Genomic DNA, 55,807 nt, shown 5'->3' on the forward strand with positions numbered 1-55,807 from the left:
CGGCCTGCAGGAAGTTCTGCAGGCCGGAGGGCCCCTTGGCTTTTGTGATTATTTGGAGATGGTACGGTACCTGACTGCAACAACGGCCAGAACCATGACCCCGGGGACAATGAACACCAGTGGTGGCAGCATCCACACAAAGGTCACGGACATGGCCATTGCCGCCAGCAGCAGGGCTGTGCCCGCCACATCACCGACAGCCTCGGTCTTTGCCTGCGCCCAGGCACCTGCCCAAACACCGGCTGCAGTCCTGCCCGCATCCGCACGCTTGATTTGCCACAGGACTGCCGTGCGCAACAACAGCACCGCCAGTCCGGCGGCCAGCGCCGCTGTGGCGATCAGAACCCCTGTGCCGCCGGGCAACTGCCCGGACGCGGCCAACAGCAGGTTCACGGCCGCAATTGCCCCGGCAGCCAACGCCCCGAAGCCAAACTTCCAGCTCCCCGGCAGCGCAGCACGGAAATCGCTCCAGAGCGAGAGCACCGTGTCAGGCCTGCCGGCCAGATGCCGCTCCATGTGGGCGGCGCCGGCGGCGTACGCAGCCGGCGCCGTCACTACGGGAAGCGCCAGGACAAACAAGGTCACGCCCAGCAGCACCGTTTCCCCGAACAAGGCAAATTTGTTGACCTTGGGCTCGGCCATGGCTGCGCGCCGCGCCTTGCGCCGTTCTTGGAGAATCCGGTTGTGCGCCGACATTGCCTATCCCTTCAGCCCCTGGGTGGAGACGCCTTCCACAATGTACCGCTGGAAGATGAGGAAGAACAGCAGCACCGGGAGCAGGGCCAGAACGGACATGGCGATCATGGCGCCGTAGTCGGAGCTTTGGGTTTGATCCACGAACAGGCGCAGGGCCAAGGGCAGCGGGTACTTGTCGGGCGTGTTGAGGTAGAGCAGCGGTCCGAGGAAGTCGTTCCAGCTCCAGATGAAGGCAAAAATGGAGGCGGTGATGACCGAGGGCTTCATCAGCGGAAGCATGATGCTGAAGAAGATCCGTACGTGTCCGGCCCCGTCAATGCGGGCCGCCTCGTCAAGTTCCTTGGGGAGATTGCGCATGAACTGGACCATGAGGAAGACGAAGAAGGCGTCCGCGCCCAGGAACTTGCCAATGAGCAGCGGCAGGAAGGTGTCCACCAGTCCCAGCTGTTGGAAGATGATGTACTGCGGAATGATGACCACGTGGAAGGGCAGCAGCAGCGTCATGATCATCAGGGTGAAGAAGATCTTCCGGCCCGGGAAATTGATCCTGGTGAACGCGTAGGCGGTCAAGGTCGAGGAGATGACCACTCCAATGACCGAACCAACGGCGAGGATCAGGGAGTTGGTGAAGAACGTCAGGGTGCTGACGCCGCCAATTCCGTCCATGGCCTTGACGAAGTTGTCGAAGCTGAAGTTGGAGGACCAGACCGCGGCGTTGCCCACGATCTCGCTGCTGGGCTTGAACGAGGAGGCCACCATCCACACCCCGGGGTAAAGGACCACCGCGATCAGGATCAGGGATGCTGCGTGGAAGAGCAGGCTTTTGAGGCTTCTTCCCAAAAAGGTCGTGCTTTTGTTTGACTTCTGCACATCATGGTTGCTTTGCTGCGGCTCATTGGTTGAGACGCTAACGGCTGTGGCGGTCATTTTTCATCCCCACTGTAGTGGACCCAGTTGTTGGAGGTCTTGAAGAAGACCAGGGTGATGATGCCGATCACTATCAGCAACAACCATGCCATGGCCGAGGCGTAACCCATCCGGAAGTCCCCGAAGCCGCGCAGGTACAGGTACAGGGTGTAGAACATGGTTGACCCTGCAGGTCCGCCGTCACCGTTGGAGATGATGTAGGCGGAGGCGAAGATCTGGAACGCGTGGATGGTTTCCATCAGCAGGTTGAAGAAAATCACTGGCGAAAGCATGGGCAAGGTGATGCTGAGGAACTTCTTCACCGGCCCTGCCCCGTCCATTTCCGCAGCTTCGTAAAGCTCGGCGGGAACCTGCTTGAGCCCGGCCAGGAAGATGATCATGGGGGCGCCGAACTGCCACACCGTCAACAGGATCATCATGGGCATGGTCATGTTCGGGTTGCCCACCCAGCCGCCAATCCCAATGCCGAAGAACTGCAGGATCTGATCCACCGGGCCGGCATCACCAAACATGGCCTTCCACACAATGGCCACGGACACGCTGGCACCAATGAGGGACGGGACGTAAAACGCCGAACGGTAGAAACCCTGGCCGCGGCGCTTGCTGTTCAGCAGCATGGCAATGGCCAAGGCAGCTGCAAGCTTTGTGGGCGTACCAAAGATCACATAGGTGAAGGTGACCTTCACCGACTGCAAAAAGCGTTCGTCCTGGAACAAGGTTGTGTAGTTGTCAAAACCAATCCACTTGGGCGCTTCAAAAAGGTTGTAGTTGGTGAAGGACAGGTACAGGGACGAGATCATGGGCCCGGCCGTGAGCACAATGAACCCCAAAAGCCAGGGCAGCAGGAAGGTGTACCCGGCACGGGCCTCCGCCCTGCGCTGCTTGGCCTTCTCAGGCCGCAGCGCAGGAACGGGCGTCTTCCGCCGGGGAAGAGCTGGTGTTTGTGTCATTTTTAATTCCGTGGTTTAGGAGTTTTGCTTGATGACGTCTTCAGCCGAGCTGAACCACTGGTCAACTGCCTGGTCCACATCGACCTTGCCAAAGTTCAGTTCTTCGGAGATGCGCAGGAACTCGCTCTCCAAGGTTCCAAAGCCAACAATGGGCGGCTCGGGAGCGTCGCTGAGGTACTGGACAATGGACTCTTCGTAGGCCACAACCTGGGCGTCAACGCCTTCAAACGTTGTTCCGTCGCGCTGGGCCTTGGACGCAGGCACACCGCGGGAGGTCTTGAAGATTTCCCCCACCTCGGGTGAGTTCACCATGAAGTCAATGAATTTTGCAGCCGCGTCCTTGTTCTTGGTCTTGGCGCTGGCCACCATCAGCATGGAGGGCTTGAGGAACAAGCCCAGGTTGTCCGGATCATCCGACGGCACTGTCACCATCTTCAGTTCCGCGGCTCCGGAGTCGGAGAGGTAGCCGGCCATGAAGTTGTCCCAGGTCGGTTCCGAAACGGTCTTGTTGGAGCCGAACGGCGACTTCGGCTTCAGCTGGGTCACCTGGTCCGAGGGAATGATCGCCGGCGTGCCGCGCAACTTGGCATTCAAGCCCCACCACTTCTTCAGGTCATCCTTGGTGAAGCCCAACTGACCGTCCGCGGTGAAGTCGGCAATCTTGTTCTGACGCAGCCAGATGTTGAAGTGCCACCAAACGCCGCTGAAGTCGCTGGAGCCGTAGTACTTGCCGCCGCTGGCAGTGCCGGCATCCGTGAGGAACTTTTGGTACTCGGCGTACGTCCAGTTGCCGCTCGGCTCGGCAATGCCCACCTCGGCGACCTTGGCCGGGTCGTAGTAGATGGCAAAGGCATTGGTGCTGGTGGGAATGCCGTACTGCTTGTCCTTGACCTTGCCCGAGGGCAGCAAAGTCGATTCAAATCCGGACATGTCGATGCCGATGTCGCTCAGGTCCAACAGCTGGTTGCGCTGGGCATAGTCGCGCAGGTAGGACAGGTCCCACTGCATGACGTCGGGCAGGCCGCCGCCTGCAGCTTCGGTGGCACGCTTCTGCCAGTAGCCGGCCCAGTCGGAGAAGGTGCCCACCACCTTGATGGTGGGGTTCTGCTCGTTGAACAAGGCAATGGCCTTGTTGGTGCGCTCGGCACGGTCGTCATTGCCCCACCAGGTGTAGTTCAAAACCGTGGGGTCCTCGGCGGTGCCGCCTTCACCACCGGATGCTCCACACGCGCTAAGCAGCGCAGTCGCGGTGACACCGGTGGCAATGGCTGTGATGAAGTTCCTTCTGCTGATCATGAGAGCTCCCTCGCTCGTTGATTTGCGCGGAACCGCTCTGGTCACCGCTGTCAATACTTGGAAAGTGGTTGCCACCACAGGTTAAGGTGATGTGAATAACACTTATGAAACGATACAATATCCGTCTGGGGGCGTCTTGGCAAGCGCATTCCTAGGGGCGGTCCCTGCAGCCGAGCTGCTTGCTTACGCATTGGTCCACTGGGCGCTGTGCAGCCGGGCCATTTCGTCTGCGCTGAGCGCCAGCAGGGAGCCATGCCGGGCACCCGGCGGCAGCCGGGCGTCGCTCAGGTGCTCCCAGCGGCCCAGGGAAAGGTCCGTACAGGTGAACAGCTGGTAGCCCCGGAGACCGAACTCATCCGCCAGCAGATACCACCTGCCGCCGGCAGGATCGGCAGCCACCGCCGGCCCTTCGGCCCGCTCCATCACGCCCTTGCCAATGTCCACCGCAACGGGCATGAAGGCTGGGTCCTCCAGCGAGGTTCCCACCTCGCACAAGAGGTGGAGGCTGTGTCTGGGGGATTTTTCCGGACCCTGCGCATTGGCCGAGAATCTGTAATAGCGGCCTCCGTCCTTTAGGAACGTGGCGTCAATGACATCATGGCCCTGATCAAGGTAGGTCCGTGGCTCGCCAAAGCTGCCAAAGTCCCGGGTGGCTGCCACCATCATCCGCTGGTGGCTTCCGGCGGTCCGGTCCTGCCCGTTGGGGAACAATGCGGACGCCCAAAAAACCAACCAGGCCTCACGTTCCGCTGACCAGAATGCTTTCGGCGCCCAGGTGTTGCCGGCTTCCGGGGGTGCGATCCGGCGTCGAAATGGGCCCCTCCAATGCACCAGGTCGAAGGATTCGTAGACAATGATGGCATCGCTGCCGTAGCGCGTGGCCCTGTTCCAGTCCTGCCCACTGCCAATCTTGAGATCGGTGGCAAGGAGCACAAATTTCCCATTGGCTTCGTCCCTGACAAGAAAGGGGTCACGCATGCCGCACTCGCCCACGGCGGAGCTCAGCACGGGCCTGCCGCCGTTGAGCGGCGTCCATGACAGTGGCGTTGGCCCGTCACTGAGGGCGAAACGCAGCTGCTCTCCGTCGGCGACGTCCTCGGCCAGAAAATAGCAAAGCAGAAATCCCCCCTCCGGCATCAACCCCCTCCCTGCCCATTGGCCCTGGTGCTTTTGCTGGCGGCGCCGGTCAACGGCAGGCGCAGCGGCGCCGTGGAGAGTTCCACCCGCTTCAACCCTCCATCAGCACCGTGTTCCAAAAGGTCAAAGCGCAGTTCCCGGTGGTATCCATTCCCATCAGGGATGGCGAACCGGTGGTAGGCGATCACCCAGGCGTCCGGGCCGGGGCCGGGGGCGATTGAATGGTGGCCGGTGGCCAGGATCCCGCGTTCAGGCTGCTTGCTCAGCAGGACGCCACGGTTCCGCCAGGGGCCAAGCGGAGCGGATCCAGTGGCGTAATGCACTTGATAGTCTTCGCTTCGGGTGTCGTCCACCGACCAGCTCAGATAATAGACGTCATTGCGGCGGTGCACCCAGGCGGCCTCACGGAATCCTTCGGGCACGCAGGAGACCACGGCATCCGGGTCAAAGGAGACCATGTCGGGGGCCAGGCGGACGCCGTGGGCAACGCCGTTGCCCCAGAAAAGATAGTGGGCGCCGTCGTGGTCCCGAAAGACCGCCGGATCAATGGCAACGCCGTCAAAGTCCCCGGGCGCCACGAGCGGCCGCCCCGAGTCAATATAGGGGCCGGTGGCCTCATCCGCCACGGCAACCCCGATCGATCCTCGGTCGGCGGTGTAGTACAGGTAGTGCCTGCCGTTTGCCTGGGCATATCCCGGAGCCCAGGCATGCCCGGACGCCCACGAGCTGTCCCTCACGTCAAAAACGGCGCCATGGTCTTCCCAAACCAGCAGATCGGTCGAGGTGAAGGCATGGAAGGCCGTGGCACCCCAGTCCGGCGATCCGTCGGTGGTGGCGAACAGTAAATACCTCCCATCCACAACGGCAAGGTTTGGGTCGGCGTAGTGTCCGGGAACCGGCGATGGCGTCTCCTTTGACCAGGCGGCGCCTGGCCAGAGGGGCGGCTGCCCTTCTTCATCCCGGTTCACCCCTGGTGCGTCTTGGCTGAAGCCGGCGTCACTGGCAATCCGGGCACGGTTCATGGCTGGTCTCTCCTGGTGCCTTGGGGAAGTAGGCCCACGGGGTGGGCGGTCGGCGTGCAACTCCAATTGTGAACGCGCACATACTGCCTGTCAAACCGAAATTGAATCCTTTCATATCCGGTTGCGGCTGTCGTGAGGCATAAAAAAACAGCCCGCGGCACGCTGGTTGAAACCACGTGAAAGGTGGTTTCAACCAGCGTGCCGCGGGCCGTTGGGAAAGCGGGGGCCTAGATCAGGCCCTGGGCCAACATGGCATCGGCGACCTTGACGAAGCCGGCAATGTTGGCGCCTACCACGTAGTTCCCGGGTGAGCCGTAGGTGTCGGCCGTTTCGGCACAGCGGTCGTGGATGCCCACCATGATCTGCTGCAGGCGGGCCTCGGTGTGTTCAAATGACCAGGCATCCCGGCTGGCGTTTTGCTGCATTTCCAAAGCCGAGGTGGCCACGCCACCGGCATTGGCCGCCTTGCCCGGTGCGAACAGCACGCCGGCTTCCTGGTACACGGCAATGGCGCCACTTGTGGAGGGCATATTGGCACCTTCAGCGACGGCGGTCAGGCCGTTCTTCACCATGCGGGTGGCGGCTTCTGTGTTGATCTCGTTTTGGGTGGCGCAGGGAAGTGCAACACTGGCGTTGACATCCCAGACGGAACCGCCTTCAACGTAGTTGACGGAAGCTCCGCGGCGGACCGCGTACTCCTTCAAACGTCCGCGCTCCTTTTCCTTGATCTGGCGCAACAGGGAAACGTCAATGCCGTTCTCGTCCACAATGTAGCCGGAGGAATCTGAACAGGCCACAACCTTCGCGCCCAACTGCTGCGCCTTGGCAATGGCAAAAGTTGCCACGTTTCCGGAGCCGGACACCACCACGCGCTGGCCATCCAGGGATGTGCCGCGGGTCTTGAGCATTTCCTGGGTGAACATCACGGTGCCGAAGCCTGTGGCCTCCGGACGCACCAGGGAGCCGCCCCAGCCAATGCCCTTGCCCGTCAGGACGCCGGACTCGTAGCGGTTGGTGATGCGCTTGTACTGGCCGAACAAGTAGCCGATTTCACGGCCGCCCACGCCAATGTCGCCTGCGGGAACGTCAGTGTATTCACCGATGTGGCGGTAGAGCTCCGTCATGAACGACTGGCAGAAACGCATGACTTCGCCGTCGGACTTGCCGCGGGGGTCAAAGTCGGAGCCACCCTTGCCGCCACCAATGGGCATGCCGGTGAGGGCATTTTTGAAGATCTGCTCAAAGCCCAGGAACTTCACAATGCCCAGGTACACGGAAGGGTGGAAGCGCAGGCCGCCCTTGTACGGCCCCAGGGCGGAGTTGAATTCCACGCGGAAGCCCCGGTTGATCTGGACACGGCCGGAGTCATCCACCCACGGCACGCGGAAAATGATCTGCCGCTCTGGCTCGCACAAACGCTGCAGGACCGCTGCATCAACGAATTCGGGGTGCTTGTCCAAAACCGGTCCGAGGCTCTCAAACACCTCCAGAACTGCCTGGTGAAATTCCTTCTCGCCGGGGTTGCGGGCTAACACTTGCTCCCGGATGGCTTCAAGCCTGGTATCCATGAGTCTCCTGAAAAAAAGTGGGGCGCCCAAACCAGGCGCGGAATATGCTCACTTGCAATCATCCAGATGCCCAGGCAGAGAGAACAATTCTTCTCACAAAACGAAATCAAATGCATGATCATGCATAAACACGCGGATCAACGCGATGCGGTTGGTGGAATCAGTCCTTTTTGCGCCGCATCTTGGGGAGTGCGGAGAGGTTCGCCAGCAGATCTGCGGCCCTGACGGCGGCCCGCCCCACGCTACGGCCGATTTGGCCCTGCACACTGGCATCATTGCCGGCAAAGGGAACCACTGACTGCTTGGGGACCACTTGGTTCGCCACGGCCTGCCCGGCCGCTGCCGTGACGGCATCCGGAAGGACGGCCGCGGCCGGGGTGTGCTCCAGAGGCTCCTGGGCGGCAGGCCGCGGAAGGACGTCAGCTGCACCAGCCACCGAGTCGGCCGGCGGCTCGGCGGCGGCAGCCGGCACCGGCATCATGTCCGGGACCTCCACCAGGCCTGTGGTCTTTGGTCCGGCCGGTTTTTCCACCACCTGCAAGACAGCTGCCGCCAGCGCCGCCTCAGCATGGCCGCCGGAGGTCCCGGCAGCGGCCCGGTCCTTTGACGGTACGCCGGCGCCCAGGGAATCCAGCCAGGTGGAAATGAGGGCCAAAGGCTCGGCGTTGAGGCCGTAAAAGCGTTTTTGGCCCTGCGCCCGCATGGTCACCACGCCCGCCTCACGAAGAACGCGCAGATGCTTTGAAACCGTGGGCTGGGCCACGCCCAGTTCCTCCACCAGCTGACCCACCGCCTTGTTCTCCCGGGCCAGAGCTTGAAGGATGTCCCGCCGGGTGCTTTCGGCAATCACCGCAAAGACTTTTTCTGCAACCATCCCACTACCCTAACGACATATGCCTTTGACGGCATCTTGACCCCGCCAAATTGTGGGCAGGCGCACAGCATCCGGCGGTCTGTGCGCCGGGGACGCCGGGCGCGGGGCCCCAGCCCCCTGTGCCCTAGTCGAACCAGGGGTCAAGCCCGTAGAGGGGGAAGGCTGCCTTGCGGGTGGCCATGACGGTGCGGTCCAGCGCATCCGAGGGGTTGTACCCCACCTCCCAGGAGCGCCACCATGTGTCTGCGTCCTCACCCATCAGCAATGGCGCATGCTGGCCATATTTTTCCGCCACATGGCTTCGCCAGGCAGCGGGCACGGGCGTGCGCAAGGGCACGGGCCTTCCCGCCACAATGGCCATCAAGTGGCTCCATACGCGCGGGACCACGCTGACAATGTTGTACCCGCCTCCGCCGGTGGCAATCCAACGGCCTTCACAGACCTTGTCGGCAAGCGCCGCAATGCTCAGGGCAGCCTCACGTTGCCCGTCCACGGAAGTGTTCAAGTGGGTGAGTTCGTCGGCACGGTGCGAGTCGCAGCCATGCTGGCTCACGATGACCTCGGGGCCGAAGGCCTCCACCAGCTGCGGCACGACAGCATGGAAGGCCCGGAGCCAACCGGCATCCGAGGTGCCGGCCGGCAGCGCGACGTTCACTGCGGAACCTTGGGCATTTGCTCCGCCAAGATCATTGGCAAATCCGGTGCCGGGAAACAAGGTCATGCCCGTCTCGTGCAGGGAGATGGTCAGCACACGCGGGTCATCCCAGAAAATGCTCTCGGTGCCATCGCCGTGGTGGGCATCAATGTCAATGTAGGCGACCCGGGCAACGCCCTGCGCCAGCAGCCTGGTGATGGCCAGGGCGGCGTCGTTGTAAATGCAGAATCCGGAGGCTTTCCCGGCAAAGGCGTGGTGCATTCCGCCACCAAAATTGACGGCCCGCGGAGTGGACCCATCAAGGATGGCATTGGCGGCCACCATCGATCCGCCGGCAATGCGCGCACTGGCCTGGTGCATGCCGGGGAAGGCGGGATCGTCCTCGGTGCCCAGCCCGCGGCTTGGCTCGGGATTTGCCGGTTCGTCCCCCACCCGCCGCACGGCAGCAATGTAGTCCCGTTCGTGGACGGTGGCCAGCTCGTCGTCGGACGCCACGTAGGCCTGCACCACATCGACTTGGGGCAGGTCCAAAATTCCCAGCCCGCGGGCCAGGCGGGTGGTGAGATCCAGACGCTTTGGAGACATGGGGTGGTTGGGGCCAAAATTGTACGCAGACATGGCCGCGTCGCAGACTATGCTGGTCGGGACGGCCGCTGGCCCGGAGCTGGCAAAGGATGACATCCATCACAGGCTATCGAAGTCCAGCCATGATTGCCGTATCCACGGCCATGGCGGACCTATGCGCAGGAGGGGCAGGACAGCGTTGACTTCCCAATCAACCCTTCCGGAGAAGCTCTCCCGGTGGCCCCTGCGGTTTGCGGTGGGGGCGCGGGACTTTGTTGACCGGGTGGCCAAAAGCTCCCCGGCCCGCCTGGCGCTCATTGTCTTTTTCCTGGTGATCCTGGCATTCACCTTTACCTTGAGCCTTCCCGTTGCCGCCCGGGACGGGGCGCCCACAACATTTCATGATGCCTTGTTTACGGCTGTCTCCGCCGTCTGCGTGACCGGCCTGACCACTGTGTCCACAGCCCTGCACTGGTCCTTTTTTGGCCAGCTGGTGATCCTCATCGGCATTTTTGTGGGCGGGCTGGGCATTTTGACCCTGGCCTCCCTCATGTCGCTGATGGTCAGCAAACGCCTGGGCGTGCGCGGCAAGCTCATTGCCCAGGAGGCCATGAATGCCGGGCGGCTGGGTGAGGTGGGTACGCTGCTGCGCATCATCATCACCACCTCCGTGGCCATTGAACTGGTTTTGGCCCTGGTCCTGACCCCGCGGTTTTTGATTTTGGGCGAATCCCTCCCCCAAGCCATTTGGCATGCTGCGTTTTATTCCATCTCCTCCTTCAACAATGCCGGATTCACCCCGCACTCCGACGGCGTGGTGCCCTATGAAAATGACCTGTGGATCCTCATTCCGTTGATGGTGGGCGGTTTTGTGGGCAGCCTGGGGTTCCCGGTCCTGATGGTGTTGCTGGCCACGGGATTCCATTTCAAAAAATGGACGCTGCACGCCAAACTCACCATTCAAGTCTCCCTGCTGCTGCTGGCGGCCGGCTCCGTGCTGTGGGGGGCCCTGGAGTGGAACAACACTGACACCATTGGCGCCATGACCGTGGGGGACAAGATCACGCACGCCATTTTTGCCTCCGTCATGACCAGATCCCTGGGCTTCAACCTGGTGGACATGAACGCCATGAACTCCTCCACCATGCTGCTCACGGACGCCTTGATGTTCGTGGGCGGCGGTTCCGCCTCCACCGCCGGCGGCATTAAGGTCACCACCTTGGCAGTGATGTTCTTGGCCATTGTTGCCGAGGCGCGCGGTGACAGCGATGTGAAGGTCCACGGCCGCACCATTCCCCAGGATGTGCTGCGGGTGGCCATTTCCGTCATTATGCTGGGCGCCACCTTGGTCATGCTCGCGTGCGGGCTGCTGCTGGGCATCTCCGGGGAAAGCCTGGACCGGGTGCTTTTTGAAACCATTTCAGCCTTCGCCACGGTGGGGCTGAGCACGGGGCTCAGTGCCGAACTGCCGCCCTCGGGCGTGTATGTTTTATGCGCCATGATGTTCTTTGGCCGCGTTGGCACCATTACCTTGGCGGCGGCGCTGGCCCTGCGCCAGCGCCGCCAGCTGTACCACTACCCGGAAGAGAGGCCCATCATTGGCTGACAAGGCAGACCCCAGCAACCGCCCGCCCCACAACGCCCCCGTGCTGGTGATTGGTCTGGGCCGCTTCGGCGCCGCCACCGCACATCAGCTGGTCAAGCAGGGCCGCGAGGTGCTGGCCATTGAGCGCGATCCTGCCCTGGTGCAGAAGTGGGCGGGCGTGCTCACCCACGTGGTCGCGGCCGACGCCACCGACATGGACGCGCTGCGGCAGCTGGGCGCCCAGGACTTCAGCTCCGCCGTCGTCGGGGTGGGCACCTCCATTGAATCCAGCGTGCTCATCACGGTGAACCTGGTGGATTTGGGAATCGCGCACCTGTGGGTGAAGGCCATCACGCAGTCGCACGGAAAAATTCTGAGCCGCATTGGCGCCAACCACATCATTTACCCGGAGGCGGATGCCGGCGTCCGGGCCGCGCACCTGGTGGGCGGGCGCATGCTGGACTTTATTGAGTTTGACGACGACTTCGCCATTGTGAAAATGTACCCGCCCAAGGAAACGCAGGGCTTCACGCTGGAGGAATCCAAGGTCCGTTCCAAGTACGGGGTGACGGTGGTGGGGGTGAAGTCCCCCGGTGAGGACTTCACCTATGCCCAACCACACACCCGCGTGTCCAGCCGCGACATGTTGATTGTCTCCGGCGACGTGGATCTGCTGGAACGCTTTGCCGCCCGGCCCTGATGCTCACGTTTTCCGCCCGGACCGCGTCTACAGGGCAGGAGGTGTGTGAACATGAAGCAACATGCAGTATTTGATTCCCCGCTGGGGCCTTTGACGGCGGTGGAGAACGACGCCGGACTGGCGGCCGTGTACATGGCCGACCACAAGCGGCGCCCGGGCCTTGAGACGTTGGGACCGCAGCTTTCCGCGGCTGATTCCCCCGTTTTAGCCGCCACCATTGAACAACTGGGCGAATACTTCCACGGCGGCCGGAAGGAGTTTTCGCTGCCTTTGTCACCGCTTGGCAGCGTGTTCGCGCATCGGGTCTGGGAGGTTTTGCGCAGCATCGGCTACGGCGAGCTGCGCACCTACTCCCAGGTGGCCGCGCTGCTGGGCAATCCGGCCATGGCCCAGGCGGTGGGGGCGGCCAATTCACGCAATCCGCTGAGCATCATCGTTCCCTGCCACCGGGTGGTGGGGGCCGCCGGTTCCCTGGTGGGGTATGCCGGCGGGATGGCCCGGAAGCAGTTTTTGCTTGAGCTCGAAGACCCGTCCCGGGTTCAAACGGCCCCGTTGTTCTAGCCATGGCCGCCGTCAACAGCCCCGGGCACCCGGGCACCGCCTTGGGGCGTCCGGCGCCCGGCGAAGCCCTGATGGCGGTGCCGCCCTTCGAGGCCCTCGTTGCAGCCCATGGATCCACGGTGCTGCGGGTGTGCCGGGCCCTGGTGGGCCCGGTGGATGCGGATGACCTCTGGCAGGAAACCTTTCTGGCGGCCCTGCGGGTCTATCCCGGCACGGTGCCGGTTAAAAATTGGCAGGCCTGGCTGGTGGCCATTGCCCGCAACAAGTGCGTGGACCATCACCGGCGCGCCGCCGGCGTCCCCCAGCCCACCGGGCAGGTGGCGCAGGAGCCGCCGGCCGGGCCCGACGGCGTCGGACGTGCATTGGAGGCGGCAGAGACGGCCCGCCGGCTCTGGGCAGCCCTGGCACGACTGCCCAAAATGCAGCGTGAGGCCGTGGTGTACCACCACATAGCCGGGCTCAGGTACGCGGAGGCCGCCGCCCTGCTGGGCAATTCGGAGGTGGCCGCGCGGCGGGCCGCGGCGGATGGCATGAAGGCGCTGCGGTTGTTGCTGGCCCGTGAGGAGGAGCATTGAAGATGACTGAGGAACGTGATCTGGCGGCCGCACTGGCACAGCTTGCACCCGGCGGCGTGGCGGCGGGCCTTGAAGCGCGCTTCCGGCAGCTGGCCGGCGCCCAGGGACTCGTGGACGTGGCCTACCGCACGCTCGATTCGCCGGTGGGGGAACTGCTGCTCGCCAGCACCCCCGCAGGCCTGGTGCGGGTGGCTTTTGCCAGTGGCAGGCACGACGCCGTGCTGGCGGAGCTGGCGCTGGCCATCAGCCCCCGCGTGTTGCACCTGCCTGCCCGGCTGGATCAGGCGGCGCGGGAACTGGAGGAGTATTTTGCCGGCCGGCGGCGCAGTTTTGACCTTGCCCTGGATTTTCAGCTTGCCACGGGTTTCCGGCGGGAGGTGCTGGCCCAGCTGCCCACAATCCCCTATGGACACACCGCCAGCTACACGGCCGTGGCGGCCCGGACCTCCAGCCCCCGCGCGGTACGGGCCGTGGGGACCGCCTGCGCCCGCAATCCGCTGCCCCTGGTGGTGCCGTGCCACCGGGTGGTGCGCTCCGATGGCAGTGCCGGCTCCTACCTGGGGGGCGTGGACGCCAAGGCGCTGCTGCTGGCCCTGGAGGCCGGACGCCAGTTCAGCCGGGCACGCCAAGGCGGGGCCGGCAGGCAGTGAAAAACCCTACTTGTGGCCAAGTTCCTCCGTGATGGCTGCGGCCCGCGCCGCCGCCGCCTGGGCGCCGGCGCTGATGATCGCGGGAAGCCCGTCCCGGTCAAAACTGGCAAGGGCCTGCTCGGTGGTGCCGTTGGGGCTGGTGACGGCGCGGCGCAGCTCGGCGGCAACGGCGCCGGGTTCGGCCAGCATCAAGCCGGCACCGGCCACTGTCTCACGGGCCAGGATGTGGGCAATCTCCGGAGCCAGGCCAAGATCCGTGGCGGCAGCAGCCATGGCCTCGGCCAGGTAGAAGGCGTAGGCCGGGCCTGAGCCGCTAATGGCCGAGACCGCGTTTTGCTGTTCCTCCGGAACGTCCAGCACCACACCGGATCCGGCAAAAACGGCGTGCGCGGCTGCCAGCTGATGCTCGTCGACGCTGCTGCCGGTGGACAGGGCCACCACCCCGCGTCCCACCTTCAACGGGGTGTTGGGCATGGAGCGGATCACGGCTTGGCCGGCTTTCAAGGCACCTTCGAGCTGGGCCAGGGACACGGCCGCGGCCACACTGACCACCACCGACTCCGCCGCCAGGTCCTGCGCAATTTCGCGGCACAAGTCCGCAATGCCTGCCGGTTTGACCCCTAAAATGACGACGCCGGCGCCCGTGACGGCCTGGATGTTGGCCTCGGTTTCCTCGTTGTGGGCCAGTGCCGTGACACCGTAGCTGGTGGCGAGTTCGTGGGCACGTTCGGGCCTGCGCACGGTCACGGCCACGGACTGGGGAGAGGTGCCCGCTGCCAGCATCCCGGCCAAAATGGCCTCACCCATGGAACCACAGCCCAGAAACGCAATCTTTGTCTTCATGGTCCCATCATTCTTGGCCGTGGCGGGGCATGCAACTGCGTGCCCGGGGCGGACCGGCTTCAGGAAGGGCTGCCCGCTGTTCAGGGCAAACGCCCAGCTGATGCCCCGGCTTTTCTCAATGAGCCCTCCTAATGTTTTAAACACCTGATAAGGGTGCGAGTGATGATCGAACCGGTCTTGTCCTGAAGATGCGGTTAAATCGCCGGAGAACTCGCCAGTGGTCCCCCCGCCACTGGTGCAATTCTCCGGCGATTTCACGTTAAGGCCGTCTCCCGCGGCCAACGGGACACGCCGGCCGGCCTGGCTCAGGGTTTCTTTTGCCCCAGGTGCACGCGGGCAAAGTCCAGGGTCTCGGCCAACCATTCCTCACGCTGACCGGCGCCCCGGGCCTTGCGGGTGGAGATCTCGGCCACCACGGCGCCGTCGAACCCGGTGGCGGCCAGGTGCTGCAGCACCTCAACGCATTGCTGGGTGCCGTGTCCGGGGATCAGGTGCTGATCCTTGGTGGAGGGCGAGATGCCGTCGGTCAGGTGAATGTGGCGGAGTCTGCTGCCGAGCGCATGCACTGCATCCAGGCTGGATGCGCCCGCGGAGGCGGCATGGGAAAAGTCCCACGTCACGTCGGCATAGTCCTGGGAGACCGGGTCCCAGTGCGGCAAATAAGCCAGGGCTTCACGGCCCCGCACCCGCCAGGGGTACATGTTTTCCACGGCAATGCGGACTCCGAAGGCCTCGGCAATGTCCTTCACCCCGTGGGCAAAGGTTTCGGCGTAGTCGTTCTGCCAGCGGAAGGGCGGGTGCACCACAACCACCTCGGCGCCCACATCCACAGCCATTTGCGCTGATCTTTGCACCTTGTTCCAGGCGCTCCCCCATACCTGCTGGGTGAGCAGCAGCGTGGGTGCGTGGATGGCCAGGATGGGCTGGTCGTAGCGTTCAGCCAGTTTATTCAGCGCGGACGCGTCCTGGCTGTCACCATTGTGCGTCACCAGAATTTCCACGCCGTCATAACCAACATCAGCGGCAATGGCGAAGCCGTCATGCACCGACAGCGGGTACACCGACGCCGTGGACAGTGCCACGGGAATTTTTTGCGGGCTCGCCGGGGCAGGATCGCCGGGCTGGCCGCCGTCGGGCATGCCTGCGGATGCGTTGGTCATTTCCACCTACCTTGGGTCCGAGTTCTTCAGCTTAGCAATATGTGCAGGCGGGTCTAACGGCCCGTCAAAAATCAACTGGTCCAGCCGGCGCAGGATCAACCCTTCACGCAGCGCCCAGGGACTGATCTGCAGGGCTGTGACATTGAACATTTCCAGTGCGCTTTGCGCCACCAGGGCCCCGGCCAAAACCTGCGGCGCCCGGGCGGCGGACACCCCCGGAAGGTAGAGCCTGTCGGCAGAGGACATGGCCGAGAGCCGCTGCGACCACAGGCCCAGATCACTTAAATGCAGTTCGCGGCGCACATAGGGCCCCATGGACGACGGCGCCGCCCCCGTAATGCGCGCCAGTGCCCGGAACGTCTTGGAGGAGCCCGTGACGACGTTGGGCACACCGAGCGCCTTTGTGGCGGCGACGGGTTCCTTCAAGGTGGCCTTGATGTGCTTGCGCAGCGCCTTGATGCTCTTCGCGGTGGGCGGATCCGCCTCCAACCACTCGCGGGTCAGCCGGCCGGCGCCCAGGGGCACCGAGTGGGCCAGGTCGGGAAGCTCATCGGAACCTTGGGAAATTTCAAAGGAACCCCCGCCAATGTCGAGGTTCAAAATGGTTCCGGCGCCCCAGCCGTGCCAGCGGCGCACGGCAAAGAAGGTCATGGCCGACTCCTCCTCGCCGGTGAGCTCGATGAGGCTGATGGTGGTCTCGTGCTGGACCCTGGCCAACACCTGCGCCCCGTTGGTGGATTCGCGGATGGCGGAGGTGCAAAAAGCCAGCAGGTCCTTGGCCTTGTGCTTCGCGGCGAATTCCCACGCCTCCAAAATGAATTCAATGAGTTCGTGCTGGCCCTCATCGGTGATGTTGCCGTCGTCGTCCAGGTATTTAACCAGGCTCAGGGCCCGCTTGTGCGAGGCAAAGGGCACCGGATTGGCTCCCGCATGCGCGTCAACCAGCAACAAATGGACGGTGTTGGAACCAATATCAAGCACGCCTAATCTCATAGGCCCATTATTCTCTCTCCAGCCCCTTCCACGGCTCAGGCCGTCCGTAGGCGCAGCAATTATTTCTTCGCACGGTGCGCACAATGTTCCAAACATGGCGTGCCCGTGGTGCGTTTAGAGTGTGTTTATGACTACTCCCCGCGCCATGCGCTTGATCCTGCTGGCTGCTGTGCTTTGCATAATTGGCGCAGCCGCCATCCTCCTGGCAGGGTCCATGCGCCCGGTCCACTACGGATGGTTCGCTTACGCACCGCTCGCGGACACCACCTTCGTTCCCCAGGGCGGGTATTTAATCTCCGGTCCCAGCGTGGCAGGCTTGGCGCTTTTGGCTGCGGGTTTGCTTGCCTTGGCCTTCTGGTCAGGGCTGCGCCTTGGGCTGCGGAACGGCCGCTAAGGAAAATAATGCAAAAAAGTGCCCCGCACGCCCGATGGCATGCGGGGCCCGGCCAGCTTGGCTGTTTTACTTTTTGGCGGCAGCCTTCTTCTTGGCCGCCGGTTTCTTGGCCGGGGTCTTGGTGGTGCGCTTGGCGGGTCCCCGGGCACGCTTGTCGGCCAGCAGCTCAATGGCCATTTCCCGTGTCAGCTGCTCAATTTCAGTGCCCCGCGGCACGGTGATGTTGGTGACGCCGTCGGTGATGTAGGGACCGAAACGGCCTTCCTTGACCACGATCTTTTTCTCGGAGACGGGATCGTCGCCAAATTCGGCCAAGGGCGGCACCGCGGCACGGGCGCCGCGCTGCTTGGGCTGCGAATAAATCTCCAGCGCGGCGTCCAAGGTGATGGTGAAGATTTCTTCCTCGGTGGCGATGGAGCGCGAATCCGAACCCTTCTTCAGGTACGGGCCAAAGCGTCCGTTCTGCACCGTGATTTCATTGCCCTCCGCATCGGCGCCCAAAACGCGCGGCAGGCTCATAAGCGCCAGCGCCTCAGCCAGGGTGACACTGTCAACGCTCATTGACTTGAACAACGAGCCGGTGCGCGGTTTGGCCTTGACAGGCTTCTTCGGCGGCTTCGGCTTGCCGTTTTTGTAGTATTCAACTGGCTGGTTGGCGATTTCCTCCGCCGTCATTTCCGGAATGACTTCGGTGACATACGGTCCATAGCGGCCGTTTTTCGCCACCACCGTGTGCCCGGACTCCGGGTCCACACCCAGCACGCGCTCCTCCGGGGCCGCGGTGTCCATGAGCTCCTGCGCCTTTTCGGCCGTGAGCTCATCCGGGGCAAGGTCTTCGGGGACGTTGGCGCGGGCCGCTTCAATGATCTCACCGGTTTTGGGATCCACGGTGGGGACCGTGGATTCCAGATAGGGGCCGAACTTGCCCACACGCAGCACCAGGGTGTCGGTGATGGGCAGGGAGTTGATGTCCCGGGCGTCAATGTCGCCAAGGTTGTTCACAATGGCCTGCAGGCCCTTGTTCTCCTCGCCGCCAAAGTAGAAGTGTTTGAGCCAGTCGGAACCTTCCTCCTGGCCGTTGGCAATCCTGTCCAGCCCGGTTTCCATGCCGGCGGTAAATTCATAGTCCACATAGTCGGTGAAGTGCAGCTCCAACAGGCGCACCACGGAGAAGGCAATCCAGCTGGGCACCAGCGCCGAGCCCTGCTTGCGGACGTAGCCGCGGTCCATGATGGTGGACAGGGTGGAGGCGTAGGTGGAAGGGCGGCCAATGTCGCGCTCTTCCATTTCCTTGGTCAGCGACGCTTCAGTGAAGCGCGGCGGCGGGGAGGTGTCGTGCCCACTGGCCTGGACATTGGCCGCGGTCAGCTGATCGTTTTCCTTGACGTTGGGCAGGCGGCGGTCCGAATCATCCGAGGAGTTGCGGGACTCGTCACGGCCCTCTTCGTAGGCGGCCAGGAAGCCACGGAAGGTAATGACGGTTCCGGAGGCGGAGAATTCCGCGTCCTGGCCGTCGGCCGCGCCGCCGGAAGCAGTGGCACCAAGCCTGATGGTCGCCGTCGAACCCTTGGCGTCAGCCATTTGGGAGGCGACGGTGCGCTTCCAAATGAGTTCATAGAGCTTGAATTCGTCTCCGCGCAGGGCACTGGCCACCTGGGCCGGGGTGCGGAAGGAGTCGCCGGCGGGGCGGATGGCCTCGTGGGCTTCCTGGGCGTTGGAACTCTTGGTGGCGTACACGCGCTTCGCGGCGGGGACAAATTCGGCCCCATACAGCTCCGAGGCCTGGCGGCGGGCAGCGTTGACGGCCTCGTCGCTGAGCGAGGAGGAATCCGTACGCATATAGGTGATGTAACCGTTTTCATACAGGCGTTGGGCTGTCTGCATGGTGGATTTGGAGGAGAAGCGCAGCTTGCGGCCGGCCTCCTGCTGCAGGGTCGAGGTGGTGAACGGCGCTGCAGGGCGGCGGGTGTACGGCTTGTGCTCCACCGAGCGGACAGTGAAATCCACATTCTGCAAGGCGGTGGCCAGGGCCTTGGCGGTGGCCTCGTCCAGGTGCGCCACGTTCTTGCCCGTGAGCTCGCCCTTGTCATTGAAATCACGCCCGGAGGCAACGCGCCTGCCATCGACCGCCGCAAGTTTGGCGCCGAAGGATTCGGCGGTGTCGGTGGTGCCGAAGGTGCCTGTCAGGTCCCAGTAGCTGGCCGAGCGGAAGGCCATGCGTTCACGCTCACGCTCCACCACCATGCGGGTGACCACTGACTGCACGCGGCCGGCGGACAGTTTGGGCGCCACTTTGCGCCACAGCACGGGGGAAAGCTCATAGCCGAACAAACGGTCCACCACGCGGCGGGTTTCCTGGGCATCCACCAGATCGGTGTCCAGTTCGCGCAGGTTGCCCAGGGCGCGCTGCAGGGATTCCTTGGTGATTTCAGCGAAGGTCATGCGGTGCACGGGCACCTTGGGCTTGAGCACCTCAAGCAGATGCCAGGCAATGGCTTCGCCCTCGCGGTCCCCATCGGTTGCCAGGTAAAGTTCGTCGGCGTCCTTGAGCTGTGCTTTAAGCTCGGCCACCTTCTTTTTCTTGTCCGAGGACACCACGTAGTACGGCTTGAAATCGTTTTCAAGGTCCACGGCGAACTTGCCGATCGAGGACTTCTTGAGTTCGGCGGGCAGCTCGGAAGGCTGCGGCAGGTCGCGGATGTGGCCAATCGAGGCTTCCACCACAAAACCCTCGCCAAGGTACTTGGCAATGGTCTTGCTTTTGGCAGGGGACTCGACGATCACGAGCTTCTTGCCGGTCTTTGGCTTGCTGGCTGCTGCCTTGCTGGGCACGGTACTCCTACAGGGAATGAAAATGGGACGAACGCACGCCCCCAAGAGCCTAGTTCACCATATTTTTACCTTGAACGCGTATTGCGGGGGAAACCCGGCCGGCAAACAGGCGCTGCGCAAAGCGGTTCTTTCAGCTCCCTCCAAGCCCCGCATCCGGGTGCAGAAAGCCATCGAGCACCAAATTACGCACCTCGGCCGCGAGCGCCTCCACAAAGTGCGCATCACCGCGTTCGAGCAGCACCGCCAGGGCCCCAATGATCTGTCCCACACTGAGCTCGCCGTCGCAGGCGGAGACAAATCCGGCCAATTCCGTGCTCAGGAGATTGGTCCGGCGCAGGCCTGCCCCTTGGCGCAGCAAAATCACCCCGGGATGCTCGGCCCCGGGCCGCTGGTGGCGTTCCTCGGTCACATCCCCGGCCACCAAAAGATGAACCTGGCTCAGGTCCGGGTTTTGCTTCAGCCACAGCGCACGGTCCAGGGCGTCGGCCAGGCGGGGGCCCACGGGCTGTTCAATGGGGTACAGGATTTCCTCAAAGCGCGCAGCTGCCGCACTTTCCCCTTCGGTGGGGCGGCGCAGCATGATGTAGCCAAAACCAATTGCCGCGACATCCCGGGAGGCGAAGTCCAGCAGATATTCCTCATATGCTGCGGCGTAGGCGGTGGCATCCCGGCCCTGGGAGGCATCCTGCAGCCAGGTCTGTGCATAAGCACCCGGTGACACCTGCTCGCGCTGGATGAACCAGGCCTCCGTGCCGGTCGCCAGCCACTGTGCGGGGCGGCTGTGCCACGGCATCACCGTGCCGCCGTCGGACGGGATTTCCCAGTTGCCCAGCATTTGGGCGGTTCCGCCGGGGCTAAGAATGTCAGGCAGCTGGCGCACCAGGGATTCCACAATGGCATCGCCGGCCAATCCGCCGTCACGGTAGGTGAACTGTTCGCTGCTTTGCTCGCCCTGCCGGCGCGGGGTGATGACAAACGGCGGGTTGGAGACCACCAGGTCAAAGCGTTCCCCGGCCACTGGTTCCAGCAGGCTGCCCAGACGCAGGGACACCCGGGCGGCTGTGTTGCCGGCGTCAAAATCGGTGGGGGAAAGTCCCAGGGCAGGGGCGTTGAGCGCCAGGTTGAACCGTGTGAAAGCCAGGGCACGTTCGGAAATGTCGGTGGCCACCACGGATTCGGCATGGTGGAGCAGATGGAAAAGCTGGATGCCGCAGCCGGTTCCCAGATCCAGCGCCCGCTTCACCGGCCGGCGCATGGTGCCTTGGGCCAAGGTGAGCGAGGCCTGCCCAATCCCCAGCACGTGGTCCTTGTGCAGAACGCCCGGGCGCTGATGGGCGCCAAGGTCGCTGGCCACCCACAAATTTGTGTCCTGCCCCTGGTCCTCGGCAGCCGGCCAGCCGTAGGGGCGGAGGTCGACGGCGGCACGCACCTGCCCCTGCTCCCCCGTCCCTTCAATCAGGCCCAGTTCCATCACGTCCGGCCAGCTGGTGGGCAGCGCCAACTCCAGTTCGCGCCCGCTGATGCTCTGCGCCAACAGCCAGAGCCTGATGAGGCTGGCGAGGGCGGTGCTGGTGCCGCGCAAAACCATTGCCGCGTGGACTGTCTGGTCCCGGGCCAGGGCCTGGTTCGCTTCCTCGCCCAGAAGCTCCGCCACGCCGTCGACCGTATAGTCTGCCGCCAGCAAATCCTGGGCCAGAGCCGCTACAAGGGCGGGTTTGTCACTGCGTGGAGCGTGGGGCACGGTGGCGAAGTCAGTCATGGAACAAGCCTAGCCAGTTGCCCGGACCGAAGCGGCCCCGGGGGCAACCTGGCACCTCTAGCCGGTGCAGCCCTGCGGGCAGAGCAGGGTCTCCGGCGCGCTGGCGCACTGGGCACAATACAGGTTGAGGTTGCGGCAGCCGGGGTTGGAACAGTTTTCAAACTTGTTGCTGGGATGGTCGCAGCGGATGCAGTGGCCCAATTGCCGGGCCTCCTCGCTGAATTCCATGTGCATGCGCTTGTCAAAGACGTACAGCGAACCCTCCCACAGGCCCTGGTCCTTGAAGGTTTCCCCGTACCGCACGATCCCGCCGTCGAGCTGGTAGACCTCCTTGAAGCCGCGGTTGACCATGAGCGAGCTTAGGACCTCGCAGCGGATGCCGCCGGTGCAGTAGGTGACCACGGGCTTGTCCTTGAGGTCATCATATTTGCCCGAATCCAGCTCTTTAATGAAATCGTGGGTGGTGTCCACGTCCGGGACAATGGCGTCCTTGAACTTTCCAATTTGTGCCTCGAACGCGTTGCGGCCGTCAAAAAACACCACGTCCTCGCCCTTGGCTTCCCGCTCGGCGACAAGTTCGTGCAGTTCCTCGGGCTTAAGGTGGGTGCCGCCGCCCACCACGCCGTTTTCATCCACCTTGAGTTCCCCGGGTGCGCCAAAGCTGACAATTTCCTCGCGGGCCTTCACGCTCAGGCGGGGGAAGTCATCGCCGCTGCCCTCGGACCATTTGATGTCCATGCCCTTGAAGCCGGGGTATTCACGGGTGGTCTTCAAGTACTGTTTAAGGTCCTTGATGTTTCCGCCGACAGTGGCGTTAATGCCGTCCTTGGAAATGATGATGCGCCCCTTGAGGCTGAGCTTTTCGCACAGCGCGCGCTGCCAAAGCTTGATTGCTTCGGGATCGCTAAGGGGTGTGAAGCCGTAAAAGAGCACAATTTTGTTCATTGACACGCATTAAAGCCTACTTCGTGGAGCCAAATGCCTCCCCAGGGCCCAGCCCAGTGTCCGTGGCATAGGCTGGGAATATGACTGTCACAGCGAGCGAGCTGCAAAAGCATGCAGCGGCATGGTTTGCCGGTTGGAGCGCGCTGCGTAGTTACCAGACCACCTCGGGGCCCGGTTTCAGCGCGGCCCTGCGCCTGGACAGGGGCCCTGAATGGGAGTACTTCAGCTGTGACCCCTCGCGGCAGGCATTCGCGGCCGTTGCCGCCGAGGCAGCTGCCGCGACCGCCCGGCACACCCTGTGCGTCATTGGCCCCAAAGTGCACAGCTACGTCAAAATGGCCCATGCGGCGGGGCTGGGCATGGTCTCCACCTCTGAACATTTCATGGTCTGCTCCATGGACGGCCAGGACACCCAGGAACCATTCCTGGGTGACCCGGAATTATCCCTGGTGGTCAAACGGCTTGGCGGCCGTCACAGCGCATCCGTCTGTCAGGAACGTTTTTCAGCCGCCATCATGCGCGGGGAGACCCTGCTGGCCAGCGGAAGCGTAGCCATCCACGGCGACTACGCCGTCTTTGATTCACTGCAAACAGTTCCGCAACACCGCCGGCAGGGCTATGGGCTGCTCATGATGCAGACCTTGGCTGCCCGGGCCAAGGCGCACCCCGTCACCACGGGGGTGGTCCTCGCCAGCACCGACGGCCAACGGTTGTACCGCAAGCTGGGCTGGCGTTCCCTGGGCACCATGACGGTGCTGGTCCCCCGGGCCCGGCTGGCGGAGCTTGCCCAGCATTGACGCGGCCCTGGCTTGGTGCCGCAGGAACCGGCAATTGAAAGGGCCTTGGCGAGGGCTTGAACGGTCAGCGCCCACATGGCGCGGTGGCACAATGATGGGGTGTCCACAAACGATTCGCTGATCTCGCTGCTGGGCGGCGGCTCGGCCCCTCCCCAGCTGCAGCACGTTCGCCGCATCCCGGCACGCGCGGCAGTGCATGAGCCCTGGCCTGCGTGGGCGCATCCTGACATTGTGGGCGCCTATTCACACCTCGGCGTGGACCAGCCCTGGCGGCACCAGCTGGCGGGTGCCCAGGCGGCGCATCAAGGTGAACACACAGTCATTGCCACCGGCACGGCGTCGGGGAAGTCCCTGGCCTACCAGCTGCCGGCCTTGGATGCGATCCACCGGGCCGCGCTGCGGGTGGCGGAAAATCCGGGCCTGCTCGAAAGCGGGGGGGCTGTGGCGCTGTACCTCTCCCCCACCAAGGCGCTCGCGGCTGACCAGCTCGCGGCCCTCAACTCCCTGAATCTGCCCACCCTGCGGGCCGCCACCTACGACGGGGACACCGCGCCGGCAGATCGGCGCTGGATCCGCGACCACAGCAACTTCATCCTCTGCAACCCCGACATGCTCCACTTCGGCGTCCTCCCCAACCACAGCTGGTGGGCGCGCTTTTTCAAACGTCTGCAGTTTGTCATCATTGACGAAGCCCACAGCTACCGCGGGGTATTCGGCTCCCATGTGGCAGTGCTGCTGCGGCGCCTGCGGCGCATATGCACCCACTACGGCGCCAGCCCGGTCTTCATAGGAGCCTCCGCCACCTCCGCAGACCCGGGAGCCTCCTTTGCCCGGCTCATTGGTGCGCCGGTTACCACCATCAGCGAAGACCATTCGCCCCATGGTGCAACAACGGTGGCCCTGTGGGAACCGGAACTGACGGACTTCAAGGGCGAGAATGGGGCCAAATCCCGCCGCACAGCCATTGCCGAGACCTCCGATCTGCTGGCCAACCTGGTCAGCTCCCATGTGCGCACCATTGCCTTCATCAAGTCCCGCCGCGGCGCTGAAACCATCTCCGCCATCACCAAACGGCTCCTGGACGACGTCGATCCAAGCCTTCCACACCGGGTGGCCGCCTACCGCTCCGGCTACCTGCCCGAAGAACGACGGGAGCTGGAAAGGGCGCTTCGCGCCGGGGAGCTTTTGGGGATTTCCAGCACCTCCGCCCTGGAGCTGGGCATTGACATCTCCGGCCTTGACGCGGTCCTGGTGGCTGGGTGGCCGGGTACGCGGGCGTCCTTTTTTCAGCAGATCGGCCGGGCCGGCAGGTCGGGCCAGGATGCGCTGGCCGCCTTTGTGGCCAGCGACGACCCCTTGGACACCTTCCTGGTCCACCACCCGGAGGCCATTTTTGACCGCTCCGTGGAAGCCACCGTCTTTGACCCGGCAAATCCTTATGTGCTGGGCCCGCACCTGTGTGCCGCCGCAGCCGAAATGCCGCTGACCGTCCAGGATCTCTCCTTGTTTGATGCGAGCACCCCGGCGCTCCTGGCCCAGCTGGTGGCCCAGGGTTATCTGCGGCGGCGGCCCGCCGGCTGGTTTTGGACGCATCCGCAAAGTGCCGCGGCCTTGGTGAATTTGCGGGAGGACGGTGGCGGGCCCATCAATATCATCGAGGCCGACACGGGGGCCCTGCTGGGCACCATGGGCTCGCCCCAGTCCCACTACCAGGCGCATACGGGCGCCGTTTACGTCCACCAGGGCACGTCCTATGTGGTGCTGGAGCTCAATGAGGCCGACCACTGTGCCCTGGTGCGCCGCGGGACCCCGGATTTTTACACCACGGCCCGTGACGTGACTCAAATTGAAGTGGTGGAGTCGGAACGGCATGAACTGTGGGGTCCGGTGGAAATGCACTTTGGCCAGGTGCAGGTCCGCACGCAGGTGGTCTCCTTCCAACGCAAGGCACTCATTTCCAATGAGGTGCTGGGGGAAGAACCGTTGGAGTTGGAGGCCCGGGACCTGTTTACAAAGGCCGTCTGGTTCACCCTGGACAATGCCACCATGCTGGCCGGCGGACTCAGCGAACCCGAATTTCCCGGTGCCCTGCACGCGGCGGAACACGCAGCCATTGGGCTGCTCCCACTGGTGGCTTCCAGCGACAGATGGGATGTTGGCGGTGTTTCCACGGCGTTGCACGCCGACACCGGGCAGCCGACGGTTTTTGTCTACGACGGCCATCCCGGTGGTGCCGGGTTTGCCGAGCGTGGCTTTGACATGGCCCGGGTTTGGCTCAAGGCCACCCTGGACGCCATTGCCGCTTGCGAATGCCGGTCGGGATGCCCGTCCTGTGTGCAGTCCCCCAAATGCGGGAACAAGAACAACCCCCTGGACAAGGCCGGTGCGGTGCTGTGGCTTAAGACCGTGCTCAGTCACGCCCCCTAGGGACGGCCCGGCAGGACCGCGTCCGAGGGCGGCCCGGCCCTGGCCACTGCCGACGCCGGCCAGGGAAACGGCGTGGTTACGGATACGTGGATTTGGACGGAAAGATCCCCCGCCAAGGCGCATGATTCCAGTGCCGCACCATTGCGTGCTGCCGTCTGGGCCGCCACGGCACATGGATCACCCGCTGCCAGGCCGCGGTAAACATCCGCCGCAGCCAGCGCCGCCAGATCCGCCGCCTTGGCGGCCCTCGCCGCAGCCACTGCGGCCTGGCCCAAACCCAGCAGCAGCCCCATGAGCAAAAGCATGGCCAAGGCCAATCCTGCCGCCAACGCAGTGCCGGCCCCGGACTCAGCGCTCTCCACGGGGTCCGGCCTCTTCAGTGTGTGCAGTGGCGCGGGCGGTTTGTTCCCAAGGAACCAGTCCGGACAGCACGCCGCCGGCGCGCCCTTGAACCGTCACGGAGGCATATGCGCCCTCATGCGCCAAGGAGACGGCAGTGCCCTGTCCGGCGAGCCGGGTGACGGTGTCCACCACCTGCGCGGAGGAATCCCCTCGTGCCAGCGCGCGGGCCCCGGCCCGCGCGCCCTCCTCCAAGCGAAGCTGCAGCATTCCGGCCGAGACCGCAAGCAGCAACAACGCCAGCAGCGCGGTGACGGCGGGCAACACCACGGCCAGTTCAGCCGTCACCGATCCCCTTTCAGCGGCAACCGGCCACCGTGCACCATTTCTGCCTGTCCGCACCTTCATGGCATTGCCGGCCGCTACATGCTTAAAGCCGTGCGGATGATGTTCAAAAGGAAGCCACGCACCTCGTCGCTTTTGAGAATCACCACCAAAAGGCCCGCGAAGCCCACGGCGGCGAGGGTGGCAATGGCGTATTCGGCCGTGGCCATGCCAGCCTCCAGACCCCCGCGCAGCCACCTTGAGCGGGCTCGTGGAGGGTGGGGGCCGGGGTTGTTCACTGCCCTGCGCCGGCTTGCACCGGGAAAAATTTCGGTAATGGCGCGGGGAGCTGGCGCCTGAAGCTGCGGCAATGGCTCATGGCTGTTCATGTTTTCCTCCTTGCAGCTGGCGAATCCGCCAGTGAATTCCTTGGTCCATGCCGGGAAGACCGGTACGGCCGCCCCGGCGGTGGCCCTGTTGTGGAAGTGGCGCCACGGTGGGAAAGACCACGGGCCAAGGCTGATAAGGCAACTGTGCCAAGGAGCCCGGGGAGGTGGAAGGTCCTTTTGCTGATTCGGGGACGTCCCTGCGGCCGGCGTCGGCTGTGGGGGAATCGGCCTGCCCGCTCTCCACCTCGAAGCCTTAAAACGCTGGAACCATGGCCAGAACCACGGGCACTATGCCCAGGGCAATGAAGGCCGGCAGGGCACACAGCCCCAGCGGCAAAACCAATTTCACGCCCAGCGTGGCAGCCCGCCTTTCCGCCGCCCTGCCGGCGGCAGTCCTCCCCTGCCGGGCCTGGGCATAAAGCAGCGGAGCCGCGGAAGCGCCCGTGAGGGCGGCAAAGCTCAAGGCTTCATGAATCCCCACAACATCCGGATGCGCCAAATTGCCCTCCCACGCGTTGTTCCACGAGGCACCAATCTCCAGCCCCGCCACCACGCGCAACAGGCAGCCTTGGACTTGCTGCTCCGCCACGGCTGCCACCACCCGCAGTGCCCCCTGCACTGTCAGCCCCGCGTCCAGGCTGGTGCCCAGCAGATCAAGCAGCAGCGGCACCGAAGCAACGGCACCAGGATCCACACCTTCGGTTGCAATCCCGAACCGGCGAACCGCACTTTTGCCGCCACGTGCCGGTGCGCCCGGAACCTTGCTGTGCATTTCCGTTGTGCCCAGAGCCCAGCAACATGCCAAGCCGGCAAGCACAAAGACCAGCAAGGACACTTTCACCTCCTCCCTGCAGCAGCTCTGGGGCCCGCCGTCCGCAACCGAAAGTGATCGGTGTTGTTCGCCCGCGGGGTTTGGGCCGCGGTGGCCATCATGCGTGCCGTCCACGTCCTTCCCGCAAACACCAGGGCCAACCCCACCGCCAGCAACAGCCACCCCTGCGGCCCGCTTACAAGGACAGCGAGGGGATTCACGCCCATAAGCATTCCCAGTCCCAGCCCCAGAAACGGCAGCCAGTTCAAAAGCCGCACGGTGGCCCTGGGACCGGCAAGCGCTGTCTCCCGCAGGGCGGCGGCATCCTGTTCGGCTTCCAGTGTGGCGGCAAACCGCTCCAACACCTGGGCAACGGCTGCGCCGCTGGCCTCACACACCTCGAAGCAGGCAGCCATGTCCAGCCACATGCTTTTTTGTTGGTGGGTCAATCCCCGCTGGAATCGGCCGCCGCTTCCCAGCACCTGGCAGGCGCTGCGCAAAGCCACGGCGGTGGGGAGCCCCAAGGCACTGGCCCGTTCCACTGCATAAATGAGCAGGAGCGTCGCCTCCGGCCCGGCTCCTGCAGGAGTTGCACGTGCAGTGGCCTGGGGGAAGGCGGCAGTATCCGCCGGCTGCCCCGATTGCAGGTCCCGGGGCAGCCGGCGGCCATGTTCGGCCGCCAGGACCTGCCCCAGCGCGCTCCACAGAACCGGCCCGGTGCGCCCGGCCGAGAGCAGTGCGGCCACTTGACGGACCAGACGCGGCAAAGCATCCCGTTCATCCCGTGGGGCACCTGCCCTGCCCCCGGCGCCCCGCGGCGTGGCTTTCAAGGGTCCGACGTCCCCATGCCGTCCCTGGCCGGCAAGGAGGGCGCAGGCTGCGCAGGATAAAAGCAGGAACACGAGGCCATTCATGGCAGGTATCCGTGGTGGCCTGCGCCCCCGCTGAGTGGTGCGGCGCCGTCGAACTTGTCCGCCAGCTTCAGCCGGGCCGCCAACCCGGTCCAAGCAGCTCCCCGTACGGGCCCGAGCTCCGGATGGAGGGTCAGTGCCGGGACCACTTCCAGCCTGCCTTTCTCCAGCTGCACCACGGCAAGTTCGGCCACGATGCGCTTGCCGTTGGCCCGGGATAAATGAATCACGACGTCCAAGGCACTGGCGCCCTGCAGGAAGACCGCTTCCGGTGTCATGGCCGCGAGCGCGCCAAGCGCAGCCAGCCGGGCCGGCACATCCCGGGCACTGTTGGCGTGGATGGTGCCGCCACCGCCGCTGTGGCCGGTGTTCATGGCCATGAGAAGTTCGCGCACTTCCGCACCACGGCATTCGCCCACTATCAGCCGGCCCGGATTCATGCGCAGTGCCTGCCGCACCAGCTCGGCCAAATCCACCGCGCCCGCGCCCTCAGCATTTTCGTGCCTGGCCTCCAGCGTCACCGCATGGGGGTGGTCGGGTTCCAATTCGGCGGCGTCTTCAATGAGCACCAGGCGTTCGGTGGCAGGGCACAGTCCCAACAGGGCTGAAAGCAAAGTGGTTTTTCCGGCACCGGTGGCCCCGCTGATGAGAAAGTTCAACCGCCGCTTCATCAGAGCTGCCAGCAATTGGGCGAACAAGGGTTCCACACCGCCGGCGTCCACCATTTGCTCCAGGCTGAAGACAGTTCTTCGCTTGATTCGGATGGAGAGCAGGGTTCCCTTCGTGGAAATGGGCGGCAGCACCGCATGGATGCGGTAGCCGGCGGCCAGTTTTACGTCAACGCAGGGACTGCTTTCGTCCAGACGGCGCCCGCCGCTGGCTACAAGCCGGACGGCCAGCGCCCGAAGTTCCGTTTCATTGCCAAAGCGCACGGCCACTTTTTGCGGACCTGCGCCCCGGTCCTGCCAGACGGAATCGGGTGCATTGACGAAGATGTCGGTGACGGCGGGGTCTTTGACCAAGCCCTGCAAGGGTCCCAGACCATTGAGTTCAGCGGAAATCCGTTCCATGGCGAGCAAGGAACCGGCGGCGCCAAGCAATCTGCCGCTTTCGCGCACGGCCGCCGCCAGCTGCAGTTCCGTGACGGGTCCGGCCTGCGAGAGCACCCGGCGGCGGACCACGTCGAGCAGCTGCGCATCGATGTGGCCCTCCCACGGGCTGGGAGCCGTTCCGTCAGGCGGGGGCTGCGCTGTCATGGTATTCCCGCTTCACGGCAAAGTCAGTGCCGGGTCCTGACATCCATGCCAAAATCCGCCCAAGCAGCATACGTGTCCGGCGCTGTCGCAGCAGTTCCGGAAGACGCTGCGCAGCCATGGTTGCGGCCACCTTGGCCAAGCCCGGCAGGCTCCCTGCCAAAGGCAACTCCACCGCCGCCGCCACCATGGCAGCGTCCACGCCCTCAACCAAAGGTCCGCGCACCACGGCAGCCATGGGCATGGGCGGGCACGCACGCACCACTTCCCGCGCGGCAGCGGCAGCACGGACCTGCCCCGGCAACACCAGCAGCATCCCACTGCAGTACTGGGCAAGCGCATCACAAGCAGTGGGGCTGCGTCCCACATCCACCACCACCAAGCCGTACGCCCCCCGGGCCGCCCGCATGAGTTCGGCGACTGGTGCTGCTGAGGCATTGCCTTGGCCGAAGGAACGGACCCCGTGTTCGGGAGCTGCACTCCATGACAACAGCGAAAAACCCGCCACAGGGGGCAGGGACGCCGCAAGTTGTTCCGGGTTGATGGAGCCCGAGGCCTGAAGCAGGTCCTGCCACCGCAGGCCCGGCAACTCCTGCAGGGACAACGCTGCGGCCAACCCTCCACCCCACGGGTCGCCATCCACCAGCAACGTCCGGGTACCCCTGCGGGCAGCTTCGGCGGCAAGCAAGATGGCCAGCGTTGAGGCCCCTGCGCCGCCACAACCTCCCACCACCCCCACCACCCCGGCACCATGGGCGGGGTTGCGCAGGCGGCCTAGAAAGTTGGCCAGCCACGGGGCGGAATCAGGCAGAATCGCCACCCTGTCGGCCCCTCTGCGTTCGGCCTGCAGCCAGACTTCTGGGGCATCCGCGGTAAATCCCACCATCACTGTGGGGCCCCGCCAGCCGGCAAGTCCCGCCTGCACTGCGCCGTCCCAGGGGGTCCGTGCATCAATGAGTACGGCAGCGACGTCCTCCCACCGTCCGCCCACGTGCTCCAAAGCACCACCGACTATCAGTTCCACGGCGGCGGCGGCGCTCACCCGCCCCACTTCGCCCTGGAGTTCCACCGAGGTGGAGAGCAACAAGATGGTGGTGTCCCGGCGCGGCAACCACGCCTGTGCCGGGTTGGGCGGCTTTTCGTGTCGGGCTCTCATGCCACTGACCTTGCCCCACATCACCGGGTGGGGCGGCGGTCAACAAGAAACAGTGCAGAAGCCCCAGGATGGCTTTGATTGTGGAGGAAACACGTCCCTGACAGTGGAGAATGGACCGTATGTACGCATTGTTGGCCGCGGGTCCTGCCCCCTCCACCGTGACCCTGCAGCTGCGAAACGCTGACGGCAGCGCTGCCTCGGAGGTGCGTGCCGTGGCGCGGCAGGACCTTGCGGCAACCGTCAGCGGCGTGGAGGCGTCACACCAGCCGCGCTGGGTGTGGGACCGCGCCGGGCATTGGTACCCGGAACTTTTGCGGGCCGGGGTGCGCGTGGAAAAGTGCCACGACCTGTCCTTGTGCCAGAACATCCTGCGGCATTCCGAATATGCCGCCAGGACCGGATACCGTGCCGCTGCCGCTGAGGTTCCGCCGGAGCGGGAATCCGCCCGGGCCGGAACATTCAAGGATCCGGCGCAGGAGAGCCTCTTTGAAACACCGGACACCTCCGTGAAGGCCCCGCAGTGGGGCCTGGAGGCAGTGGCCCAGGAACTCCGGGAGCAGCGCAACGCCATTGCCTCCTCCACACACCCGGCACGCCTGGAGCTTTTGCTCAGTGCAGAATCCGCCGGCGCCTTGGTGGCTGCGGAGATGCATTATGAAGGCATCCCCTGGCGGGAGGAGCTGCACAGGAAACTGCTGGATGACCTGCTGGGGCCCGAACCCACTGACTTGAGCCGGCCCGCCAAGCTGGAGGAACTGGCGGAGCAGCTGCGCGCCGCCCTGAACGCACAGTCGCTGAATCCGGACTCGTCCCAAGACCTCATGCGTGCCCTGCACCGGGCGGGCATTGAGGCCAAGTCCACGCGCAGCTGGGAATTGCAGCAATTCCACCATCCTGCCATTGAGCCGTTGCTGCGCTACCGCAAACTCAGCCGGCTTTACACCACCAATGGCTGGAACTGGCTGCGGCAATGGGTGCGGGAAGACCGCTTCCACTCCGAATACGTGGTGGGGGGCGTGGTGTCCGGGCGGTGGGCATCGCGTGGCGGCGGTGCCATGCAGATCCCTGCACAAATCCGTGGTGCGGCCGTGGCCGATTCCGGCCACACCTTCATCGTTGCCGATGCCGCGCAGCTGGAACCCCGGGTGCTGGCGGCACTGGCCCAGGATTCCGCCATGGCAGCCGCGGGCAGCGATGCCGCAGGCCACAGCAAGGACCTGTACGCCGGCATTGCCGCCCAGGGCTTTGGCGGGGACCGCAGTCTGGCCAAGATGGCTTTGCTGGGTGCCATTTACGGGGCCACCTCGGGCGATTCCGGAAGGTTGGTGCCCCAATTGGTGCGCATGTACCCCCGCGCCCTGGAATTCGTCGAACAGGCCGCACGCACCGGGGAGCGCGGTGGCAGCCTCACCACGCACTTGGGCCGCAGCACCCCGCCGCCGGCGCAGGATTGGTGGGACAGCCAGCGCAGCAGCACTGCCCAGGAGCAACGCCGCGCGGAGACGGCTGCCCGTTCCCGCGGGCGTTTCACCCGCAATTTTGTGGTGCAGGGAACGGCTGCCGAATGGGCCTGCTGCTGGTTGGCTGATTTACGACGCCGTTTGCGCGCCTACGCGCGTTCCTCCCCACTGCCCGGCACACCGCAGCTGGTGGCTTTTTTGCATGATGAGGTGGTGGTGCACTGCCCGGACGCCATGGTTGCGGATGTCACTGCCATGGTGCATGAGTCGTCACGAACCGCCACTTGGCTGTTGTTCGGGGCCATCCCCCTGGAATTCCCCGTCAATGCCACGGTGGTGCGGTGTTATGCGGACGCCAAATAGCCGGCGCTAAAGGGGCGCCGGGATCTCGCACCCCGGGTCCCATGGCACAGCCCACCCCAGCTCTTCAAAGACGTGGTGCAGAATGCCTGCGGTGAATCCCCACACCACCACGTTGTTCACGGTGAACGCCGGCCCACGGTATGTTTGCCCGCCACGTTGGAGCACTGTGGTGACCCGGTTGCGCGGATCCAGCAAATCCCGCACCGGAACACGGAACACCTGGGCCGATTCCCCGTAGTCCACAACATCCACGGGTGTCTGCCTGGCCCACCAGCCCACCACGGGGGTGACCAGGAAGTTGCTCACGGGCAGCGGCAACGCCGGCAGGGTGCCCAACACTTCAACGCCCTGGGGATCCAGCCCCGTCTCCTCATGGGCCTCACGCAGGGCAGCGGCAACCACTGAATCATCCTGCGGATCCACGCCGCCGCCGGGAAAGGCCACCTGCCCTGGATGGTCATTGAGGGTGCTGGCCCGCTCAATGAGCAAAACGTCCAAATCGGCGGAAATGAGGGGCCGGTCCGAGCTTGCCGGCAAGTTGTCCAACACACCGAAAAGCATGAGCACAGCCGCCGGCCGGGCGCGGCCGGCATCCATGCCGCTGGGCCACAGCGGCCGTGCCTGCGCTGCCTTGGCGGCGAGCGCCACAAGATCGGCGTAGGCGCTCATGTGCGCGGTCCCGCGCCCTGGCGGGCCGCCAACTGCGATTCCTGCCGGTACCGTGCGGCGTTGCCCACATCGGCGAGCATGCGTGCGTGCAGCTCCTCCTGCCCGGGGGCCAGTTCATATTTGAGCAGCTTTGCAGCCTTCACCGGATCCACTTCCCCTTCACCGTAGGCGGGACACAGCGCGGCAATGGGGCAGGCTCCGCACGCGGGTTTGCGGGCATGGCAGATGCGGCGGCCGTGGAAAACCACCCGGTGCGAGAGCATGGTCCAGTCCCGCGGTTCGAACAAAGCGGAGACGTCGGCCTCGATCCGCACCGGATCGGTGGATTCGGTCCAGTTGAACCGCCGCGCCAGGCGCATGAAGTGCGTGTCCACCGTGATGCCCGGAATCCCGAAGGCATTGCCCAGCACCACGTTGGCGGTTTTGCGCCCCACCCCCGGGAGTGTGACCAGCGCCGCCAGGGATCCCGGGACCACGCCGTCGTACTCATCCACCAGCCGGTTGGCCAGCGCCAGCAGGTTCGCGGCCTTGGCCCGGAAGAATCCGGTGGAACGGATGATTTCCTCCAATTCCACCGGGGAAGCCTGCGCCATGGCCAGGGGCGTGGGGAAACGGTCAAACAGCACCGCCGTGACGGTGTTGACCCGGATGTCGGTGGTTTGCGCCGACAAGACGGTGGCCACCAACAACTCGAAGGGGTCGCGGAAATCGAGCTCCGCGTGTGCATAGGGGTACAGCTGTGCCAGCCCGCGGTTGATTTTTCGGGCCCGGCGCTTGCGCGCCAGCGCCGTCTCGAAGGCCGGAGCAGGCATCGGCTACTGGCTGTCCGAGGCGCGCTCGATCCCCACCAGATCCAGCAGCAGGCCCGTCTTGCCGTTGCTGTCCTGAACCAGGAAGCTCTCGCCGCGGTCCTCCAATGCCAAAATCCACGCCCCCGGCATGAGTTTGAAAACAAACTGGCGCGTCTTTTCGTCAATCACGTTTTGTGGCCTGTCCACGGCGAACCAGAAAGGCTCGGCCACCGCAGCGGCACGGGCCGGGCTCACGGTTGCGGCAATGCTTTCGCGCTTGGCAGGCTCGCTGCGTTCCTGCACCGGTTCAGCCACCTGGGGGTTCAGCGTGGTGGCCGCACTTTCAGTGGTGCGGGCCGCAGGGGCTGCGGCGTCCGCTGTGCGCCCCGTTGCGGCTGCTGCGGGGGTTGCCGCGGCGGCTGCTGCGGGGGCCCCTGCGGTGTTTCCGGCAGGCTTGCCGGCGGAGGCCGCCGCGGCGTCAGAGACCCGGGGGTGGGCGGCCGTGGGCGCGGCGGTGCCGGCGGCGTTGGCGGCTGGGCTGGCCGCGGACTGGTCCTGGCCTGCACCGGCAGCTGTTGCGCCCGTGCTGGCCCCGGCCGCCTTGGCCGGAGTGAAGATCTGCCCTGCCGGGGAGTTGCCCGCCTGCGGGCCGGCCCAGGCCCCCTGCGTGTTTTGTGCCTGGGGCGCGTTTTGGACAGCGGCCTGTGCGGGGGCGTACTGGTCCTGAGCACCTTGGGCGCCCGTCGCGGGACCGGTCTGGCCACCGGCGTGCGCCTGCGGGGTCACGGGTTTGGGTGCGGACGGGCGCTTGGTGGCGGCTACGGCGTCGCGCGCTGCAACATGGGCTGGAACTTCCACGCGGTTGGCGAAATCAGTGGCAAAGAAGGGAAGCCAGCGGGCGCACACTGTTGCCAGCAACAGGACGAGCGAGCCGATCAGGCCCACCAGGTAAGCCACCTTAAAGTTGCTCACGGTGCCCACAAAGAAGAAGAACGCGGCAAATGCGGCCACTACGGAGGCGAACTGGTCCACGGAGAGCGAGCCAATGCGGATTTTCACCTCGGGGCTCAGCCGGCGGACCAAAAAAAGCGCGGCCACCACCAGCGGCAAAATCACGCCAATGGTGAGGTAGAACAGTCCCGCGACGTTCCACAGGTTCAAATCCCCCGTCAGGGTCTCAATCATCGGCACCACTGAAGCGATGAAGATGATCGCCACTGCGCCCAAAACCACCAGATCGCGCAGGGTCAGCGGGCCGGCAACAGCCGTGCTGGCCGCCCCGGGGGCCTTTGAGGCCTGCGCGGCAGACGTGTGTTGCTGTGTCATGGTCTTACTCCTCTTTGCTCACGATTGCTTCCCAGCCTAGTTAACGCAGCCAAGCAACACTAGCGGGCCACAGGTGAATTGGTGCAAATGGGCGCTCGATGGGCAGATCTGCCCATGCCGGCCAGGGGGTCCTGCCCCCGGCTGGATGCGATTGAGCGCAGATTCCACACCACTGGACCCTGCGCCATGTGACGACGGACACGTCACCGTGTTCAAAGGGCTAGAGTTAAAGTTGGAACAAAATGATGTCCCGGCAGCCCTTCCATGCACCCCCACCCCTGAACCCCGTGGACTGCGTGGAACGTGCCCCAGCGGACATGAGCCAGCATTGCAAAACGAAGGGATATTAGATGTCTGAGGCCACCACCGCAGCGAATGACCAGTCCGGCGAGGCACTGGAAAACCTCTCCACGGAGAACCGCCATTTTGCTCCCAGCGCCGAGTTCGCAGCCGGGGCAGTTGTCCAGGGTGGTGAATATGCAAAAGCCAACTCAGACCGTCCCGCCTTCTGGGGTGAGCAGGCCCGTGAACTTTTGAGCTGGTCCAAGCCCTTCACGAAGACCCTGGACTGGACCAACCCGCCCTTCGCCACCTGGTTCGAGGACGGCGAAATCAATGCCGCCTACAACGCCCTGGACCGCCATGTGGAAGCCGGCAACGGCGATCGCGTTGCCATTTACTTCGAAGGCGAACCCGGCGATACGCGCACCTATACCTACGCGCAGCTCACGGAGGAAGTAAAAAAGGCCGCCAACGCCTTTGAAGCCCTGGGCCTGGTCAAGGGCGACCGGGTGGCCGTGTACCTGCCCATGATCCCCGAAGCCGTCATCACCCTACTGGCCTGCGCCCGCATTGGCGCCATCCACTCGGTGGTCTTTGGCGGCTTCTCCGCCGAAGCGCTGCGCTCACGCATTGACGACGCCCAGGCCAAGCTGGTTGTCACCGCCGACGGGACCTTCCGCCGCGGCAAGCCCAGCCCCCTCAAGCCCGCCGTGGATGAGGCGTTGGCCGCGCCCGGCCACTCGGTGCAGCACGTTGTGGTGGTCAAACGCAACGGCGAGGACGTCAACTGGGTCGCCGGCCGCGACCTGTGGTGGGATGAAACCGTGGCCGTGGCCGCCACCGGGCACACCGCCGTGGGCCACGAAGCCGAGCACCCGCTGTTCATCCTGTACACCTCCGGCACCACAGGCAAGCCCAAGGGCATCCTGCACACCACCGGCGGCTACCTCACCCAGACCGCCTACACGCACCGGGCCGTGTTTGACCTGCACCCGGAGACGGACGTGTACTGGTGCACGGCCGACGTCGGCTGGGTCACCGGCCACTCCTACGTCACCTACGCCCCGCTGATCAACGGCGCAACGCAGGTCATGTACGAGGGCACCCCGGATTCCCCGCACCAGGGCCGCTTCTGGGAGATCGTGCAAAAGTACAAGGTCTCCATCCTGTACACCGCACCCACCGCCATCCGCACCTTCATGAAGTGGGGCGAGGACATCCCCGCCAAGTACGACCTCTCCTCCATCCGCCTGCTCGGCTCCGTGGGCGAGCCCATCAACCCCGAGGCCTGGATGTGGTACCGGCGCGTCATTGGCGGGGACAAGGCGCCCATTGTGGACACGTGGTGGCAGACCGAAACCGGAGCCATCATGGTGGCTCCGCTGCCCGGCGTCACCAGCACCAAGCCCGGCTCCGCCCAGGTCCCCATGCCCGGCATTGCCGTGGACGTGGTGGATGAGCTCGGCGCCTCCGTCCCCCACGGCCATGGCGGCTACCTGACCATCCGCGAGCCCTGGCCGTCCATGCTGCGCGGCATCTGGGGCGACAACGAACGCTACCAGGACACCTACTGGTCCCGCTTTGACAACATGTATTTTGCCGGCGACGGCGCCAAATGGGATGAGGACGGCGATATTTGGCTTTTGGGCCGGGTGGATGACGTCATGAACATTTCCGGCCACCGCCTCTCCACCACTGAAATTGAATCCGCCCTGGTCAGCCATCCCTCGGTGGCGGAAGCGGCCGTGGTGGGCGCCGCGGATGAAACCACCGGCCAGGCAGTGGTGGCGTTTGTGATCCTGCGCGGCTCGGCCGCAGAGGATCCGGACATTGTCACCACGCTGCGCAACCATGTGGGCCGCGAAATTGGACCCATTGCCAAGCCCAAGACCATTCTGGTGGTGCCGGAGTTGCCCAAGACCCGCTCCGGGAAGATCATGCGCCGTTTGCTTAAGGACATTGCCGAGGGGCGTGAGGCAGGGGATTCCTCAACCTTGGCCGACAACACTGTCATGAGCCAGATTGCCGCCTCCTTGAAGGCCTAGCGCAGCCTGTAAGTCACAACAGGCCCGGCCACCGTCATCCGGTGGCCGGGCCTGTTGCCGTGTGGGGCATCATTAAGCCATGACTTCTCCACGCCCGCGCGGCACCCTGTTGATCCTCAATGGCCCCAACCTGAACTTATTGGGCACCCGCGAACCCGGAATCTACGGCACAGCCAGCCTGGCCGACGTCGAACGCCTCACCACCGCCGCTGCCGAGGCCGCCGGGTTCGACGCCACGTGTCTGCAGTCCAACCATGAGGGCGTCCTGCTGGATGCCATCCACGCCGCGCGGGGCACGGCGGCGGGAATCATCATCAATGCCGGCGCCTACACGCACACCTCGGTGGCCCTGCGCGATGCCCTGGCCGCAGTGGAACTTCCAGCCGTGGAGGTGCACATTTCCAATGTCCACCTCCGCGAGGAATTCCGCCACCACTCCTATCTGTCAGCCGTATGCACAGCAGTCATTGTGGGGGCCGGCATTCACGGTTACGAACTGGCCGTGAACTTCTTCGACAAGACGCTCGCGTAAAACACCCGGGGTGGATCAGGCCGCCGGATCAGCCCACCTTGCAGCTGCCGGAGTCCACTTCCCGCTCAAGGGTGGGTGCTGCTTGAATGACCGGGCCGGCCTCTTCCATGGTGAGGGCAAAACCCACCGTGTCGGTGGCGGTGGCCTTGGCGAAAATCACGCCCACCACCTTGCCGCTGGTATCCAGCAGCGGCCCGCCCGAGTTGCCCGATTGAACATTGCCTGCCAGCTGGTAGACATCCACGGGCGAGGGGTTGCCGCTGGCAACGTCAGGCACCAGCATGGGGCCGGAGGAGAGCACGGTGGCCGGCCGCAGCTGCAGGGGCCCGCCCAAAGGGTAGCCGGCAAAAACCGTGCCCGTTTTGGCCGGAACCGTCTGCGCCGCCGGCAGCGGTGCCGCAGCCAAAGAATCCACGGCCAGCACGGCCAGGTCCTGGCCGGAGTCAAAGTAGACCACCCGCGCCGGCAATGCCCCTTGTTCCTGGGTCTGCACCACGGGCTGGGAGACGCCCGCCACCACATGGGCATTGGTCATGACCCGCCCGGGGGAAATGACAAATCCGGTTCCGGTCTGGTTTTGGCCGCATTGAAAGGCGGTGCCGGAAATTTTCATCACCGATTGTGCCGCCGTGTTCAGCGCAGGCGTGTTGGTTTCCCCCTGGGGGGCCGCAACATCAACGTTGCTGCCATCGGGGTTAAGCAGCGCCGGGATGCCCTCTTCCAACACCAGTGAACGCACCTGTGCCACGGCAGCCTTCACAGGGCTGGGGGTCCAGGAATCAATGCGGGAAATGACTTTTGAATCGCTCAATTGCTTGGACACCGCCGGAATGCCCAGGTTGGACACCCCGAAAGCCAGCATGGACAAAATCAATGCCCCCACGCCAAGGTTCAAGGCCCCGCCCAAAATGCGGTTGACGGCCCGGATGGAACCGGATTTCATGGCGCGGCCAATGGCCCTTCCCAACTTGATGCCAAAGGCGTGGCCCACGGCAATGAGCACCACCGTGCCCACAATGACCAAGGTGGTGCGCCAGCCGGGGCTGACTGCTATTTGACTGGCAAGGGGGGCGGCGAAGAACGCGGCCACGGCCCCGGCAATAATTCCCACCAAACCACCCAGGCCCGCCACGAGCCCGGCATTGAGACCATAAATGAATTGCCACAGCAGCCACAAGATCAGCAGCGCATCCAACCATGAGAAACCAAACACCCGTTGCAGCTCCTCCCGGGCCCTCGCCCGCCATTTTTTGGTGCAGGACAAACGCGTCCATTCCGACTGCCAATGCTACCGGCGTGGGTGCGACATTTGCGGGGCTTGGCTCGCAACAAGACTGCCAATATGCTGACAACGTAAGCCGGTAATGCCAAATTGGTCACAAAAACAAAATTCTTCTGAAACAATCATTAATAGGTCTTTACTGAATAGCTACATACTGCAAGGAGTTTTCATGGACATCGAGGTACTGCGCCGGGCCCCCCTTTTCGCCACCCTGGACGACGAGGCATTCCGCCTGCTGACGGACGAACTGGCAGAGGTTGATCTTTCCCGAGGCGCGTCGGTGTTCCGTGAAGGCGATCAGGGCGATCAGCTCTACTTCATCGTTTCCGGCAAGGTCAAGCTGGGCCGCACCTCCTCCGACGGCCGCGAATCCCTCGTGGCCATTCTGGGACCGGGCGAATTGTTTGGCGAAATGGCCCTCTTTGACCCGGCACCGCGGAGCACCACAGCCACTGCCGTCTCGGAGACCCGCCTGGCCGGATTGAAGAACGAATCCCTCAACGCCCTGCTGCGCAACCGTCCCGAGGTGTCCATGCAGCTGCTGCAGGCACTGGCCCGCCGCCTGCGCCGCACCAATGACAACCTCTCCGATTTGGTCTTCTCCGATGTTCCCGGCCGCGTGGCCAAGGCCATCCTGGATTTGGCGGACAGGTTTGGCCGCCCCGCCACCGACGGCATCCTGGTGGCGCACGAGCTCACCCAGGAGGAGTTGGCCCAGCTGGTCGGCGCGTCCCGCGAGACCGTCAACAAGGCCCTGGCTGAGTTTGTCCAGCGCGGCTGGCTTCGCCTGGAAGCCCGTGCAGTGGTGATTTTGGACGTCAACCGTTTGCGCCAGCGCTCACGCTAGAAAAAACATTTATCCAGCTGAAGCAAACAAACGGCCCGGTCAACATGACCGGGCCGTTTGGGTTTAACGTCCATTCACCCCGCGCCTTGGGCAGCGGGTCCTGCCGGCCCCTACCGCTCGCGGCAGGGAGCCCCCTCGGAAAGGGGTGCGGTCGCCACTTCCAGGCTGAAGGTGCTCCCCGCCCCGGCAACGAGTTTGGGCTGGTATTCATTAATGGCGCGTGTGTGGTTGAGGTAGGCAATGCAGCCGCGCGCGGCGGCGATCTTCTCCAGAATGATCTCCACGCTGGGCACCAGCAGTTCCCCCAGCACCACCCCGCGGGTGGCCGGCAAATTGATCTCGTCACCCAGTGCGCTGTTGTGGCGGTCCTTCAAAACCTCCGCGGCGGTGACCCACCGCCCCCACAACCCCTTGTTTTCCAGCAGCGACGCCTCCTGGTTTACCGGGTTGGCTGCCGCAAAGTAACGGGTGTCAAAGCGTCTGTGGGCAAAATCCGGGCTGGTCCAGTGGCTCAGGGATTTCAACAGATCGGTGCGCAGCACCAGTCCATAGCGTTTTAGCACCGAGGCGAAGGTGTTTTCCTGGCTCGCAATGGACACGCGGGCACGCATCCATTCAGGACCCGAATTTCCTTCCACCAGCGAGGAGGCATCCGGGCCGGCCAGCAATATGCCGGTTTCTTCGAACAATTCCCGGATGGCCGCAACCACGTGGCGTTTCGCCAGGCCAATGTCGGCGGTGCCCAAATTTTTGGCCCACGCCGCCGGTGCGGGGCCCGCCCAGTCGGTGACGTCGTCGTCGGCCGCTTCCACGGTGCCGCCCGGGAAAGCAACGGGACCCAGCGGCGAACCGCCTGAGCGATACGTCATGAAGGTCTGCAGACCCCCGGGGCTGTCTTTAAGCAGCACCACCGAGGAGGCCTGGCGGGGTTTGCGGGGGGTGTGCTCGCCGAACTCGACCCAGGCCAGCGCGGCTTCGCGCTGGTCCGGGTTAAGCGGAAAGAGCCGCTTTCCCGCGGGCCGGAAGCCCGCAGGGGTGCTACTGGAATTCGGCAATCAGTTCAACTTCCACGGGGGAATCCAGGGGCAGCACTGACACTCCGACGGCGGAGCGTGCGTGGATGCCTGCCTCACCAAATACTTCACCAAGAAGCTCGGAAGCTCCATTAATGACACCAGGCTGGCCGGTGAAGGACGGATCGGAGGCCACGAAGCCCACCACCTTGACAATGCGGGTGACACGGTCCAGGTTGCCAATGACGTTTTTCAGGGCGGCCAGGGCATTGATGGCGGAGGTTGCGGCGAGGGATTTTGCGTCCTCAGCTGAAACCTGCCCGCCCACCTTCCCCGAAGCTGGGAGTTTGCCGTCAATAAAAGGCAGCTGTCCGGAGGTGTAGACATGGTTACCGGAAATGACTGCCGGCACGTAGGCGGCCACGGGGGCGGCCACTGCTGGCAGGCTCAGGCCGAGCTCCGCCAGACGGGCTTCAATACGCGAAGTTCCTTGTGCTGATGCGGTTTCCACGCTCACGCCTTCTCACGCTTTAAATAGGCCACAAGCCCGCGTCCCTCGGGTCCGGGAACCACTTGCACCAGTTCCCAACCATCGTCGCCCCAGCTGTCCAGGATCGCCTTGGTGTTGTGGATAATCAGCGGAATTGTAGAGTACTCCCATTTGGTCATACTTCAAAGCGTAGCCCCTGCCGGTAAACTGGAAAAATGGCAGCAACTAAACACCCCATTTTCGACACCGCCACCACATTGGGCAAAGTGGTGGCCTTCCTGGGCATCAGCACCATTTGTGGTGTGCTCGTGGCCGGTCTCATGGTCCCCGCGGTCGCCTTGACGGGTGCCACGGCCACCTCGTCCATCTCCTTCTTTGACGACCTCCCCGATGAGATGACGGTGGGGACGCCGGCACAGTCCTCGAAAATTTTGGCCGCCGATGGTTCCTTGTTGGCAACCTTTTATGATCAGAACCGCATTGAAGTGCCCTTGGAGAACATCTCCCAATATATGCGCGACGCCGTCATAGCCGTGGAGGACTCCCGCTATTACGAGCACGGCGGCATTGACACCCGCGGCCTGGCCCGCGCCGTGGCGTCCATGGCGCAGGGCGGCTCACGCCAGGGCGCGTCCACCATTACGCAGCAGTATGTCAATAACGTGATCATTCAGACGTACGCCGCCAACGGTGAGAACGACAAGATCAAGCTCGGTGGCGACAAGGGCGTGGGTGACAAGGTCCGCGAGATCAAGCTGGCCATCGCCATGGAGAAGAAATACTCCAAGGACGAGATCCTGCAGGGCTACTTGAACTGGGTGCTCTTTGCCAACGGCAACTTTGGTGTTGAATCCGCAGCCGCCTTTTACTTTGGCATCTCCGCCAAGGATTTGAACCCGGCACAGTCGGCCTTGTTGGCAGGGGTGGTCAACGCTCCGGTCACGTACGATCCGGTGGCGAATCCGGAGAACGCCATGGCGCGCCGCAATTTGGTGCTTGATTTGATGCTGGAACAAGGCAAGATCGACGCCGCGCAGCATGATGCGGCCGTGAAATCGGATCTTGGCTTGAAGATCACCCCCAACCGCAACGGCTGCACCACGGCGGTCAGGGCCGAGTACTTCTGCGAGTACGTCAGCAACTTGATCTTGAACGATCCCGCATACGGCGAAACACCGGAGGACCGCGAGAAGCTGCTCAAGCAGGGCGGCCTGACAGTAACCACCACGCTGGATCCGGGACTGCAGGACGCCGCGCAGGTCCAGTTCGCCAATTTCACTCCCGCTGACAACAACCCCGACCGCGTCGGCCAGGGCCTTGTTACGGTACAGCCCGGTTCGGGCAAGATCTTGGCGATGGCACAAAACACCAAGCTGAATGCCCCGGAGGGCCAGTGGAAAACCGACTACAACTTCAACGTTGACAGCGTGGATGCCAATGGCAACCTGCTGGGCGGTTCCGGTGGCTTCGATGTGGGTTCAACCATCAAGCCCTTCACTTTTGCCGAATGGCTCAATGCCGGCAACCGCATCAATGACGTCGTGGACGCCTCCGTGCGCCGTTACCCGGCAGGTTTCAACTGGACGAACAGCTGTGGCACCACCACGGGCATTTATGACAGCACCAACCCCGATGCCACGCCGGACCTGCAAAACGCCGAGGGCGGCTTTTACAGGCGTGTCACTGCCCGCGAGGGTCTCTACAACTCCTTGAACACAGCAACCTTCGCAACAGCTGCGCAGCTGGATATGTGCAACATTCAAAAAATGATGACAGCCACCGGCATTCATCTGGGCAAGGACCCCAACCAGCCCTACAGCCTGGACTATGTCAGCTCCCTACTGGGTTCGGGTGAAGTTGCACCGCTGACCATGGCCACCGCCTTTGCCACCTTTGCCTCCGGCGGGATCAAGTGCAATCCCATTGCCCTGGTCTCCATCAGCAACGCCAAGGGTGATCAGTTCCCCGTCCCTGCCGCCAATTGCCAACAGACAGTCAAACCGGAAGTTGCAGCTGGTGTGACAAGTGTTCTGCAGGAAGTGCTGGTCAGGGGCTCCGGCTACCAAATTCCGCTGCAGTACCCGGCAGCGGCCAAGACAGGTACTACCAACAACTCCGAGCAGACCTGGACGGTTGGCTTCACCAAGGGCCTGTCCACCGCTTCCTGGGTGGGCAGCCCGGAGGAAAAGAGCGCCTCCAACAATGGCAAGCTGATCGCCGGCCAGCGCATCGACTATGTTGATGGGGCCACCTACGCCGGAAAGGCCTGGCAGGGTTACATGAACCAGGTCGGGGGCTTCTACGACGTCAGCGGATTCCCGGCACCGCCGGCCAGCATGGTCAATGCACCGGCACCGGTGGCACCAGCCCCGGCACCCAAAGCCGCTGAACCGGAGAAGAAAGACTCCGACAAGCCAGCCGCGGAGAAGAAGGACTAAGCAGCCAAATGACAAGTACCCAAGCGGCCCCGTCCCGTCTCCCAGCCTGGGGAGCAGCGGCGGGGCTTGCTGTTGCCGCCGGTGCCGGCGCCGTGGCCTACGGTGCCTTCATTGAACGTCACAACTTCGAACTCCGGGAAGAGTCGCTGGCCATTCTTCCCGCCGGAGCGGAACCGTTCACCATTTTGCACCTGTCGGACATCCACTTCTCCCCCGGTCAAAACAAGACAGCCCAATGGTTGCGGAACCTGGCAGCCCTTGAACCGGATTTGGTGGTGAATACGGGCGACAACCTCAGCCACCCTGAAGCCATCGAACCCCTCCTGGACGCCCTGCAGCCGCTGATGCGTTTTCCGGGAGTGTTTGTCCCTGGCTCCAACGACTACTTTGCGCCGCGTTTGAAAAATCCGCTGGCCTATTTCAACGGACCTTCCACCTTGCGCAGCGGGCGGCGGAAGCAGCCCGTGGCACTGAACACCTCAGCCCTGCACGCAGGTTTTGGCGTGGGCGGCTGGGTGGATCTGACCAACCGTGCCCAGTCCATTCCGCTCAACGGCATCCGTTTTGATTTCAGTGGCGTGGATGATCCGCATTTAAACCGGGAACGCTATGCCGGCTGGCCACGTGGCGCAGCCGGGCAGGACAGCGCCCCACACGTCAAGATTGCTGTGGCCCACGCCCCGTACCAGCGGGTTCTGGACCATTTCACGGCCGCCGGCGCGGAGTTGATCCTGGCCGGCCACACCCACGGCGGGCAGGTTTGCGTCCCGGGCTATGGTGCACTGGTGAGCAACTGTGATCTGCCCACCTGGAGGGCCCGCGGGCTTCATGATTGGGAATTCAGAGGTCACGTCACGCCCGTCAACGTCTCGGCTGGAATTGGCACCTCCCGCACCGCACCCTTCCGTTTTGCCTGCAGGCCGGAGGCAGTGATGCTGACCTTGACGGCAAAGCAAACCCGGCACTGACGGGACTCAACCGTGCCGATTTCGTGATCATGGCTTCTCTCCGCTATTCTTGAGAGGTTGCTTTTCCAATCCTTCACCGGAGCGGAGCGGAACAAAATCGGGGTGTGGCGCAGCTTGGTAGCGCGCGTCGTTCGGGACGACGAGGCCGCAGGTTCAAATCCTGTCACCCCGACCACATTTAGGGAGCGGCATCCACAAGGATGCCGCTCCCTTTTTGGCTTCCAGGCCACGCGGTGGTGGCAGCCACCACTGTCCAAAGAGCTAGTCTTTTCACCGGTGTCTGTGAAATATGACAGCTTCTGTTATGTTCATATTCAACGAGCTGTCTCGTTGGAAAACGGGTGGGGGTGTCCCACAGGCGAGGAGCAGCAACTATGGGCAGCAGTTTCGGGGAACGCCTCAAGCAGGAGCGGTTGTCACGCAACCTCACCCAGGCCGAACTGGGCGGGGAACTGTATTCATCGAGCTACATCTCCCTTCTCGAAAATGCCCATCGGGAACCCACCACGGAGATCATTGAGGAACTGGCCCGCCGCTTGGAGTTGGCACCGGCATCCGTTGCGCAGTGGAACCAGGCCCCCCAGGCCAGCGAGTGCCTGCGCCTGTCCCTGTGCGCACAGCAAAGTTGGGATACCCGGGACTATTTGGGGGCAGTGACCAGCGCCCAGGCTGCCGCGGAGTTGGCGTGTGCGGACGGGGACACGGTTTCCTGGTGGAAAATGACTTTCCTTGCCGCCAACGCGCTGCTGCGCCACGGCGACCACGCGGAAGCGGCTGCCACCTTGGGCAAGCTGCTGCGGCATTCACTCACCATTGACAGTGATGCGCTCTCCCTTCGCGCCCAGCAGGTCATGGCCGCGGCCATGCTGGCGCAGGGCGCCTTGCCGGAGGCCATCACGCATGCCACCTTGGCTGTGGAAATCGGTTCGGGCGACAGCGCTGAGGAATACGGTTCCTACCTGATGGCACTGCAGACGCTGATCGGTGCATTAACCGAGGCCGGGCGCCTGGATGAAGCCTGGGCGCACACGGTGGTGTTGGCCGATTCCGTCTCCGAGACCACTCCGGCGCAAATGGCCGGGGAAATCCACTGGGTCATTGGAAATGTGGCGTTCATCCGGCAGGACGTTTCCACGGGATTGGAACACCACGCCCAGGCAGCCCAGCTGCTCTCCCCCACCGCCGACCTGTCCCGCTGGGCCCAGTTCAACAAGGCCACCGCATGGGTGCGGCTCATGGCCGGCGTGGTGGAACCGGCCACCCTGCAGGCCATTGAGCGCAGCGAGCTGGCCCATTCCGTGGTGGGGGCAACGGTGGCCGAGACGCTGGAAGTTTCACTGCTGCGTGCACGTTGGCACTACCTCACCGGCGAACTGCCGCAGGCACTGGAACTTTTGGACAGCATCGAGGCCCAGTGCGAGCAGCTGGCACCGCATATTGCCGGGGATACCGCACTGTTGCTGGGCAACACCTTGGAAGCATGCTCGCGGCATGACCAGGCCCTGGACGCCTACCGCAAAGCCCAGCTGCGCTACCAGCATGCCGGCGCAGCCGACAGGGCAGGGGTCGCGGCCGAACATCTGGCCCAGCTGCACGCCGTGTAGCTTTGCCAGCTTCCCCCCGCCTGCCAGCCTTCCAGGTCCGACGCCGGCTTCGCCCCGTGCCGCTGTTTAGACGAAAATCGTGCCTGTGAGACGCTCAAAGGCTTCCACGTAGCGGGCCCGCGTGCGCTCCACCACATCGGCCGGCAGGGCCGGCGGGGGCGTATCCGAGGCCCGGTCCCAGCCGGATTCGGCGCTGTCCAGCCAGTCGCGGACATACTGCTTGTCGAAGCTGGGCTGGGCCTGTCCGGGCTGCCACAGTTGCGCGTCCCAAAAGCGTGAGGAATCAGGGGTCAACACTTCATCGCCGAGCGTGATTGCACCGGTGGCCGGATCGGTGCCGAATTCCACCTTGGTGTCTGCCAGGATGATGCCGCGTTCCCGGGCAATCTCCTCCGCACGGGCATAAATTTTCAAGCTCAGCTCCCGCAGGGACTGTGCGTCGTTTTGACCCACAGTGTCCACCATGACTTCAAAGCTGATGTTTTCATCGTGCTCGCCCACCTCGGCCTTGGCGGAGGGGGTGAAAATGGCTTCCTCCAGGCGTGAACCATCCACCAAACCTGCCGGCATCGGCAGGGAGCACACGGTCTGGGAGTTGCGGTATTCAAGCAGGCCGGAACCGGTCAAATAACCCCGGGCAATGCATTCGATGGGGAACATGTCCAATTTTCGGCACACCATGGCACGTCCAGCCAGCTGTGCCGGCACGCCGTCCTCCACGGAGCTTGCCACCACATGGTTGGGTACCTGGAGCTGGTCAAACCACCACAGGCTCAGACCGGTCAGGATGCGGCCCTTGTCAGGGATTTCGGTGGCCAGAACATGATCGTAGGCGCTGATGCGGTCGCTCGCCACCACCAACACCACATCTTCACGGCCCATAAACGGCGCGTCGGCCGTGGCCTGGCCCGGTGCGGGGACATACAGCTCGCGGACCTTGCCGGAGTAGACGTGGATCCAACCCGGCAGTGCGGGGGCGGGGGGAAGTGCAGTGCTCATGTAAAAAATTTCCTTATGCCTGGGTGGCGGCGTCCGCCACTGTGATTTCACCGCGGGCGGCCTTTGCCGCAATGTCCTTGCGGTACTGTCCGCCATCGAGCGAAATCCGCTCCATGCCTGCGTAGGCGCGCTCCCGGGCAGCATCCAAACCATCCGCCCTGCCCACAACTGCCAGCACACGGCCGCCCGCGCTCACAGTATGGCCATCGCTGTTGGTGCCGGTTCCTGCATGCAGCACGTGCACGCCGTCGAGCGCATTGGCCTTTTTGAGTCCACGGATCCGGTCACCCGTGCGCGGAGTGTCCGGGTAGTTCCCGCTGGCAAGGACCACGGCGACGGCGGTTTCAGGTGACCAGCGCAATGGTTCCATGTCAGCCAGCTGTCCCTTGGCTGCCGCCATGAGCACGCCACCGAGCGGGGTTTCCAGACGGGCCAGTACGGCCTGGGTTTCGGGGTCACCAAAACGGGCATTGAACTCAATGACCCGGGTGCCGCGGCTGGTCAGTGCCAAACCGCAATACAGCACGCCGGTGAAGGGCGTGCCGCGGTGTGCCATGGCGTCGATGGTGGGTTGGGCCACCCTGTCAATGACTTCCTGCACCAAACCGGCGGGAACCCACTCCAGCGGGGAGTACGCACCCATGCCCCCGGTGTTGGGACCTTCATCGCCGTCGTAAATGCGTTTGAAATCCTGCGCCGGCTCCAAGGGAACCACAGTGCGGCCGTCGGCCAGCACAAACAGGGACACTTCGGGCCCGTCGAGGAACTCCTCAATGACCACGGTGCCGCCCACGGCAAAGCATGCCTCGGCGTGGGCCAGTGCCTCCGCGCGGTCGTTGGTCACAACCACGCCCTTGCCGGCGGCGAGGCCGTCGTCCTTGACCACATGGGGTGCGCCGAAATCATCAAGCGCCGCCGCGGCCTCCTCGGCATTTACGGCAACCTTGGCCATGGCCGTGGGCACCTGCGCTTCAGCCATGACTGTTTTGGCGAAAGCCTTGGAAGCTTCCAGCTTGGCAGCTTCCCTGCTGGGGCCAAAGACCGGAATTCCGGCCTCCCGGACAGCATCGGCCACACCGGCAGCCAAAGGCGCTTCGGGTCCAATGACCACAAGGTCGCTTCCCAGCTGGACAGCGAGCGCCGTCACCGCGGCGGGGTCGCCGGCATTGACCTGATGGGTGGGCGCAATCGCCGCAATTCCCGCGTTGCCGGGAGCGGCATGCACTTCGCTGACGTTGGGATCGTTAAGTAAGGAGCGGACAAGGGCGTGTTCGCGGCCTCCGGGGCCAATCACTAAAACCTTCACCTTCCAAGGGTACTTGGCGCAGGGGGCAGTGCCGCAAAATGACAGGGCGTGCACCGGGAGCCATCCGCTGATCCTCAGTGCCGCCGCGCTGGCACTGCTGCTCTCCGGCGGCGCTTTCACCGTTGTGGGAGTTCGACGCCGGGCAATGAGCCAAGCGATGTTGCAAGACTAGGCTTTCCTGCTCCGATACTTATTGGGCGTCTGCCATTTGGCAGGCGCCCAATGCTTTTTGAACTGCCATCGCTTCGCGCCAACCCAGAAAATGGCCTGCATCAACTACGGGGCATGTCAATGGGTAGCTTGCTGAAGCTGACATGGCCTGCATCGTTATGCGTAATAAAAAGTATTCTATGGATAGTTGGCTGTTTGCGTTGTCGGCCCTTACTCCACTTGATAGCTTTACGGATGAGTGCGCCGTACTTCTGTCTGTGCTTTCCCAATGAGCAGAGTACTGGTGCCAGCACTCTTGCCGCCAAGGCAATAATCATCACTCCAGGGGGAACCTTACACATGCAAGCATCCACACGCGCCTTCATCAAGCGCGGAGGCGCAGTCTGCGCTGCAGCCGTCGTCCTTATAGGCGGCACTTTCACAGCAGGGGCCGCTACGGCCTCGCCGTCTCAGGACATTGAACCAAGCTCAATCTCCTCAGCAGTTGCTTCGGCAACCTCCACTCCCTCAACTACCGACGCTCCGCTGCCGGAAGGTCTTGCCGAAGCAGTCGAGCGCGACCTTGACATTTCAGTCGAGGAATTCAACGAGCAGGGTGCGCTGACTTTTGAAGCTGGCAAGATTCAAAAGGCCCTTACGGCGGTCGACCCCGATGCTGTTGTGTCACTTGATGGTGAAAGCGTCAAGGTCCAGACCACCGAGACCGCAGCGGCAGAAACCGCCGCTGGCGATACCAAGGTCAACATTGAGACCCCTGCGGTTCCGGCGACCACTTCTGCTGCCGCTGTGTCTCCCGCGAACAATGTCGACACCCTTTTGACGGACTATATTGCCGAGTACAAAGATGTCTCAAATCTGCAATCCATCATGATCAATGCCGCCGGTGAATTTGTCATCCGCACGGGCGAACCTGCAACGGGCGGCCCCGCCATTGCGCGTTCCGCCGCGCCCGTTGGCAAGACAGCTTTGAGCGACTTCGCCGCGAAATATGGCAACGTCAAAATTGAAGCTGCCAATGGACCGGCAACACCCTACGTCGATGTAGTCAACGGCCAGGGTTATGCCGCAATTGTCGGCGACGGAGGCGGTTACTGCTCCGTCGGATGGAACGGCTTCAATGCTGAGGGAGCTCCTGCTGTCATCACTGCCGGTCACTGCACCAGCGACGGCGCTGCGGACCGGGCTGAATTGACCGACCCCACAACGGAACCAGCAGTGGAAGGCCCCGGGGGCGGCAACCTCGGTGTTTTGGGCAAATTCGGCTACTCACAGTTCGGCGGTCCGGGTCATACACCTGTAACGGGCGACATTACCGATCCCAGCAGTGAACTCGGCAACATAGGCACAGACGTTGCCGTCATCGACAAAATTGAAGCCGCCGTCGATCAGTTCACTACGGTGACCGATTGGACCACACAGGCTGATCTTAAGGCCAGCGGGCCTCAGGTCACAGGCGTATCCGATGCAATCATCGGAGCACCCATCTGCAAGTCAGGCCGCACCACCGGCTGGAGCTGTGCAAAAGTTGAGGCAACGGGCATTTTCCTCGTTGGGGGCATGGACAACGCCACCGACCCTACAGACGTCCGCGCAGTGCGTGGCTTTGGCTCAACTACCCTTGCGGCTGCACCGGGTGACTCGGGCGGATCAATCATTGCGGGCAATTTGGCCGTGGGCATGATCAGCGCAGGCGTTCCCGCTGAAGCCGGCCAACCTGCCGGCCCCACTTACGGCGTAAGCCTCAGCGATGCCCTCTCAAAGACAGCTGGTTACACGGTCAAGATCTTCTTGAACACACCCACCATCGCCACCACCGCTCCCGTCTACCGTGAAGGGGCCATCACAGGTTCCGTTTCCGCACCAGCCGGATCCACCGTTCTTGTCACGGTTAACAGTGTCACCACCGAAGTTCCTGTCGCTGCCGATGGCACGTGGACGGCGAAGGCACCGAACAAATTCGGCACTTTCAAGGTGACTGCCGTGACTAAGAATGGTTTTAGCGAATCAGCAGCCGCAACGGGTTCCGTTGAGGTCATCAAGGAAACCCTCCCTGTCCCCGTCATCGCGGCTCCGGCCAATGAAGGCACCGTGGCAGCTCCTGTCGATGCCATCACCGGAACCGGCACCGCCGGTGCCACCGTCGCCGTGGAAATTTCCGACAGCGATGATGAGACCAAAGACATCACGGGCACCGCTGTTGTTGGCGCAAACGGCAACTGGTCAGTTGCCGTCAATCCGGGTCTGGCCGTAGGAAACTACACCGCCACAGCCCAGCAGACCCAGCTTGACTGGAACGATTCCCCTACGGCGACAAATACCTTTGCTGTTGTTTACGCCGCACCGGCCGTTGTTTCGCCGGCCAACGGTGCGGAGTTCGCCTTCGATGAAGGTCCTACGGAAATCACCGGCACCAACATCGCCGGTGCCGACGTCGTGGTGACAGTCAATGGCACCAGCTACAACGCCGTCGTCACCGACACCACGTGGACAGTGACCCTGAACAATCGCCTGGGCAGCGGCACTTACGCCGTCACGGCCGTTCAAAGCCTCAACGGCGTCACTTCCCTGATCGCCGAGTCCACCTTCACCGTGTTGGCGGCACCGCAGGCCCCGGCACCGGGTGGAACCGACATGGACCTGGCCAACACCGGCGCTTCTGGCACCACAGTGTTGCTCGCCATTGCCGGCGGCCTGGTGTTGCTCGGTGGCGCGGCATTCCTACTGATCCGCCGTCGGGGCACCAACTAGCCTCGAGGAACCACGGTTCCAAAACAGCAACATCCAACTGAATAAAAAGTGGGTCCCGTTCGTCGCGAAGGGGACCCACTTTTCATTACGGGCACAAAGACTTTGCGCCTATGCTTTGACCAAACCCCCACGCATTCAAGGGAGGCATCATGAACGGCAGGAAAATGGCGGCAACAGTGCTCGCCGCCACGTTGACAGGAGCGCTTGGCATGAGTGGTTGCGCCACACCGCAGGATCCCGGAGCCCCTTCATCAGCCCCCACCACCGCGGCAGCTGCTGCGGGCGCGGATGACACCACCGCTTTGCTGGTGCTCAATGATTCCCTGCGTGCCCAGCTCGGTGACGCCTATTCGGATTCCTGGATTGAAAACAATTCCCTGCACGTGGCCGTCACGGACGAATCCGCTGCGAAGCTCGTGTCTGCCGCCGGCGCCATCCCCAAACTCGTCACCATCAATGCCGAACAGCTCGAAGCCGCCCTGCAGGCAGTTTCCGCGTGGCAGGCCAAGCTCCCGGCAGAGCAGGGTGCTGCCATCCACAAGCTCATCCCTGACGGCAACACATCCACCCTGACCATTTATGTGGCCCCGGAGCAGCTCGACGTCGTCGCCCAGGCAGCCGCCCAGGACAAGCCCGCCGGGGACGTGCCGCTGGTCATCAAGGAATCCATGGGCCTTGCCACACCGTACTAACGCACTGCGCCCCCGGCCTGTGGATAGGATGGCACCATGATCCAAAATCTCCAGGCGTACGACGCCGTCGAGCTCGCCGTCCTGGAACGCAGCGGATTTGTGGAGTCCATCCACACCGGCTCCGCAGTGGTGGTGGCCGCGGACGGTTCCGTGGTCACCGAGCTGGGCAACATCAATGCCCCCATTTATCCCAGGTCCGCGGCCAAGCCCTTTCAGGCGCTCGCCGCCATGCAGGCCGGTGTGCCACTGCGCGGCGCGCAGGTGGCCATTGCCTGCGGCAGCCACACGGGATCCCTGGATCATATGGACATGGTGTCCGGCATGCTCAAGGCCGCAGGACTGGAGGAAAAACACCTGGGCTGTCCCCCGGCGTGGCCCAGCGACGCCTCCGCCCGCGCCTGGATGGTCCGCACAGGGCGGGAGAAATCAAAACTGGCCATGAGCTGCTCCGGCAAACATGCCGCTTTCCTGTGGGCCTGCACTGAAAACGGTTGGGACGTTTCCGGGTACTTGGAGCCCAACCACCCCATGCAGCGCGCCGTGCGGAGCGTTTTGGAGGAATGCACGCAGGAAACAGTGGCCCACACGGGCGTGGACGGTTGCGGTGCGCCCGTCATGGCAGTGTCGCTCACGGGACTCGCCCGCGCCTTCAGCACCCTCGCCCAGGCCCCGTCCAACAAGCATGCCAACGCCCGCGCGGCCACCATTGCCACCTCCATGCTGGATTATCCGTGGGCCGTGGAAGGGCATGGAAAACCCAATACCGTGGTCATGGACGAACTGGGCATCCTGGCGAAGATGGGTGCCGAGGGCGTGCTGCTGCTCGCCACCTCCACCGGCGCCGGCGCCGCAGTAAAAATCCTCGATGGCAATGGACGCGCCGCAACGTTGGTGGGCCTGACACTCCTGGCCGCCTCCGGCGCCGTTGATGTCCCGCCGGTGGCTGAACTGTTGAACAAATTGGTGCCGCCGGTGATGGGCGGCAACAGCGCGGCCGGCAGCCTGCGTCTGGGCCAAGCCGTGAGCGCCCTGCTTAACTAGGAGAAGCCATGGCCACCCGACGTCGGATCGACATTGCAGAAGGAAGTGCGGCCCTCACCGCTTGGCGCGCAGGCGGCGCGCCCCGGACCGTCACTGCCACCGCTGTGCGCTACACCCTGGAGGAGCTCGCCGCGCGGGCGCCCGGCAATTCCGTGGAGGTGCGCGTCCCGCCTTTTGGGGTGACCCAGTGCATTGCCGGTCCCCGGCATACCCGGGGCACCCCTCCGAACGTGGTGGAGTGCGACGCCGCAACTTGGCTGGCGCTGGTCACCGGCGCCTTGGCATGGGCTGACGCCGTGGAACGCGGTGTGGTGGCAGCATCCGGTTTGCGGGCGGATTTGTCAGAGCAGCTGCCGCTGTGACCACGGACGCGGTGGCTGCACCTCACGGGTCATTTGCTGCGCGCAGGCCAAGGCCGCCTCGGCTTGCTTCCCGCGGGCGGGCAAACCGGGCAGGCCGCCGGCTGGCCCGTACCGGCCGCCACGAGGTGACCAGGGCGAAGGCCAGCAGCAGTTCGGCCACGTCTCCGGCGTAATACATCAGTTCACCGGCCTGGCGAAGCTCCCCGGCAGTTGCTGCACCCACCTGCACAAACAACCCGGCATACAGCAGCTGGGAAATGATGGCGTGTCCGGCAATGGCAAAGCCGAGCACCACCAGCCGCGCCGGCACGGACGGCCTGCGGGGTGCAGGGTCGGGCCCGGCAATCACCCAGGCAAACAAGTACCCGGCGGCGAAGAAATGGAAGTGGATAAGTGCGTGAAGCACGGGCCTGCTGGCCGCCGCCTCGTACAGGGGCGTGAAATACAGCGCTGCCAGACCGCCCACACTCAGGAGCAGGGCCGTCACCGGGTGGGCAATAAAATGCATGGGCCAGGCACGCATCACCCGGCCCAGCATTTGACCGTGCCGGCGCGGAACGGAGCGCAACAACAAGGTGACCGGGGCCGCCAGCACCAAAGCCAAAGGAGCGTACATGCCAATCACCAGGTGCTGATACATGTGGGCGGGCAGGGAACCCGCCGGGTAGGGTGCGGTTTGCACCAGCAAGCCATGGCCTAAAAGGACCGTACCTCCAAGGAACGCTGCGGTCCGCCAAGGATTCCAACCACGCGGTTCGGCACTTTGCAGGCGTGCCAGCGCCCAATAGCCCACCGCCAGCACCATCAGCACCACCAGCGGCACGGCCCATGACCACGCAGCTGGTTCAGGGTGCAGCTGGGCTTCATGGACCGGAATCATGCTCGCGGTCCCACGCCGTCGGCGGCCTTGGCCGGCCGCACCGCACCTGAGCGCTGCAACAACCAACCACCAACCATTAAAAGAACTCCGAGGACCAGAAACAGGATGTCCGCCAGCGTTTGGAATTCCCCGCTGACCACATGATGGATCCCCAACACATGGTGGTCAATGACCCCCTCAACAACATTGAACAGGCCCCAGCCAAACAGCATCCATCCCCACAGCACCCTGGAAGTCCAGACGCGGCCCCGCGAACCGGCAATGCGGGAATATAAAATCCCCAAGCCAATGAGCACCGCCAGCCACGTGAAGGTGTGGAAAAACCCGTCCCAAAGAGTATTCATCTGCAGTCCGTGGACGGTTGTCACTGGCCATGAACCAACATCAATGTTGGCAGTGGCGGAA

The 55,807-nt window shown here is 63.8% G+C and carries 52 protein-coding genes and 1 tRNA gene (1 of these 53 cut by a window edge); 20 read left to right on the plus strand and 33 right to left on the minus strand.

What is annotated here, in order from left to right; all coding sequences use genetic code 11:
• Positions 1 to 48: 48 nt before the first annotated feature.
• The 9 genes from ACFUCV_RS09520 to ACFUCV_RS09560 all read right to left on the minus strand — a co-directional run bounded on the left by ACFUCV_RS09520 (position 49) and on the right by ACFUCV_RS09560 (position 9,743).
• A complete protein-coding gene (locus ACFUCV_RS09520) occupies positions 49 to 696 on the minus strand; it encodes a Poxvirus protein I5 (protein ID WP_380814964.1) in 648 nt (215 codons plus the stop codon).
• Positions 697 to 699: 3 nt separating this feature from the next.
• On the minus strand, positions 700 to 1,623 hold the full coding sequence (locus tag ACFUCV_RS09525) for a carbohydrate ABC transporter permease (RefSeq protein WP_380814966.1): 924 nt from the start codon (positions 1,621 to 1,623) through the stop codon (positions 700 to 702).
• Entirely contained in the window at positions 1,620 to 2,573 is a 954-nt protein-coding gene (locus tag ACFUCV_RS09530; RefSeq protein ID WP_380814968.1) for a carbohydrate ABC transporter permease, read from the minus strand. The genes ACFUCV_RS09525 and ACFUCV_RS09530 overlap by 4 nt, the downstream gene beginning before the upstream one ends.
• Before the next feature lie 15 nt (positions 2,574 to 2,588).
• Complete coding sequence (locus ACFUCV_RS09535) at positions 2,589 to 3,869, minus strand: ABC transporter substrate-binding protein (protein ID WP_380814970.1); 1,281 nt, start codon at positions 3,867 to 3,869, stop codon at positions 2,589 to 2,591.
• Between the two features lie 183 nt (positions 3,870 to 4,052).
• On the minus strand, positions 4,053 to 5,006 hold the full coding sequence (locus ACFUCV_RS09540) for a glycoside hydrolase family 43 protein (protein WP_380814972.1): 954 nt from the start codon (positions 5,004 to 5,006) through the stop codon (positions 4,053 to 4,055).
• Positions 5,006 to 6,028, minus strand: a complete 1,023-nt coding sequence (locus tag ACFUCV_RS09545; RefSeq protein ID WP_380814974.1) for a family 43 glycosylhydrolase — start codon at positions 6,026 to 6,028, stop codon at positions 5,006 to 5,008. The genes ACFUCV_RS09540 and ACFUCV_RS09545 overlap by 1 nt, the downstream gene beginning before the upstream one ends.
• Before the next feature lie 227 nt (positions 6,029 to 6,255).
• Positions 6,256 to 7,596: an NADP-specific glutamate dehydrogenase gene (gene gdhA, locus ACFUCV_RS09550; protein ID WP_380814975.1), complete on the minus strand. Its 1,341-nt coding sequence runs from the start codon at positions 7,594 to 7,596 to the stop codon at positions 6,256 to 6,258.
• Between the two features lie 160 nt (positions 7,597 to 7,756).
• Positions 7,757 to 8,470, minus strand: coding sequence for an ArsR/SmtB family transcription factor (locus ACFUCV_RS09555; protein WP_380814976.1), 714 nt, complete (start codon positions 8,468 to 8,470; stop codon positions 7,757 to 7,759).
• A gap of 124 nt (positions 8,471 to 8,594) precedes the next feature.
• Positions 8,595 to 9,743 carry an acetoin utilization protein AcuC gene (locus tag ACFUCV_RS09560; RefSeq protein ID WP_380814978.1) on the minus strand — a complete coding sequence of 383 codons (1,149 nt, stop codon included), beginning with the start codon at positions 9,741 to 9,743 and terminating at the stop codon, positions 8,595 to 8,597.
• Positions 9,744 to 9,888: 145 nt separating this feature from the next.
• On the opposite strand from ACFUCV_RS09560, the gene ACFUCV_RS09565 reads away from it, so the two are divergent.
• The 5 genes from ACFUCV_RS09565 to ACFUCV_RS09585 are packed head-to-tail and all read left to right on the plus strand — an operon-like array spanning position 9,889 to position 13,760.
• Positions 9,889 to 11,295, plus strand: coding sequence for a TrkH family potassium uptake protein (locus ACFUCV_RS09565; protein ID WP_380814980.1), 1,407 nt, complete (start codon positions 9,889 to 9,891; stop codon positions 11,293 to 11,295).
• Between the two features lie 40 nt (positions 11,296 to 11,335).
• A complete protein-coding gene (locus tag ACFUCV_RS09570; RefSeq protein WP_380815157.1) occupies positions 11,336 to 11,974 on the plus strand; it encodes a potassium channel family protein in 639 nt (212 codons plus the stop codon).
• Between the two features lie 51 nt (positions 11,975 to 12,025).
• The gene (locus tag ACFUCV_RS09575) at positions 12,026 to 12,535 is read left to right on the plus strand and encodes a methylated-DNA--[protein]-cysteine S-methyltransferase (protein WP_380814981.1); all 510 of its coding nucleotides are present in this window, start codon (positions 12,026 to 12,028) and stop codon (positions 12,533 to 12,535) included.
• Between the two features lie 2 nt (positions 12,536 to 12,537).
• Entirely contained in the window at positions 12,538 to 13,110 is a 573-nt protein-coding gene (locus ACFUCV_RS09580; protein ID WP_380814983.1) for an RNA polymerase sigma factor, read from the plus strand.
• Positions 13,111 to 13,112: 2 nt separating this feature from the next.
• Entirely contained in the window at positions 13,113 to 13,760 is a 648-nt protein-coding gene (locus tag ACFUCV_RS09585) for a methylated-DNA--[protein]-cysteine S-methyltransferase (RefSeq protein WP_380814985.1), read from the plus strand.
• A gap of 6 nt (positions 13,761 to 13,766) precedes the next feature.
• Here the strand turns inward: ACFUCV_RS09585 and proC are convergent, their stop codons facing one another.
• The 3 genes from proC to ACFUCV_RS09600 form a co-directional block, all read right to left on the minus strand.
• A complete protein-coding gene (gene proC / locus ACFUCV_RS09590) occupies positions 13,767 to 14,603 on the minus strand; it encodes a pyrroline-5-carboxylate reductase (protein WP_380814987.1) in 837 nt (278 codons plus the stop codon).
• 305 nt (positions 14,604 to 14,908) lie between these two features.
• Positions 14,909 to 15,742 carry a sugar phosphate isomerase/epimerase family protein gene (locus ACFUCV_RS09595; protein WP_380815159.1) on the minus strand — a complete coding sequence of 278 codons (834 nt, stop codon included), beginning with the start codon at positions 15,740 to 15,742 and terminating at the stop codon, positions 14,909 to 14,911.
• A gap of 27 nt (positions 15,743 to 15,769) precedes the next feature.
• Entirely contained in the window at positions 15,770 to 16,756 is a 987-nt protein-coding gene (locus tag ACFUCV_RS09600) for a Ppx/GppA family phosphatase (protein WP_380814988.1), read from the minus strand.
• A 127-nt stretch (positions 16,757 to 16,883) separates the two neighbouring features.
• Here ACFUCV_RS09600 and ACFUCV_RS09605 point away from each other — a divergent pair, with 127 nt between their 5' ends.
• A complete protein-coding gene (locus ACFUCV_RS09605; protein ID WP_380814990.1) occupies positions 16,884 to 17,150 on the plus strand; it encodes a hypothetical protein in 267 nt (88 codons plus the stop codon).
• Between the two features lie 66 nt (positions 17,151 to 17,216).
• Here the strand turns inward: ACFUCV_RS09605 and topA are convergent, their stop codons facing one another.
• From topA to ACFUCV_RS09620, 3 genes are all read right to left on the minus strand, one after another.
• Positions 17,217 to 19,982 (minus strand): type I DNA topoisomerase, encoded by a 2,766-nt coding sequence (gene topA, locus ACFUCV_RS09610; RefSeq protein ID WP_380814992.1) that lies wholly within the window; start codon positions 19,980 to 19,982, stop codon positions 17,217 to 17,219.
• 130 nt (positions 19,983 to 20,112) lie between these two features.
• Positions 20,113 to 21,741 carry a methyltransferase gene (locus ACFUCV_RS09615; RefSeq protein WP_380814994.1) on the minus strand — a complete coding sequence of 543 codons (1,629 nt, stop codon included), beginning with the start codon at positions 21,739 to 21,741 and terminating at the stop codon, positions 20,113 to 20,115.
• Between the two features lie 57 nt (positions 21,742 to 21,798).
• Positions 21,799 to 22,692 (minus strand): rhodanese-related sulfurtransferase, encoded by an 894-nt coding sequence (locus ACFUCV_RS09620; RefSeq protein WP_380814996.1) that lies wholly within the window; start codon positions 22,690 to 22,692, stop codon positions 21,799 to 21,801.
• Positions 22,693 to 22,766: 74 nt separating this feature from the next.
• Between ACFUCV_RS09620 and ACFUCV_RS09625 the strand changes: the two genes are divergently transcribed.
• Together ACFUCV_RS09625 and ACFUCV_RS09630 are read left to right on the plus strand one after the other, a co-directional pair.
• Positions 22,767 to 23,483: a GNAT family N-acetyltransferase gene (locus ACFUCV_RS09625; RefSeq protein WP_380814998.1), complete on the plus strand. Its 717-nt coding sequence runs from the start codon at positions 22,767 to 22,769 to the stop codon at positions 23,481 to 23,483.
• 99 nt (positions 23,484 to 23,582) lie between these two features.
• Positions 23,583 to 25,910, plus strand: a complete 2,328-nt coding sequence (locus ACFUCV_RS09630) for a DEAD/DEAH box helicase (protein ID WP_380815000.1) — start codon at positions 23,583 to 23,585, stop codon at positions 25,908 to 25,910.
• On the opposite strand, the gene ACFUCV_RS09635 is transcribed toward ACFUCV_RS09630, so the two are convergent.
• From ACFUCV_RS09635 to ssd, 7 genes are all read right to left on the minus strand, one after another.
• Positions 25,907 to 26,272, minus strand: coding sequence for an Rv3654c family TadE-like protein (locus ACFUCV_RS09635; RefSeq protein WP_380815002.1), 366 nt, complete (start codon positions 26,270 to 26,272; stop codon positions 25,907 to 25,909). The genes ACFUCV_RS09630 and ACFUCV_RS09635 overlap by 4 nt on opposite strands.
• Positions 26,259 to 26,597, minus strand: a complete 339-nt coding sequence (locus tag ACFUCV_RS09640; RefSeq protein WP_380815004.1) for a TadE family type IV pilus minor pilin — start codon at positions 26,595 to 26,597, stop codon at positions 26,259 to 26,261. Before ACFUCV_RS09640 ends, ACFUCV_RS09635 begins: the two co-directional genes overlap by 14 nt.
• A 74-nt stretch (positions 26,598 to 26,671) precedes the next feature.
• Positions 26,672 to 26,962 carry a DUF4244 domain-containing protein gene (locus ACFUCV_RS09645; RefSeq protein ID WP_380815006.1) on the minus strand — a complete coding sequence of 97 codons (291 nt, stop codon included), beginning with the start codon at positions 26,960 to 26,962 and terminating at the stop codon, positions 26,672 to 26,674.
• A 253-nt stretch (positions 26,963 to 27,215) separates the two neighbouring features.
• The gene (locus ACFUCV_RS09650; protein WP_380815007.1) at positions 27,216 to 27,797 is read right to left on the minus strand and encodes a type II secretion system F family protein; all 582 of its coding nucleotides are present in this window, start codon (positions 27,795 to 27,797) and stop codon (positions 27,216 to 27,218) included.
• 2 nt (positions 27,798 to 27,799) lie between these two features.
• A complete protein-coding gene (locus tag ACFUCV_RS09655) occupies positions 27,800 to 28,687 on the minus strand; it encodes a hypothetical protein (protein ID WP_380815009.1) in 888 nt (295 codons plus the stop codon).
• Positions 28,684 to 29,940 (minus strand): TadA family conjugal transfer-associated ATPase, encoded by a 1,257-nt coding sequence (locus ACFUCV_RS09660; protein WP_380815011.1) that lies wholly within the window; start codon positions 29,938 to 29,940, stop codon positions 28,684 to 28,686. The genes ACFUCV_RS09655 and ACFUCV_RS09660 overlap by 4 nt, the downstream gene beginning before the upstream one ends.
• On the minus strand, positions 29,918 to 31,093 hold the full coding sequence (ssd, locus tag ACFUCV_RS09665; RefSeq protein ID WP_380815013.1) for a septum site-determining protein Ssd: 1,176 nt from the start codon (positions 31,091 to 31,093) through the stop codon (positions 29,918 to 29,920). The genes ACFUCV_RS09660 and ssd overlap by 23 nt, the downstream gene beginning before the upstream one ends.
• Positions 31,094 to 31,212: 119 nt before the next feature.
• Between ssd and ACFUCV_RS09670 the strand changes: the two genes are divergently transcribed.
• Positions 31,213 to 32,916, plus strand: a complete 1,704-nt coding sequence (locus ACFUCV_RS09670) for a bifunctional 3'-5' exonuclease/DNA polymerase (protein WP_380815015.1) — start codon at positions 31,213 to 31,215, stop codon at positions 32,914 to 32,916.
• 6 nt (positions 32,917 to 32,922) lie between these two features.
• Here ACFUCV_RS09670 and ACFUCV_RS09675 read toward each other — a convergent pair whose 3' ends face one another.
• The 3 genes from ACFUCV_RS09675 to ACFUCV_RS09685 are packed head-to-tail and all read right to left on the minus strand — an operon-like array spanning position 32,923 to position 35,702.
• The gene (locus ACFUCV_RS09675; RefSeq protein ID WP_380815016.1) at positions 32,923 to 33,585 is read right to left on the minus strand and encodes an NUDIX hydrolase; all 663 of its coding nucleotides are present in this window, start codon (positions 33,583 to 33,585) and stop codon (positions 32,923 to 32,925) included.
• Positions 33,582 to 34,397 carry an endonuclease III gene (gene nth, locus ACFUCV_RS09680; RefSeq protein ID WP_380815018.1) on the minus strand — a complete coding sequence of 272 codons (816 nt, stop codon included), beginning with the start codon at positions 34,395 to 34,397 and terminating at the stop codon, positions 33,582 to 33,584. The genes ACFUCV_RS09675 and nth overlap by 4 nt, the downstream gene beginning before the upstream one ends.
• Positions 34,398 to 34,400: 3 nt before the next feature.
• Positions 34,401 to 35,702, minus strand: coding sequence for a hypothetical protein (locus ACFUCV_RS09685; protein ID WP_380815020.1), 1,302 nt, complete (start codon positions 35,700 to 35,702; stop codon positions 34,401 to 34,403).
• Between the two features lie 350 nt (positions 35,703 to 36,052).
• On the opposite strand from ACFUCV_RS09685, the gene acs reads away from it, so the two are divergent.
• Both acs and aroQ read left to right on the plus strand, forming a co-directional pair.
• A complete protein-coding gene (gene acs, locus ACFUCV_RS09690; RefSeq protein ID WP_380815022.1) occupies positions 36,053 to 38,029 on the plus strand; it encodes an acetate--CoA ligase in 1,977 nt (658 codons plus the stop codon).
• Positions 38,030 to 38,108: 79 nt separating this feature from the next.
• On the plus strand, positions 38,109 to 38,561 hold the full coding sequence (gene aroQ / locus ACFUCV_RS09695; protein WP_380815024.1) for a type II 3-dehydroquinate dehydratase: 453 nt from the start codon (positions 38,109 to 38,111) through the stop codon (positions 38,559 to 38,561).
• A gap of 28 nt (positions 38,562 to 38,589) precedes the next feature.
• On the opposite strand, the gene ACFUCV_RS09700 is transcribed toward aroQ, so the two are convergent.
• Positions 38,590 to 39,774 carry a MarP family serine protease gene (locus ACFUCV_RS09700; protein ID WP_380815026.1) on the minus strand — a complete coding sequence of 395 codons (1,185 nt, stop codon included), beginning with the start codon at positions 39,772 to 39,774 and terminating at the stop codon, positions 38,590 to 38,592.
• Between the two features lie 238 nt (positions 39,775 to 40,012).
• Here ACFUCV_RS09700 and ACFUCV_RS09705 point away from each other — a divergent pair, with 238 nt between their 5' ends.
• Positions 40,013 to 40,690, plus strand: coding sequence for a Crp/Fnr family transcriptional regulator (locus tag ACFUCV_RS09705; RefSeq protein ID WP_038465875.1), 678 nt, complete (start codon positions 40,013 to 40,015; stop codon positions 40,688 to 40,690).
• 110 nt (positions 40,691 to 40,800) lie between these two features.
• Here the strand turns inward: ACFUCV_RS09705 and ACFUCV_RS09710 are convergent, their stop codons facing one another.
• From ACFUCV_RS09710 to ACFUCV_RS09720, 3 genes are read right to left on the minus strand one after another with little or no spacing between them, the layout of a single operon-like run.
• Positions 40,801 to 41,745: an NUDIX hydrolase gene (locus ACFUCV_RS09710; RefSeq protein WP_380815028.1), complete on the minus strand. Its 945-nt coding sequence runs from the start codon at positions 41,743 to 41,745 to the stop codon at positions 40,801 to 40,803.
• Positions 41,729 to 42,214, minus strand: a complete 486-nt coding sequence (locus ACFUCV_RS09715) for a RidA family protein (protein ID WP_380815030.1) — start codon at positions 42,212 to 42,214, stop codon at positions 41,729 to 41,731. The genes ACFUCV_RS09710 and ACFUCV_RS09715 overlap by 17 nt, the downstream gene beginning before the upstream one ends.
• A gap of 2 nt (positions 42,215 to 42,216) precedes the next feature.
• Positions 42,217 to 42,372, minus strand: coding sequence for a hypothetical protein (locus tag ACFUCV_RS09720; protein WP_380815032.1), 156 nt, complete (start codon positions 42,370 to 42,372; stop codon positions 42,217 to 42,219).
• Between the two features lie 36 nt (positions 42,373 to 42,408).
• On the opposite strand from ACFUCV_RS09720, the gene ACFUCV_RS09725 reads away from it, so the two are divergent.
• The 4 genes from ACFUCV_RS09725 to ACFUCV_RS09740 all read left to right on the plus strand — a co-directional run bounded on the left by ACFUCV_RS09725 (position 42,409) and on the right by ACFUCV_RS09740 (position 47,203).
• Positions 42,409 to 44,631 carry a transglycosylase domain-containing protein gene (locus ACFUCV_RS09725; protein WP_380815033.1) on the plus strand — a complete coding sequence of 741 codons (2,223 nt, stop codon included), beginning with the start codon at positions 42,409 to 42,411 and terminating at the stop codon, positions 44,629 to 44,631.
• A gap of 8 nt (positions 44,632 to 44,639) precedes the next feature.
• Positions 44,640 to 45,599 carry a metallophosphoesterase gene (locus ACFUCV_RS09730; protein WP_380815035.1) on the plus strand — a complete coding sequence of 320 codons (960 nt, stop codon included), beginning with the start codon at positions 44,640 to 44,642 and terminating at the stop codon, positions 45,597 to 45,599.
• 98 nt (positions 45,600 to 45,697) lie between these two features.
• Positions 45,698 to 45,774: transfer RNA gene (locus ACFUCV_RS09735), tRNA-Pro, on the plus strand.
• A 199-nt stretch (positions 45,775 to 45,973) separates the two neighbouring features.
• Entirely contained in the window at positions 45,974 to 47,203 is a 1,230-nt protein-coding gene (locus ACFUCV_RS09740) for a helix-turn-helix domain-containing protein (RefSeq protein ID WP_380815037.1), read from the plus strand.
• Between the two features lie 66 nt (positions 47,204 to 47,269).
• Here ACFUCV_RS09740 and ACFUCV_RS09745 read toward each other — a convergent pair whose 3' ends face one another.
• A complete protein-coding gene (locus tag ACFUCV_RS09745) occupies positions 47,270 to 48,202 on the minus strand; it encodes a phosphoribosylaminoimidazolesuccinocarboxamide synthase (protein ID WP_380815039.1) in 933 nt (310 codons plus the stop codon).
• Positions 48,203 to 48,215: 13 nt separating this feature from the next.
• Positions 48,216 to 49,508, minus strand: coding sequence for a phosphoribosylamine--glycine ligase (gene purD / locus ACFUCV_RS09750; protein WP_380815041.1), 1,293 nt, complete (start codon positions 49,506 to 49,508; stop codon positions 48,216 to 48,218).
• A gap of 510 nt (positions 49,509 to 50,018) precedes the next feature.
• Between purD and ACFUCV_RS09755 the strand changes: the two genes are divergently transcribed.
• From ACFUCV_RS09755 to ACFUCV_RS09770, 4 genes are all read left to right on the plus strand, one after another.
• Positions 50,019 to 52,427, plus strand: coding sequence for an LPXTG cell wall anchor domain-containing protein (locus ACFUCV_RS09755; protein ID WP_380815043.1), 2,409 nt, complete (start codon positions 50,019 to 50,021; stop codon positions 52,425 to 52,427).
• Positions 52,428 to 52,576: 149 nt separating this feature from the next.
• Positions 52,577 to 53,119 carry a hypothetical protein gene (locus ACFUCV_RS09760; protein ID WP_380815045.1) on the plus strand — a complete coding sequence of 181 codons (543 nt, stop codon included), beginning with the start codon at positions 52,577 to 52,579 and terminating at the stop codon, positions 53,117 to 53,119.
• Between the two features lie 36 nt (positions 53,120 to 53,155).
• Positions 53,156 to 54,160: an asparaginase gene (locus ACFUCV_RS09765; protein ID WP_380815047.1), complete on the plus strand. Its 1,005-nt coding sequence runs from the start codon at positions 53,156 to 53,158 to the stop codon at positions 54,158 to 54,160.
• Positions 54,161 to 54,168: 8 nt separating this feature from the next.
• Complete coding sequence (locus ACFUCV_RS09770; RefSeq protein WP_380815049.1) at positions 54,169 to 54,522, plus strand: sterol carrier family protein; 354 nt, start codon at positions 54,169 to 54,171, stop codon at positions 54,520 to 54,522.
• 22 nt (positions 54,523 to 54,544) lie between these two features.
• Here the strand turns inward: ACFUCV_RS09770 and ACFUCV_RS09775 are convergent, their stop codons facing one another.
• Both ACFUCV_RS09775 and ACFUCV_RS09780 read right to left on the minus strand, forming a co-directional pair.
• Positions 54,545 to 55,402, minus strand: coding sequence for a cytochrome c oxidase assembly protein (locus tag ACFUCV_RS09775; protein ID WP_380815050.1), 858 nt, complete (start codon positions 55,400 to 55,402; stop codon positions 54,545 to 54,547).
• Positions 55,399 to 55,807, minus strand: the 3' portion of a protein-coding gene (locus ACFUCV_RS09780; RefSeq protein WP_380815052.1) for a DUF2243 domain-containing protein. Its footprint extends 152 nt past the window's final position; 409 of the gene's 561 nt are visible here — the last part of the coding sequence; the start codon falls outside the window, past its right edge — the gene reads right to left on this strand; its stop codon occupies positions 55,399 to 55,401. Before ACFUCV_RS09780 ends, ACFUCV_RS09775 begins: the two co-directional genes overlap by 4 nt.

Origin of the sequence: Specibacter sp. NPDC057265, assembly GCF_042668835.1 — a bacterium.
Lineage (GTDB): Bacteria > Actinomycetota > Actinomycetes > Actinomycetales > Micrococcaceae > Specibacter.

Excerpts from the sequence above, each read along its gene's own strand:
- ACFUCV_RS09520 (WP_380814964.1), bottom strand. The coding sequence starts at position 696 with ATGTCGGCGCACAACCGGATTCTCCAAGAACGGCGCAAGGCGCGGCGC.
- ACFUCV_RS09525 (WP_380814966.1), bottom strand. The coding sequence starts at position 1,623 with ATGACCGCCACAGCCGTTAGCGTCTCAACCAATGAGCCGCAGCAAAGC.
- ACFUCV_RS09530 (WP_380814968.1), bottom strand. The coding sequence starts at position 2,573 with ATGACACAAACACCAGCTCTTCCCCGGCGGAAGACGCCCGTTCCTGCG.
- ACFUCV_RS09535 (WP_380814970.1), bottom strand. The coding sequence starts at position 3,869 with ATGATCAGCAGAAGGAACTTCATCACAGCCATTGCCACCGGTGTCACC.
- ACFUCV_RS09540 (WP_380814972.1), bottom strand. The coding sequence starts at position 5,006 with ATGCCGGAGGGGGGATTTCTGCTTTGCTATTTTCTGGCCGAGGACGTC.
- ACFUCV_RS09545 (WP_380814974.1), bottom strand. The coding sequence starts at position 6,028 with ATGAACCGTGCCCGGATTGCCAGTGACGCCGGCTTCAGCCAAGACGCA.
- gdhA (WP_380814975.1), bottom strand. The coding sequence starts at position 7,596 with ATGGATACCAGGCTTGAAGCCATCCGGGAGCAAGTGTTAGCCCGCAAC.
- ACFUCV_RS09555 (WP_380814976.1), bottom strand. The coding sequence starts at position 8,470 with ATGGTTGCAGAAAAAGTCTTTGCGGTGATTGCCGAAAGCACCCGGCGG.
- ACFUCV_RS09560 (WP_380814978.1), bottom strand. The coding sequence starts at position 9,743 with ATGTCTGCGTACAATTTTGGCCCCAACCACCCCATGTCTCCAAAGCGT.
- ACFUCV_RS09575 (WP_380814981.1), top strand. The coding sequence starts at position 12,026 with ATGAAGCAACATGCAGTATTTGATTCCCCGCTGGGGCCTTTGACGGCG.
- ACFUCV_RS09580 (WP_380814983.1), top strand. The coding sequence starts at position 12,538 with ATGGCCGCCGTCAACAGCCCCGGGCACCCGGGCACCGCCTTGGGGCGT.
- ACFUCV_RS09585 (WP_380814985.1), top strand. The coding sequence starts at position 13,113 with ATGACTGAGGAACGTGATCTGGCGGCCGCACTGGCACAGCTTGCACCC.
- proC (WP_380814987.1), bottom strand. The coding sequence starts at position 14,603 with ATGAAGACAAAGATTGCGTTTCTGGGCTGTGGTTCCATGGGTGAGGCC.
- ACFUCV_RS09595 (WP_380815159.1), bottom strand. The coding sequence starts at position 15,742 with ATGCCCGACGGCGGCCAGCCCGGCGATCCTGCCCCGGCGAGCCCGCAA.
- ACFUCV_RS09600 (WP_380814988.1), bottom strand. The coding sequence starts at position 16,756 with ATGAGATTAGGCGTGCTTGATATTGGTTCCAACACCGTCCATTTGTTG.
- ACFUCV_RS09605 (WP_380814990.1), top strand. The coding sequence starts at position 16,884 with ATGACTACTCCCCGCGCCATGCGCTTGATCCTGCTGGCTGCTGTGCTT.
- ACFUCV_RS09615 (WP_380814994.1), bottom strand. The coding sequence starts at position 21,741 with ATGACTGACTTCGCCACCGTGCCCCACGCTCCACGCAGTGACAAACCC.
- ACFUCV_RS09625 (WP_380814998.1), top strand. The coding sequence starts at position 22,767 with ATGACTGTCACAGCGAGCGAGCTGCAAAAGCATGCAGCGGCATGGTTT.
- ACFUCV_RS09645 (WP_380815006.1), bottom strand. The coding sequence starts at position 26,962 with ATGAACAGCCATGAGCCATTGCCGCAGCTTCAGGCGCCAGCTCCCCGC.
- ACFUCV_RS09655 (WP_380815009.1), bottom strand. The coding sequence starts at position 28,687 with ATGAATGGCCTCGTGTTCCTGCTTTTATCCTGCGCAGCCTGCGCCCTC.
- ACFUCV_RS09660 (WP_380815011.1), bottom strand. The coding sequence starts at position 29,940 with ATGACAGCGCAGCCCCCGCCTGACGGAACGGCTCCCAGCCCGTGGGAG.
- ssd (WP_380815013.1), bottom strand. The coding sequence starts at position 31,093 with ATGAGAGCCCGACACGAAAAGCCGCCCAACCCGGCACAGGCGTGGTTG.
- ACFUCV_RS09670 (WP_380815015.1), top strand. The coding sequence starts at position 31,213 with ATGTACGCATTGTTGGCCGCGGGTCCTGCCCCCTCCACCGTGACCCTG.
- ACFUCV_RS09675 (WP_380815016.1), bottom strand. The coding sequence starts at position 33,585 with ATGAGCGCCTACGCCGATCTTGTGGCGCTCGCCGCCAAGGCAGCGCAG.
- nth (WP_380815018.1), bottom strand. The coding sequence starts at position 34,397 with ATGCCTGCTCCGGCCTTCGAGACGGCGCTGGCGCGCAAGCGCCGGGCC.
- ACFUCV_RS09685 (WP_380815020.1), bottom strand. The coding sequence starts at position 35,702 with ATGACACAGCAACACACGTCTGCCGCGCAGGCCTCAAAGGCCCCCGGG.
- acs (WP_380815022.1), top strand. The coding sequence starts at position 36,053 with ATGTCTGAGGCCACCACCGCAGCGAATGACCAGTCCGGCGAGGCACTG.
- aroQ (WP_380815024.1), top strand. The coding sequence starts at position 38,109 with ATGACTTCTCCACGCCCGCGCGGCACCCTGTTGATCCTCAATGGCCCC.
- ACFUCV_RS09705 (WP_038465875.1), top strand. The coding sequence starts at position 40,013 with ATGGACATCGAGGTACTGCGCCGGGCCCCCCTTTTCGCCACCCTGGAC.
- ACFUCV_RS09720 (WP_380815032.1), bottom strand. The coding sequence starts at position 42,372 with ATGACCAAATGGGAGTACTCTACAATTCCGCTGATTATCCACAACACC.
- ACFUCV_RS09725 (WP_380815033.1), top strand. The coding sequence starts at position 42,409 with ATGGCAGCAACTAAACACCCCATTTTCGACACCGCCACCACATTGGGC.
- ACFUCV_RS09730 (WP_380815035.1), top strand. The coding sequence starts at position 44,640 with ATGACAAGTACCCAAGCGGCCCCGTCCCGTCTCCCAGCCTGGGGAGCA.
- ACFUCV_RS09740 (WP_380815037.1), top strand. The coding sequence starts at position 45,974 with ATGGGCAGCAGTTTCGGGGAACGCCTCAAGCAGGAGCGGTTGTCACGC.
- ACFUCV_RS09745 (WP_380815039.1), bottom strand. The coding sequence starts at position 48,202 with ATGAGCACTGCACTTCCCCCCGCCCCCGCACTGCCGGGTTGGATCCAC.
- ACFUCV_RS09755 (WP_380815043.1), top strand. The coding sequence starts at position 50,019 with ATGCAAGCATCCACACGCGCCTTCATCAAGCGCGGAGGCGCAGTCTGC.
- ACFUCV_RS09760 (WP_380815045.1), top strand. The coding sequence starts at position 52,577 with ATGAACGGCAGGAAAATGGCGGCAACAGTGCTCGCCGCCACGTTGACA.
- ACFUCV_RS09765 (WP_380815047.1), top strand. The coding sequence starts at position 53,156 with ATGATCCAAAATCTCCAGGCGTACGACGCCGTCGAGCTCGCCGTCCTG.
- ACFUCV_RS09770 (WP_380815049.1), top strand. The coding sequence starts at position 54,169 with ATGGCCACCCGACGTCGGATCGACATTGCAGAAGGAAGTGCGGCCCTC.
- ACFUCV_RS09775 (WP_380815050.1), bottom strand. The coding sequence starts at position 55,402 with ATGATTCCGGTCCATGAAGCCCAGCTGCACCCTGAACCAGCTGCGTGG.